This window comes from Streptomyces varsoviensis, assembly GCF_000718635.1.
In the GTDB taxonomy this organism is placed as follows: Bacteria; Actinomycetota; Actinomycetes; order Streptomycetales; family Streptomycetaceae; genus Streptomyces; species Streptomyces varsoviensis.
Genome location: NZ_JOBF01000011.1, coordinates 170,290 through 227,960 on the forward strand (window position 1 = coordinate 170,290; position 57,671 = coordinate 227,960).

Consider the following 57,671-nt stretch of genomic DNA (forward strand, 5'->3'; position numbering starts at 1 on the left):
GGCTGCGCGGCGTCCGCTACCGCCGCGTCCAAGCGGGCCCGCGATTCGGCGTCACCTTCGACGCCAAACCCGGACGCGCCTATTTCCACTTCCTCGCCGTCGGCTCCGCCGTCCTGCGCACCCAGGACGGGACTCTCCACGAACTCGCGGCCGGCAACGCCGTATTCATGCCGCACGGCCAGGGCCATCAACTGCTCTCCGGGCCGGATATACCGGCCCGCGGCATAGAGAGTTTCGCGGCCGTCCCCCTCAGCAACGCCGTCTGCGCCGTGGACGCCTGCCCGAGCACCGACCCCGCGCCCAGCGCGATCTTCTTCACCGGCTCCATGGAGTTCGACCTCGGCGGAATGCAGGGGCTCAGCCAGCTCATGCCCGAGATCATGCTGGTCAATGCCGTGGGAAAGCGCTACCCGGGGCTCATGCCGATTCTCGCGTCCATGCGGCGCGAACTCGGCTCCGCCCGCGTGGGGTTCGCCGGCATCCTCGCCCGGCTGGCCGAAGTGGCGGCGGCCATGATCGTACGGGGCTGGATCGAATGCGGCTGCGACAGCAGCTCCGGCCTCGTCGCCGCCCTGCGCGACCCGCGCCTGGCCCGCGCCATCCTGGCCCTGCACCGGGAGCCCGGCCGCCACTGGACCGTCGCGGAACTGGCGGCCGAGTGCAACGTCTCCCGGTCCGTCTTCGCCGACCGGTTCCAGGCCACGATCGGCGTGCCGCCGCTGCGGTACGCGACGGAGCTGCGGATGCTGCTCGCCGGGCAGTGGCTGGCCCAGGACACGCTGTCGATCCAGTCCGTGGCGCTGCGCCTCGGCTACACCTCCCAGGCCGCTTTCAGCCGCGCCTTCAAGCGCGTCACGGGCCACTCGCCCGGTGCCCGCAGGGGTGCGACCGCCCTGGCGGAGGCGGTGGGGCCGAGCGCCGGGTGAGCGGGTTGGCTGGCACGGGAGGCCGGGCCGCAGCCCGCTCGGGCAGGACAGCCGCGGCCCGCTCGGGCAGGACACCTGACGATCCGCGCCGCGGGAAGGCGCGGCATCTGTCGAGGGACTGCGGCTCCGGGGGCTGCGTAGCGTGGCCGGAGGAGAGAGAAGCGGCACCCCGGGGCGTACCAGGGCGTGGTCCGTACCGCGGGCCGGTGGGGGCGAGGCGCGTGGGGCGGGGCCGGGGCGCGTGTGGGGGCGCCGCGACGCATCGATGAGAGACAGAAGGCGCACCGAACGATGAAGCGACCGCTGACCTACCCTGCCACCCGCGTCGAGGACGAGCGGGAGGTCGTCGCCGGGATCGACTACCCCGACCCCTACCGGTGGCTGGAGGAGGAGACCGACGAGACGGCGGCCTGGCAGCGGGCCCAGAACCTCCTCACCGATCAACTCGTGCGCGACACGCCGCACTTCGAGCGGCTGCGGGAACTCGTCGGGCAGTGCGCCGCCGACGGCACCGGCTCGCCCAACTGGATGGTCGATCCCACCCCCCAGTTCGCGGGCGGGCGCTGGTTCCGGCTGGGGCGGCCCGGCGGCGCCGACGGCCCGGCCTACCCGGAGGCCGCCGCGGTCATCGTCGCCGACACCCTGGAGGAGGAGGGCCGGGTCCTGCTCGACCCCCGGGCCAACGGCATCCAGCACGTCTTCTGGCTCGCGCCCGCCCCCGACGGCCGGACGTTCGCCGTCGGCGTCACCGCGGACGGCGGCGAACTCGGTGAGATCCGCCTCTACGACGCCGACTCGGGGGACCGGCTGCCCGACGACATCCCGCACCGCTCCCACGGCCCGCTGGTCGTCCCGCAGTGGACGCCCGACAGCGCCGGGTTCTTCTACACCGCCGCGGACCCCGCGGGCGAGCAGTACGCCTTCCCCGTCTACTACCACCGCGTCGGCGCCGCCGCGGCGACGGTCCCGGAGCCGGTGGACGCCCCCGACGTGCCCCTCGTCCAGGTCGACCCCGCGGGCCGGTACGCGGTCGCCACCAGCGTGTGGGCCCTGCCGCGCTACGTCTGCGAACTCCCCGGACGCGCCTGGCGGCCCTTCGTCCAGGGCGTCGACGCGACCGTGCTGGGCGTGATCGACGGCGACCGGTACCTCGCCGTCACCAACCACGACGCGCCCCGGGGCCGCGTGATCGCCATCGCCTTCGACAGCCCCGACCCGAGCGACCCGGCCGGCTGGCAGGAGATCGTGCCGGAATCCGACCGCGTGCTGGGCCATGTGCGCCTGATCGGCGGCCGGCTCGTGGTCACCGGCTCCGTGGACACCGAGGCCAGGGCCTGGGTCTTCGACCGCGACGGCACCGAGCTGGAGGAAGTGCCGCTGTCCGGCGCGGGCGCCTTTCCCAACGACGCGCTGCCGCACAACGCCCTGACGCCCGACGGCCACCCGGACGAATTCGTCTTCCTCTACTCGACCCCGCTCTCCTCGCCGGGCCTGTACCGCTACCGCCTGGGATCGGGGCGCGTGGAGACCGTACGGGCGCCGCGCGTGACCCTGCCGGGGGCCGAGGTGTCGCTGCGCTGGGCCGAGTCCCGCGACGGCACCCGGGTCCCGTACCACCTCGTCCTCCCGCACGGCGCCGACGGCGCGGAGCCGCTGCCCACGCTGATCACCGCGTACGGCGGCGGCCGCGTCGCCTGGCCCGCCCAGTACCCCGGCCCGTCGGCCGCGTTCGTCGCCTCCGGCGGGGCGCTCGTCATCTCCCACCAGCGGGGCGGCGCCGACCTGGGGTCCGACTGGGCCGACGCCGGCCGGCAGGGCAGGAAGCAGACCAGCTTCGACGACCTGTACGCCATCGCCGAACACCTCCTGGCCACCGGCGTCACCACCACCGACCGGCTCGCGGTCACCGGCTGGAGCAACGGCGGCATCATGGCGGGCGCCGTCTTCGCCCAGCGCCCCGACCTGTGGGCGGCCGTCGTCGCCCAGTGCCCGATCCTCGACCTGGTGGGCAGCGGCCGGGACCCGTACGGCCGATTCGCCGTCCCGCACGAGTTCGGCGGCGGCTTCGAGACCCCCGAAGCGGTCCGCCACCTCGCGTCGATGTCGGCCTACCAACTGGTCGACGGGACCGCCCCGAGCTACCCGTGGTTCTACGTCCACGCCGGAGCCGTCGACTCCGCCTGTCCTCCCGGCCAGATCCGCAAGACCGTCGCCCGCGTCCAGGCCGCCGCCGGCCCGGACACGCCCGCTCTCGTCCGCGTCTGGGAGGGCGTCGGCCACGGCATGGCCTCCGGCCGCTCCGAAGCCGTCCTCCACACCGCCTATTGGCTCGCCTTCGTCATGCGACGCCTCGGCATGACGCCGGCGGCCCTCGGCGGTGACCGCTGACGACGGGCCTGTGGGACGGCGCCCGGGGACGCTCGCTCGACGGTTCCGCGCGCCCTCACGCGCGTACGGGGCCTTACGTGCGTACGTGGCCGTACGCGCGTAAGGGCGCGGCCCCGTCGGGCCGGGGGCAACTGCACTGCACGGTGTAGGCTTCCCGCGGAGGTGGCGATGAGCGCTGCGGGTACGGAGAAGGCCGCGACCCCGGAGAAGACGGTGCGCGAAGGGTCGGCGGAGAAGCGGAAGGCCATCATCGGCGCCGCCCGCGACCTCTTCGTACGCCAGGGGGTGGACCGCGTCAGCATGGACGCCATCGCGGCCCGGGCCGGCGTGTCGAAGCGCACCGTGTACGACTACTTCGGCGACAAGCGGAGCCTCTTCGTCGCCATCCTCGCCGACGTCTCCCAGTCGCTCTCGGCCACCGCGCGCCGCGCGCTCGACCAGCACCTCCCGCGGGACGCGGACATCACGACGGTGCCGCGGCTGGAGCAGGCCCTCACCGCCCTCGCCATCGAACTCGGCACCACGATCGTCGGCTCGGCCGACTACGCCGCCGGATTCGCCCTCGTCGCGCAGGAACGCCTGCGAACGCCGCTGACCGAGGACGACATCGCGACGGCGGCGGTCGAGGAGGCGTTCACGGAGCGCGTCGCCCACTTCGCGGACGCCGGGCTCCTGGACACGGACGATCCGCGGATGACCGCCACCCAGTTCTTCGCGCTGACCGTCCTGCTCGCCTACGAGCGTCAGCCGGTCCCCGCCAACGCCGACCCGCTGCGCATCCGCCAGATCATGATCGACGGGGTGCACACCTTCATCCGCGCGTTCGCCCCGCGCTGAGCCGCGCGCCCCGCCCTCTTCGCCGATCTCGCCGATCTCGCCGAACCGTCGATCTCGCCGGACCGTCAACCTCGCCGGTCCGCTCGGGGCGCATTTCCCCCGTACGGATTACAGCCCCTGTGGATTCGCGGCCGTTGCAGCCGTAACCGCCATAGAGTGCCGCCGCTGCCGCCAGTACGGCGGGACGGGCGGGTACGGGGGAGCTGGATGGTGGTGTCGTTCCAACAGCGGGTGCCAAGCGTGCCGGCGGTCCTGCGCGGCCGCCTCCTGCTGCTCGCCCTGCTGACCGTGACCGGCAGCCCCTGGGTGCAGCGCCCGCGCCTCCACTACTACGTCGAGTACGCCGGACAGCACCCCCACGACGGCGCCTGGACCAAGTTCCTGCTGCTGGCGGCGGGCGGCCCGGCCTGGGAGTCTTCTCCCCGCTTCTACGGCGGCGTCGGCTATATGTTCACGAACGGCCTCTGGACCCTGCTGCTGTTCGCGGGGGTCGCCACCCTCCCGTCGCGGCTCCCGGCCCGTATGCCGGGATGGGCCCGCCGCGTCGCCGGAGCCATCCTGGCCGCGGAGCTCGCGAACCTGCTCTGGTGGGCCGCGCCCATGCTCTTCCTGCCGCCCACCGACACGGACATCTGGTACGCCGGCCGGCTCCTGGCCGGCGTCACGGGCTCGGGCCTCGTCTTCGGCCTGCTGGCCGGAGGGCTGCTCGCGCTGCTGTCCGCCGGCTCTGCCGGTCCTGCTGGTCCTGCTGGTCCTGCCGGGTCGGGCGAGCGGGCCCGCGTCACCTCCACCGACATCGACACCGCGAGGTCTTCATGGATCGCGAGAAGGAAGGGAAGTCCGACATGAAGACGGTGCAAGCCGCCATGCCGGTCGGCAGCACACCAGGCGACGTCACTCGCTACCTGTGCGCCGCGGCCTACCTCGATGAGGACTTCGCCCAGCGAGTGGTGGAGGAGGTCCTGGCCGACGAGGCCAGCGCCGTCGCCCCCTCGCCCGACGTCGACCTGGAGGCGGTGGTACGCCACTGCCTCGCGGCCCAGGAGTACTACCGCGGCCGCGATCTGCGCCTGACGGCGGCCTTCGCCCTCGTCGGACTCGTCGCGCCGCTGTGGCTGGCCCTCGCCGTCATGTTCCTCCGCATCACCCGCGGCATGGGTACGCAGCCGAGCCTGGCCACCCGGGGCCTGCGCCAGCCCGACAGCAGGGCCGGGGTGCGCGCGGCCACCGCGGCCGGGGTCGTGGTGCTCCTCGCCCTCTACTTCGGCGTCGTCGTCGCGGCGCTGCCCGTGACCGGCTTCCCGTGCTGGCTGCTCGGCGCCTACCTGGCCGGAGTGCCGGCCGCCCTCGCCTGCCTCGCCGCGGTGACCTTCGCGTACATGACGGTCGTGGGCCACGACCTCGCCGTCGACCGGCTGCTGCGCACCACCATGACCCGCGAGGCGTACGCCCAGCGGCCGCACCCCGCCCCGAGCCACCACGCGCCGCCCCACGCGCAGTGGATCGACGAGCGGATCGCGGCCATCGCCGACGCCCGGGACGGGAACGTCACCCTCTACAGCGGATACAACCCCTGGATCGGCTACGCGGCGACGAGCTCCAAGTGGCCGCTCACCGTGCCGCTCCTCCCCGCCGAGGGCCACCCGGGGATGCGGACCCGCCCCGCCGAACCACGGCCGTTCACCGCCGCCGAACTCGTCGGCCACGTACGGGAACGGCTCCAAGCGGTCGCCGCCCACGGCACGTCCGACGGGCCGACGGAGGCGGCGGCCGGGGCGTCGGCCGAGGCGACGGCCGGGGCGATGACCAACGGGTCGGCCCACGCGGCGCCCGTACCCGACGAGCCCTCGCTCCTCAGCACCCTCGTCATCGAGGACCGCGTCTTCGCCAACGGCACGACCGTCGCCGACGACGAGCGGTTCATCACGGGCGCGCTCGCCCCCGTCGCCCGGCTGTCCGCCGAGGAGACCGAGCAGATCCTGCTCCGCCCGACCGGCACGGTCCGCCACTATCTGGCGGTCCACGTGCCGTTGTGGGGCGGTGACGTGGTGCCGAGCGTGTTCCTGCACTTCTCCACCGCGGGCCAGACGCTCCATCTGCGCATCGACAACCACGTGCTCGGCCCGGTCCACGCCGCCTACCACGCCGTGGACCGGATGCGCGGCCCGCTCACCGACGACGCGCGGCGGGGGCTGTGGATGAACGCCCTGCGGCACACGGGCCGGGCGCTCGTCGCCGCGCCGTCCCGCTCCGCCCGGCGCGCGGGGTTCGAGACCCGCCACAACCGGCGGATGGCGGACGAACTCCTGGCCATGGAGCAGGACCCGGGCTATGACTTCGGCGCCCGGGTGAGCATCCGGGAGATGGCGCTCAGCCCCAATTACCACAACTACTTCCAGGTCGTGGACGCCGAGCGGGTCCTGGCCCTCGTGCAGCGCCACACGCTCGCCGCCATCCGCGAGTTCCTCGACGCGCACGGCTACGACACCGCCGACTTCCGCGCCCAGCAGCAGACCATCCTCAACCAGGGCGTCATCCAGCAGGGCGGGATGAGCATCGTCGGCAACCAGGCGATCGGCGAGGGCGCTACGGCCGCGCAGGGCGTTCCGCAGCAGCCGGGCCCGGCCGCGATGGCGGCCGGCGGCCCCGCCGCGTAGCCCCGCGCCCCCCAATCCAATCCGCCGTGCAGAAGCGCGGAAGCGCCGAAGCGCGGAAACGCGGAAACGCGGAAGCGCGGAAGCGCGGAAGCGCGGAAGCGCGGAAGCGCCGAAACGTAGAAGGGACCGCGTCATGGCCGACACACCGCACGCATCCGATGCACCCGATACATCCGGCACGTCGAACGCCGACCGAGGGCAGAGCCCCTCGGTCAACAACGGCCTCATCATCAGCGGCGGCACCCACACCGTGGGCAACCAGGCCGTCGGCCACCGCGCCCAGGCGATCGCCGGCTCGGTCTCCCTCCACCCCCAGGACGCCGAGCGTACGGCCGAACTCCTCGCGCGCGTAGAGGACTTGATGACGGTGCACCGCGCGGAACTCGCCGACCCGGAGGCCGTCACCAGAGAACTGCGCCGCCTGCGCGACGAACTCGCCGATCCGGAGCCGGAACCCACCGTGCTGCGGCGCGCCCTGAACCGGCTCAACGACTTCGCGCAGCCGGTGACCCCGCTCGTCGCCGCGGTCGGACAGCTCGCCCAGTCGATGCAGGGCCTGTCCGGCCACTGACGGGCGGGCGGCGCGGCGGTTCAGGTGGTGGTCAACTCCTCGATCCGTTCGGCGAAGCCGGGGGTGGGCAGGGGGAGGTCGACTTCGTCGACGTACTCGACGGCGTTGGTGACGTAGCAGACGACGGCCTCGGTGGCCGTGGGGGCCGGCCGGCCGTCCATGACGATCTCCAGGTCGATTCCCCAGGTGACGACGGTGTCGTACGCGTCGGCGACACCGCGCCGTCGGTACCCCGTCCGGTCGGCACCGGCGCCGGCGTCGGCACGGGCGCCGGCTCCGGCCTCCGTGCCGGTGCGGGCGTCCGGGTCGACCTGTGCGTGCCACCAGGCGGCCTCGTGCACCTCGGCCAGGGTCATGTGGTGCAGGAAGAGGCAGTACGAGGCGGAGGTGTCGCCCGCGCCGGCCGCGTACTGCCACCAGAAGCGGGCGCTGTCCTCCCGTCCGGCCAACTGCAGGACACACGCCAGCACTCGGGCGCCGGCCGGTTCCGGGAGCCGGGCCGCGCCGATGAACATCGTCATCTGGTGCAGCGCGTCGGGCTGGCCGACCACCAGCCGGCACAGCCGCCGCAGATCCTCCGCGGCCTCCCGCATCTGCCGCTCCTCGGCCTGCTCCCGGTCGCTGCCGCGCGGCGGCCGGCCGAACGCCTCCTCCAGCCGGGCCGCGGGCTGCACGGCGTCGTCGAAGGAGAGCGCCCCGCGCAGCAGCCGGTCGGCGAGGCGCGCGGCCACCCGGGCCTCGCCGGCCGCGACCTCCCGCGCCGTGTACGGAGCGGACCGCAGCCGCGCGCCGGCCAGCTTCTCGGCCAGCGCCCGGTCACCCTTCGAGGCGGGCATCGTCGTCTCCTTCCTCCAGCAGCCCCAGCTCCTGACGGAGCCTGCGCCGCGCGTACCGGGCGGTGGAGCGGACCCCGGCCTCGGTGATCCCGAGGGTGCGGGCGGTCTCCGCCGTGCTGTAGTCCAGGCTGTAGCGCAGTACCACGACGTCGCGCTGGCGTTCGGGCAGGGCGCGGATGGCCTGGTAGAGCGCCAGGGAGTCTTCGAGCGCGCCGATCGGGTCGATGGCCGTGTGCAGGGTGTGGGTCTCGAACGCGGCGAAGTCGACGAGGACGGGGCGCCGGCCGCGGGCCCGCGCGAAGTCGATGGTGCGGTGCTTGACCACCTTCCACGCGTACGCCTCGGCCACCGGCTGCCTGAGCACCAGCGGCCACTGGACGCAGAGCTGCTCGAAGGCGTGGTCGACGGCTTCCTCGGCGTCGTGCCGGGAGCCGAGGTATAACTCCGCCCAGCGGACGTAGGCGCCGCGGTAGAGCTGGTGGAAGGCCTGGAAGTCGGCGGGCAGGCCGGGAATCGCGACCACGCCGGGGTGTCGGCCGAGGCTGCCCTCGGGCTCGCCGCTCACCACGGCCTCCTGCCGCCGCGGCCACGGCCACCGCGGTCGCGGGCGTCGGCGCGCGCCAGCTCGCTCGCCCCCGCCCGTACCGAGACAGCGGCGAGCCGTCGCAGCAGAATCCGTATATCAGCGCCGACCACGCGCACCGCGACCAGGGCCAATGCCCAGTCGCGCACGAGATGAACATTCACGGACTTATGAGTCCCCTCCAGTTGTCACCGGCAGTGCCTCCCCGTTCAGCACCGAAGGGCTTTCGAGCCCTCTGGAACCCATAGCGTTCACGGGCCCCGCGCCGTGCATCCGGCGACAGCAAAATCTTACGGAGCGCTACTCGCCGGTTACCCGCGTGATCATCTGGTGGGGGGAGTGGGCAGGGAGGCGTTCGGGTCTCGGCGGCCCCTCGTCACACGGGGCGGTCCAGTTCGGCGATCTTGAGGGTGAGGTGGGCGGTGAGGCGGTCCTCGCCGCGGGAGAGGGACAGGCCCGTCAGCTCCTCCACGCGGTGCAGCCGGTTGTAGAGGGTCGAGCGGTGGATGTGCAGGCGGGCGGCGGTGCGGCGGGCGTCGCCGGCCTCGTCCAGGTAGGCGCGGAGGGTGTCCGCGAGTTCGGCCGGGCCGGAGCGCGACCGCAGGAGGTCGCGTACCCCCGGATGCATGCTCTCGGCCCGTTCGGCGGGGGAGAGCTTCGCCAGCAGCGCGTACGTGCCCAGGCGCGCGTACGCGGTGACCGGCGCGCCGCTGCCCGTGGACCGCGCCACCTCCGCCGCCCGCCGCGCCTCCGCGTAGGACGCGGCGGCGTCCGCGAGCCGGTGCCGGACCCGGCCGACACCGGTCCGGCAGGCGGACGGCGGATCGGCGGGCAGCTCGGCGCGCAGCCGCTCGTGGAGCGCGGCCGCCAGTTCCTCCGCGCCGCGTTCGGCCTCGTCGTCGCTCGTGTCGGGGCGGACGCTGAACAGCAGCGCGTGGTCCGGGCGGATCAGGGAGAGGGCGCGCCCCGGCGCGAGCCGGCGGCGGGCGTGGTCGACGGCGAGGTCCAGGGCGAGCCGCTGGTCCTCCCGCAGCGGCTCGCCGTGGTCGCCCACGACGGCGACCACGGCGATGACGCGGCCGTCCGCCGTGGCGAGGTCTTCCTCCACGAGCATCCGGGCCGCCTCGTCCCGGAGCACCGGGTCCGGGGCGACGAGGTCGCGCACGAGTTCCCGTTCGCGGCTCCGCGAGACCTCGTGGCGCAGCCGTTCCCCGTGCAGGATGAGCGCGGCCTGCCCGGCTGCTTCCCGCAGGGCGTCGGCCTCGCGGGGCCCCGCCGGACCCTCGTTGGCGGTCAGCCAGACGTAGCCGAGCAGCGTCCCGTCGTACCGGATCGGCATGCCGAAGCGCTCCACGGCCATGCCGAACTCCGGCCGCGCGGTGACGGTGAACAGGCCGGTGGCGTCGGCGGCGCCCTGCGCGGCCACATGCGCGGCCAGCTCCGCCGGCACGCTCCGGTTCATGATGGACCCGACGCGCGCCGCGTCGGCCTCGCCGCGATGCGCGCTGTGCGCCAGGAGGCGGAGCCGCCGGTCGTCGACCGCCACCGACCGCTCCAGCCGTGCGCCGAGGGCGTCGACCATCCGCTGCAGTTCCGTTGCCACGGCCACATCATGCTAGGCGGCGCTCCTGTGCGGGGGCCGGGGTACGGGTCGGGCGCGGCCCGGCCGCGGGTCGCGCGTCGCGCCGGGCCGTGGAGCGCGACAACCGGCGCGCCTCGGCGGCGGAACGCGCGACACACGTAGCGGGATGGCGTCCGGGCGCCCCGCGTACGGTGCGGGGCGTGGGGGAGGAGCGGCGCTCCCGTACGCACCCCCGCTGTCCGACCCGGCGACCAGCAAGGAGCCCAGCGATGTCGACAACCGCGGAGGCCGTCGTCGTCGGAGCCGGCGTGATCGGCGCCTCGACCGCCCTCGAACTGGCCCGGAGCGGGCTGCGCGTCACCGTCGTCGACCGGTTCGGCGGCGCCGGCAACGGGTCCACCAGCGCCTCCAGCGCGGTGGTCCGCTTCACCTACCCCACGGTCGAGGGAGTGACCGCCGCGTGGGAGTCCCGGCACTGCTGGGAGGCGTGGCGCGACCACCTCGGGGCGCCGGCCGGCGAGCCGCTGGCCTCGTACATCCGCTGCGGAGTCGCCCTCCTCGACGTGGACTTCGCCCCGCGCGCCCTGTTCACCCGGCACTTCGACGCGGTCGGCGTCCCGTACGAGGAGTGGGACGCCGACGAGCTGGCGGCGCGGCTGCCGGCCGTGGACACGGGCCGGTACTGGCCGCCCCGGCCCGTCGACGACGACGCGTTCTTCGCCGACGCGTCCGGCCGGCTCGGCGCGCTCCACACGCCGGACGGCGGGTTCGTCGGCGACCCGCAACTGGCCGCCGCCAACCTCGCCGCCGCCGCCCGGCGGCACGGCGCCGCCTTCCTCTGGAACACCCGCGTGACCGAGGTGGTGCGGAAGGGCGGGCGCGTGCGCGGCGTCCGGCTCCACGACGGTACGGAGCTGTCGGCGCCCGTCGTCGTCAACGCGGCCGGCCCCTGGTCCGGGCGGCTGAACCAACTGGCCGGCGTGGGCGCGGACTTCACGGTCGGTCTGCGGCCGCTGCGCCAAGAGGTCCACCATGTGGCCGCGCCGCCCGGCTACCACGGCGGGGGCCGCCGGGACGGGGCCGAGGCCGAAGCGGGTGCGGAGGGGCGGGGCGGCGCCGGTTCGGAGACGCGGGTCGGGCCGGTCATCGCCGACATGGACCTCGGCACCTACCTACGGCCCGAAGGGCGCGACTTCCTGCTCGTCGGCGGCACGGAACCCGAATGCGACCCGCTGGAATGGCTCGACGACCCCGACGACGCCCGGCCCGCCCCCACCGCCTCGCGGTTCCGCGCCCAGGTGACGCGCGCCGCCCGGCGCCTGCCCGGCCTGCGGGTCCCCGGCCGGCCGCGCGGCGTGGCGGGGGTGTACGACGTCAGCGACGACTGGGCCCCCATCTACGACCGAACCGGCCTCGACGGCTTCTACGTGGCCATCGGGACCAGCGGCAACCAGTTCAAGAACGCCCCGCTGGTCGGCCGCCTCATGGCCACCCTGGTGCACGGCGTCGAGGGCGGGCACGACCACGACAGCCACCCGCTCACGCACACCTGCGAGCACACCGGGCGGGACATCGGCCTCGGCGCGTTCTCCCGCAGGCGACGGCTGTCCGAGACGACGGGGACGGTGCTCGGCTGACGCCCCGTACGCCCCCCATCGACCCCGCAGTTCACGAAGGAGACAGCGATGGAGACAGCGATGGAGAAGGACCTCCGGCAGACGGCTTCCTACGCGGCCGTCGAGGACCATCTGCGGAAACTGCACGAACCGGCGTTCGGCAGGCCGCACGCGCTGCGCGAGCCCCAGGTCACCGCCGACGGCCGGCGGGCCGTCGTGACCGGGGCCGTGTTCGACCGGCTCGACGGCACGCCCCGCACCGCCCTCTACACCTGCCGGGACGGCCGCTTCGAGCCCCTTTCCGCGGGGCCGGCCTCGGCTCAGGGGGCCGTCTTCTCCCCGGACGGGGACACGCTCGCCTTTCTCTCCGACCGCGGTTCGCCCCGGCGGTTCCAGCTCCATTTGATGCGGGCCGACCGGTTCGGCGAGGCCGTCGCCGCGCCCGCCGTGCCCGGGAGCGTCGAGTACGCGCACTGGTCGCCGGACGGGCGGCGAATCCTGCTCGGCGTGGCCGACCTCGGGGCCGATCTGGCCGGCGGCCAGGGCTCCGCGACCGTATCCGCCGCGACCGGATCGGCCGGGAGCGAATCGGCCGCGAGCGGACTGGCCGCGACCGGCCCCGCGGCCTGGCAGCCGCTCGTGGAGACGGGCGAGGAGCAGGGCCGGCGTGGCCTGTGGCTGTATACCCCCGACACCGGAGACCTCCGCCGGCTGTCGCCCGAGGGGCTGAACTGCTGGGAGGCGGGCTGGTGCGGCGACGGGCGGGTGACCGCCGTGACCTCGCCCGGCGCGGACGAGGACTCCTGGTACGGGGCCGGGCTCACCCTCCTCGACGCCGCCGACGGAAGCTGTCGCGAACTGTTCCGCGCCGAGGCGCAGCTCGGCGTGGCGAAGGGATCGCCGGACGGCGGCACGGCCGCGGTCGTACGGGCCGTATGCAGCGACCGCTGGCTCGTCGCCGGCGACCTGGTGCTCATCGACACGGCCACGGGGGCCACTCGGACCGTGGACACCGAGGGGACGGACGTCACGGGCCTGCAGTGGCTCGGACCGGAGCGGCTGGGCTACCTGGGCCAGCGCGGCCTCGACTCCGTCGCCGGGATCGTGGACGTCGCCACCGGACACGTACGGGAGGTCTTCTCCACCGCGCTCGCCTGCGGCGGAGCCACGTTCTTCCCCGCCGGGAGCTTCACCGCGGACGGCCGGGTCCTCACGGTGCAGGAGTCGTACGAGCTGCCCCAGCGGCTGGTCCTGACCGACGGCCGCACCGACGACGTCCTCGCCTCCGTCGCCCACCCCGGCACCGACTACCTGCGGTCCATAGGCGGCACGGCGCGCCGCGTCGTCTGGGCTGCGCCGGACGGGCTGGAGATAGAGGGCGTCCTGTGCACGCCGGAGGGCGACGGGCCGTTCCCGCTCGTCGTCAACATCCACGGCGGCCCCGTCTGGGCCTTCCGCGAGACCTGGTCCATGAACTACCCCTGGGTGCCCCTCCTCGTCTCGCGCGGCTACGCCGTGCTCAACCCCAACCCGCGCGGCAGCGCGGGCCGGGGGCAGGACTTCGCCGGCCGGGTCGTCGGCGACATGGGCGGCGCGGACAGCGCGGACCTGCTCTCCGGCATCGACCACCTCGTGGCGAGCGGGTTCGTCGACCCCGCCAGGGTGGGGCTCATCGGGGGCAGTTACGGCGGCTTCATGTCCGCGTGGCTGGTCACCCAGGACCCCCGCTTCGCGGCGGCCGTCCCCATCTCGCCCGTGACCGACTGGTACAGCCAGTCGCTGACCAGCAACATCGGCGAATGGGGCAACTCCTTCCTCAAGGCCGACCTCACCCAGCCGGATTCGACCGCCTTCTCCCGAAGCCCCGTCTTCCACGCCCACCGCGCGCGGACGCCCTGCCTCGTCGTGGCCGGCGCGAAGGACCGCTGCACGCCTCCCGGCCAGGCCCGCGAGTTCCACCAGGCGCTACGGGCGCGCGGCGTCGAGTCGACGCTGGTGATCTATCCGGAGGAGGGGCACGGCGTACGCGCCTTCCCGGCGGTGACGGACTTCCTGACCCGCGCCGTGGACTGGTTCGAACGGCACATGCCCGCCCGCGCTTGACGCCGTTTCCCGCCCCTCTGTCAGCGGAGATCGCGGACGAGGTCGCCGATGATGGAGTCCACCCTGTCGGAGTCGAACGTCTCCGAGCCGATGAGCAGGGTCACCTTCGACAGGAGTGATGCGGGCGGGGAGGGGTGGGTTCCGCGGGGCGCTGAACCTGGCACCGCCCCACGGACCACGCGGCGGTGCCGCCCGGCGCCGCCGCGAACTGCGTTACGCGACCAGGCGCAGCCAGGCGGCGGCGAGGGCGGCGTGGCCGGCGGTGGTGGGGTGGACGCCGTCGGGGGCCCAGGGCTCGGGACCGGTGGGGGCGGCGAGCTCGGCGAAGAGGCCGTCGGCGGCCAGGAGGTGGGCCCCGTACTCGCGGGCGAGGTCCCGTACGGCCTGGATCTTGGGATCGAGGTCCGCGCGCCACTCCTTCTGGACCTCGATGCCGACCTGCGCGTCGACGACTTTCAGGACGCGGGGGATCGGCAGGAGGAACGGTTCGATGAGGATCAGGTCGGCCCCGGACTCGGCGAGGGGGGCCAGCAGACGGGCATAACCCGCCGCGTACTCCTCCGCGGAGATCACATAGCCGTCGGGGGCGTAGGTGTGCCAGCCGACGTCGTTGATGCCGACGAGGATCGACACCACGTCCGGGCGCGCGTCGAGCACGTCCTTCTGCCACCGCGCTTCGAGATCCATCACCTTGTCGCCCGCGACCCCGGAGTTCAGCCAGGCCACCGGCCGGTCCGGGTGGCGCAGGCCCCACTGGCCCGCGATGTGGAGCGGATAGCCGAATCCGAGGCCGTCCTCGCTGTCCAGCCGTTGGCAGTCGGTGATCGAATCGCCGGTGAACATCACGGTGCTGCCCGGGCGGATGGTGATCGTCATCTGGGTGGTTCCTTCTCTCGGCTGCGGAGTTCAGTCGCGGGGTTCAGCCGCGGAGTTCAGAGTCGCGGATGTTCAGTGGTGGACGGCGGATAGGGAATTTCACTCGTGGCCATGTGCCGTGGAAAAGGGGGCCGATTCAGTTGTCCGGGGCACCGAGCCAGCGGCCGGCGGCCCGCTCGAAATCCTCATGGCCGGGGTCGTGTTCTCCCACCCAGGCGACCGCGCCGTCAGGCCGGACGAACACGGCGGCCACCCCGAGCTCGTTCCTCGCCGACCCGGCTACGTACCGCAGCCGGCTCTTCCAGCCCATCGCTGAATCGTGCAGGGCGTGTCCGGCGCTGAAATCCAGGACGACGGCCCGCCCGTCCCGCATCAGATCACCGACGCGGGTGCCGTCCTCCAGACGGAGGTCCGGGACGTCGCGGCCGACCAACGGGTGGTCGCCGCCGAGGTCGTAGCGATGGGAGTACCCCGAAATCCGCTGGTACGCGTAGGTCGTGCCGTCGCGAGTCCGGAGCAGGTCGCGCAGCACGCCCTGGATCGCCTGGCCGTGCGGGTCCGGCCGCATGGACACGGCCTGGGCGCGCGTCCAGTCGAGCACCTCCGCGCCGACCGGAAGGCGCTCGCGGGCATACGTGTCGAGCAGTCCGTCCGGCGCGTCCCCTCGTACGGTCGCGGCCAGTTTCCACCCCAGGTTCATCGCGTCGCCGAGGCCGAGATTGAGCCCCTGCCCGCCGAGCGGTGAGTGAATGTGCGCGGCGTCGCCCGCGAGTAGTACGCGGCCCCGCCGGTAATCCGTCGCCTGCATCGCGCGATCGGTGAAAGTGGAGGCGAGCTGGATATCGCTCAGCGTCACATCGGTGCCGGATATCCGGCGCAGAACGGCCTGGAGGTGTTCGCGCGTCGGCTGCCGCGAGCGATCGAAAGCGCCGCCGTCGCAGTCCAGCATGGCGACATATCCCTCCGTGAACGCCCGTATGTACATGCCCGTCGGCGTCAGGTGGAAGCCGGGGCGCAGTTGCCCGGGGTCGGCGATGGTGGCGAGCATGACATAGCCGGTGAACTGTGGTTCGGTGCCCGTGAACGCGAAGCCCGCGAGCCCGCGCACCGTGCTGCGTCCGCCGTCGCAGCCGACGAGCCACCGCGCCGCGTAGTCCCTCTCACCGGCCCGTACGGTCACGCCCTCGTCGTCCTGGGAGATGGCCGAGACCGGGGCGCCGCGCCTGATCCGTACGCCGAGCCGGGCCGCCCGCTCGGACAGCACCGCCTCGACTGCTTCGAGCCGCGTCATCATGCCCTGCGCCGCCGGGCCGGGCAGCCGGAAGGGGAGCGCCGCGTCGTCGATGGCGGCCGGGTCGAGCATCATGCCGGCGAAGTGACCGGCGAAGCGGCGGGCGGTGCGCGGGGGAGGCGGCGGGTCGAGGTCTGTGCCGCGGCCGTCGCCGGGAGCCTCGTCGACGCCCGACGCCGTCCGCAGCGGGCGCAAGAGCCCGCGGCGGTGGAACGCTTCCATCGACGCGGCGGTCAGGCCCCGATTCCCGAGCGGATCCGCTTTCCACGGGGAGCGGGGCTCCGCGTCCCGTTCGAGCACCAGAACGGAGCAGCCCGCGAGGCCGAGTTCGCAGGCCAGGAAGAGACCGACCGGGCCGGCGCCCACGATCGTTACGTCATGCAAGAGAAAATCCTCTCTGAAGAGTCACGACAGCGTGTGAATAGGTGCGTGCGGTGTGTGCGTGCGATGCGTGTGGTGCGTGATATCGGGGAGCGAATGCGCGGGTGCGCCCCGGCGCGGCAATGTGCGGCTCATCGGGTCCGCTCGTCCTGGGTGAAGAAATCGATCGCGTCCTGCGGCGTGGCGTCGCTCATCGCCGCCGCTTCGGCCGCCGCCGCGGCGCTACGGGCGAACATCACCCGCTCGTATTCGGCGAGCGCCGTCTCGGCGTCGTCGGGGTGCGCGGCGAGGGACTGGGCGAGTTCGGCGGCGTCCAGCATGGCGAAGTTGGCGCCCTCGCCGTCCTGCGCCGCCAAATGGGCCGCGTCCCCGAGCAGGGTGACCCCTGGGACGCGGTCCCAACGGTGCTCGCCCGGCAGCGCGTTGTGGGGGCGGAGAACCGGCGCGGTATCGCTTTCGGTGATCAGCGCGGTGAGTTCCGGCGCCCAGCCGTCGAATTCGGCCGCTATGCGCGCGGTCGCCGCCCCGGCGCCGGCGAGATCGATGTCGTCGAAATCGATGTCGGCGAACCATTCCAGCGGCTTCGACAGGACGATATAGACGTGCAGCGTTCCGCCTGCTTCCCGGTGTGCGTGGATTTCCTGCCCGCCGGGGTCGAGCGCGAGCATCGTCCCGTCGCCCACCGCTTTCGCGAGGGCGGGATGACGGGTGTCGGCGTCGTAGAGATACGTCTCCACGAAGGACATTCCGATGTATACGGGTTCGGCGGCGGAGAGCAGCGGCCGGACCCGTGACCACGCGCCGTCCGCTCCGACGAGCAGGCTCGTGGTGACGGTGGAGCCGTCGGCGAAGACCACCTCGTGCCGGCCGTCGCCGAGGGCGCGGGCCTCGTCGACCTTGTGGCCCCACTGGACCGTACCGGCCGGGAGCGATGCGAGGAGAATCCGCCGCAGCTCGCCGCGCTGCACCTCGGGGCGGCCGCCCGTACCGTCGTCCGCCTTGTCGAGCAGAACCTTTCCGCTGCGGTCGAGGATGCGCATCGCCTGGCGTCCTTCCAGGATGATGTCGCGGAACTCCTCCGTCAAGTGCGCTGCTCGCAGGGCGAGTTGGCCGTTGTAGTCGTGGATGTCGAGCATTCCGCCCTGCGTACGGGCCGACGCGGACGCCTCCGCCTCGTAGACGGTGGCCGGGATGCCGTGGACGTGCAGGACGCGGGCCAGTGTGAGGCCGCCGAGTCCGGCGCCGATGATCGTCACGGGGCTGGTCATGGTGATGGTGCTCCTCTGCGGAGGCGAGTGCGGTTTCGAGGTCACCGGTGTGCTCCGGCCGGTCCTCTTCGGGATGTCGTACGGCTCGGAGACTGGCGCTGGGCGCTCACACGGGGCACACACGGCGCTGACAGCGGCACGCCGTGCGCCGCCGGCCGCTCACATCAGGCTCCAGCGGGCTCACGTCAAGCTGACAGCGGCTCGCACGCCGCCTGTACGGACCCCGTACGGGCGGGCCGCCGACCAAATTTGGGGCTCGCCGCCCCGCGCGCGAAGATCGAGGGATGGACGGGGACACGCGGCTTCGCGTCACACTGCTCGGGGCCTGCCAGGCATCCCGCGGGGCTGCCGCCCTGCCCGTCCGGGGCGCGCGGCTGCGAGGGCTGCTCGTACGGCTGGCGCTCGCCGGCGGGCGTACGGTCGAGCCGGGCGTCCTCGTCGACGCGATCTGGCCCGAGGGCCCGCCGGCCGGACCCGCCCACGCCCTTCAGGCCCTCGTCTCCCGGCTGCGCCGGGCCCTCGGCGCGGCCGACGCGGTCACGCGGGCCGCGGGCGGCTACCGGTTGGACGTGGCGGCGGCCGACGTGGACGCCCTGCGGTTCGAACAGCTCGCCGCCGGCGGCCGCGAACGCCTGCGCGCCGGCGACGCCCACGCCGCGGCGGCCGTGCTCGGCGAGGCCGTGGCCCTGTGGGGCGACCGTTGCGGAGCCGAGCCCGCGGCCGTCGCGGCCGTGGCGCCCACCGCCGCGACCCGGCTGGCCCACGCCTCGGCCGAGGCCGCCGCCGACCTCGCCGACGCCGAACTGTCCCTCGGCCGCGCCGACGCGGCCGCCGCCCGGCTGACCGCCCTGCTCGCCGAGCACCCCGTCCACGAGCGCGCCGCCGCGCTCCTCATGGACGCCCTCGCCGCCCAGGGCCGCCAGGCCGACGCCCTCGCCCTGTACGAACGGTTCCGCGAAACCCTCACCGACACCCTCGGCGCCGACCCCGGCACCGCCCTCCGCCAACGCCACCTGAGCCTGCTGCGCGGCGGACAGCCGACCCCGGCCCCCAAAGGCGGACGCCCCGCCCCGGCCGCCGACGCCTCCCGGACCACGACGAGCGACGCCCCGACGCCGCACGTCCCCCGGGGCAACCTCCCCGCCCCCCTGACCCGCCTCATCGGCCGCGATGACGATCTCGCGCGGATCGACGCGCTGCTCGCGGCCGGGCGGCTCGTGACGGTCCTCGGGCCCGGCGGCGCCGGGAAGACCCGCCTCGCGGTCGAGGCGGCGCGCGGCCGTCGGCGTGCGTACCGGGACGGGGCCTGGATGATCGACCTCGCCTCGGTCGCGGAGCCCGCGAAGGTCGGGGCGGCCGTGCTGGCGGGGGTCGGGCTGCGCGGGGGCGGGATGTTCGACGGGCGGGCGCGCGGGGAGGGGGACGAGCTGGATGTGCTCGCGGACCGGCTCGGCGGCAGGGAGAGCCTGCTGCTCGTCGACAACTGCGAGCATCTGATCGACGCCGTGGCGCACCTGGTCGCGGCGCTGCTCGCGCGCTGCCCAGGGCTGAGCGTCCTCGCCACCAGCCGCGAACCGCTCGCCGTCGACGGCGAGGTGCTCGTACCGCTCGGCCCGCTCGCGCTGCCCGGCCCGGACGACGGCGTCGAGCGAGCACGACAGGCGGCGGCCGTGCGGCTGTTCACCGAGCGGGCCGCGGCCGTACGCCCCGGCTTCATGGTCGACGAGGCGACGCTGCCCGAGGTGCGGCGGGTGGTCCGCGGGCTGGACGGGCTGCCGCTGGCCCTGGAACTGGCCGCGGCCCGGCTGCGGACCCTGTCGCTGCCCGAACTGGCCGACGGGCTCTCCGACCGGTTCCGGCTGCTCACCACCGGCAGCCGCACCGCGCTGCCCCGGCACCGTACGCTGCGCGCCGTCATCGCCTGGAGCTGGGACCTGCTCGGCGCGTACGAGCGTACGGTCGCCGAACGCGTCTCGGTGCTGCCCGGCGGCGTCACCGCCGCCTCGGCCGCCGCGCTCTGCGCCGGTACCGGCGTGCCGCCCGCCGACGTCCCCGAACTGCTCGCCGGACTCGTCGACCGGTCGCTGCTGCACCTCGCCCCCGAGCCCGGCCGCTACCGCATGCTGGAGACCCTGCGCGAGTACGGCGCCGACCGGCTGGCCGCGACGGGCCGCCTCGCGGCCGTACGGGACCTGGCCGGCGACTACTTCGCCGCGCTGGTGGCCCGGCACGAGCCGCGGCTGCGCGGGCCCGGCCAGCCGGCCGCCATGCGTGCCGTGAGAGCCGAGTACGACAACACGCTCGCCGCCCTGCGCCGGCGGTGCGACACCGGCGATGCCACGGGCGCCCTCGCCCTCGCCCTGGACCTGTGCTGGTACTGGCAGATGTTCGACCTGCACTCCGACGCGGCCTACTGGCTGGGCGAGGCGCTGGCGGTGCCCGGCGGGGAGCCGTCGCGCGCCCGCGACTGCGCCCGCGCCATGCGTCTGCTCAACCGGCTCGCGCCCCGCCGGGAGACGAGCGCCGCGGAGGCCGCCGCCGACCGGGCCGAGATCGACGGGCTGGCCGGCCGGCTGCTCGCGGACCCGGAGCTGCCCGGCCCGTACGGCGCGCTCATCGCGCTGCCGTTCGCGTTCCTGCGGGCGGAGCGGACCGTGCCCGCGTTCATCGAGCGCCTGGTCGACGGCGACGACGTATGGCTGTCCGGGCTGGCCCATATGTCCCGGGCCCGGTTCGCCGAGAACGCCGGCGACCTCGACCGGACCCGGACCGACGTGGAGGCGGCCCTGACCCGCTTCCGGCAGGCCGGCGACCACTGGGGCCGCGCCAACGTGCTGCCGATGCGCGCCCAGCTACGGCAGTACGACGGCGACCTCGACGGCGCGCTCGCCGATCTGCGTGAGACCCGGTCGCTGGAGGGCGAGTTCGGCTCGCTCAGCCTCAGCGACCAGGTCTTCGGCCACTTGCGCTGGATCGACCTGTACCTGCGGCGCGGCGACACCGACCTCGCGGCCGCGACGCTCGGCGCGGCCCGCGAGCAGGCGCCGCGCGCGAACGTGCCGGAGATGCTGACCCTGGTCGACGCCTGGGAGGCCCAGTTCCGCGTGGGCCTCGGCGACCTGGACCGCGCGCGCGAACTGCTCGACCGCGCCGAACGCGGCCTGCCCGGCGACGCCCTGTTCCCCGGCGGCCACGCGCGAGCCCTGCTCGGCAGGGTGCGGGCCGCGCTCCGCCTGGAACTCGGCGACCTGGCCGGCGCGGAGGAGGCGCTGACCCAGGCGTACGCGGCGGCGCTGGCGACCGGGGACATGCCGATCCTGTCGATGGCGGCGGTGATCGGGGCCGCGCTCGCGACCGCGTACGGGCGCCACGGCGAGGCCGCCGTCCTGCTCGGCGCCGCGTCCCGGCTGCGCGGCGCGTACGACCGTACGGACCGTCAGATCCGCGACCTCAGCCGCCGGGGGCGGGCCGCGCTGGGGGAGGCGGCCTTCGACGCGGCGTACGAGCGGGGGTGGCGGCTGGACCGCGAGGCGGCGGTGGCGGCGGCCGACCCGGCCCGGCTGACGCGCGCGCCGAGGACGGACCGACCGGAGCGGTAACCGTCGCCGACTGGCGAGGGCGGCGGGTACGGGACGGGAGCGCGCGTCGGGACGGTCGTAGGGGGGCCGACTGCCGACGAGTCGTCAGGGCGGCATCGACCCCCGTACCAGGACCTCAGTCCATACCGAATTCCATCGCCGCCCGGTCGAGCAGCTTCTCGTCGCCGGAGCCCTCGCCGCGGGCGGCGATGGCCTCGGCGCCGCCCTGCGGCATGGCGCCGATCAGCCCGGTCGAGGCCGCCTGGGCGGCGCCGACGAGCGCGGCCTGGCCGGTGCCGACCATGCCGAGGCCCGAGTACTGCTCCAGCCGGGCGCGCGAGTCGGCGATGTCGAGGTTGCGCATGGTGAGCTGGCCGATCCGGTCCACCGGGCCGAACGCCGCGTCCTCGGTGCGCTCCATGGACAGCTTGTCGGGGTGGTAGCTGAAGGCCGGGCCGGTCGTGTCGAGGATCGAGTAGTCCTCGCCGCGCCGCAGCCGCAGCGTGACCTCGCCGGTGACGGCCGTGCCGACCCAGCGCTGGATCGACTCGCGCACCATCAGGGCCTGCGGGTCCAGCCAGCGGCCCTCGTACATGAGGCGGCCGAGGCGCCGGCCCTCGTTGTGGTACTGGGCGAGGGTGTCCTCGTTGTGGATCGCGTTGACGAGGCGCTCGTACGCGGCGTGCAGCAGCGCCATGCCGGGGGCCTCGTAGATGCCGCGGCTCTTGGCCTCGATGATCCGGTTCTCGATCTGGTCCGACATGCCCATGCCGTGCCGGCCGCCGACGGCGTTGGCCTCCATCACCAGGTCGACGGCGGAGGCGAACTCCTTGCCGTTGATCGTCACGGGGCGGCCCTGCTCGAAGCCGATCGTCACGTCCTCGGCGGCGATCTCGACCGACGGGTCCCAGAACTTCACGCCCATGATCGGGTCGACGGTCTCGACGCCGGTGTCCAGGTGCTCCAGGGTCTTGGCCTCGTGCGTGGCGCCCCAGATGTTGGCGTCGGTCGAGTACGCCTTCTCGGTGCTGTCCCGGTAGGGCAGGTCGTGGGCGAGCAGCCACTCCGACATTTCCTTGCGGCCGCCGAGCTCGGTCACGAAGTCCGCGTCGAGCCAGGGCTTGTAGATCCGCAGTTGCGGGTTGGCGAGCAGGCCGTAGCGGTAGAACCGCTCGATGTCGTTGCCCTTGAAGGTCGAGCCGTCGCCCCAGATCTGGACGTCGTCCTCCAGCATCGCCCGGACCAGGAGGGTGCCGGTGACGGCGCGGCCCAGCGGCGTCGTGTTGAAGTAGGCGCGGCCGCCCGAGCGGATGTGGAAGGCGCCGCAGGCGAGGGCGGCGAGGCCCTCCTCGACCAGCGCGGCGCGGCAGTCGACCAGGCGCGCGATCTCGGCGCCGTACGTCTTGGCGCGGCCGGGCACCGAGGCGATGTCGGGCTCGTCGTACTGGCCGATGTCGGCGGTGTAGGTGCACGGGACGGCACCCTTGTCGCGCATCCAGGCGACGGCGACCGACGTGTCGAGGCCGCCGGAGAAGGCGATGCCGACGCGCTCGCCAGTGGGCAGTGAGGTGAGAACCTTGGACATAGGAAGAGTATGCCTCACCATGCATGATCATGCAAAGCCTTGATCTGACCCGCCCTGATCTCCCGGCCGCGGGGCCCGGCGCCGCCCCATAGGGTCCGCCCCGGTCTCCATGGGACCGACGTCACTCCATGGAGTGACGATCTTGCGATCGCCTGTTCATAGGGTGCCTGTAGCGGGGGCGCGTCCGAGACGCCCGCGGCGCTTCACCGCCGCCGGGCTCGGACCATGGTGACCAGCCGGACTCAGGGAGGCATTCATGCAGCACACCGACGGGCGACCGGCCGAACCGGGGGGCGGCGTCGCCGACGGTGCGACCTTCGACTTCATCGTGTGCGGAGCGGGCTCCGCGGGATCGGTCGTGGCGGGGCTCCTCTCGGCCGACCCGGCGGCCACCGTGCTGCTCCTGGAGAGCGGCGGCGACGACGACTCGCAGTTCGTACGCGACCCCGACCTGTGGCCCGCCAACTTCGGCACGGAGCGGGAGTGGGCGTTCGTGACGGAGGCGAACCCCCAGTTGAACGGGCGCCGGCTCGCCTACTCCATGGGCCGCGGGCTGGGCGGCGGCGGCAGCGTCAACGCCGGGGTGTGGGCGCGCGGCCACCGCACGGACTGGGACGGCTACGCCGCCACCGCAAAGGACGAGCGCTGGGGATACCGCGACGTACTGGAGACCTACCGCGCCATCGAGGACTGGCACGGCGCCCCCGACCCGGAGCGGCGCGGCACCGGCGGACCCGTGAGCGTACGGCCCTCGCAGGACGTGCACCCCCTGTTCACCACCATGCTCGACGCCGCCGAAGCGGCCGGCATCCCCCGCTTCGACAGCGCCAACGGCGCCCTGATGGAACACGGCCGCGGCTGCTCCGTACGCGACGAGAACATCGAGGACGGCGAGCGCCGCAGCCCCTACCGCTGCTACCTCGCCGACCACCTCGACCGGCCGAACCTCACCGTCCTCCAGGACACGACCGTCTCCCGCGTACTGCTCGACGGCCGCACCGCCGTCGGCGTGGAAGCGGTGAGCGGGGGCCGCGTCACACGGTTCCGCGCCGCGCACGAGGTCGTGCTCAGCGCGGGCGCGATCAACACCCCGGCCGTACTGCTCCGCTCCGGCATCGGCGACGAGAGCGACCTGCGCTCGTTCGGCATCCCGGTCGTCCAGCACCTGCCCGGCGTGGGCCGGAACCTGGACGACCACATCCGCTTCGGCTGCGTATGGGAGGCCCACGACATACCCATGCCGCCGCCCACCCGCAGCCAGGCGGTCTGCTTCTGGGAGGACGAGACCCGGCCCGGAGCGCCGGAGTTCTTCCTGTACCTCTCGCCCACGGGCTCGGTGTCCCCGGAGAGCGCCGCCCAGTACCCGCTGCCGGAGCGGGCGGTCACCTTCCTCCCCGGCATGCGGCAGCGCGGCAGGGGACAGGTCTCCCTCGCGGGTACGGACCCGACGCTGGCGCCGCGCGTCGACACGCGCTTCCTCTCCGACCCCGACGACATGGCCTCGGCGCTGGCCTGCGTCGCCATGGCCCGCGAGGTCGGCAACTCGGCCGCGTTCGCCCCCTACCTCAAGCGCGAGGTGGCGCCCGCGACCTCGACCCGGGCCGACGTCGAGATGTTCCTGCGCAACGCCGTCGAGACCTTCTGGCACCAGTGCGGCACCGCCCGCATGGGCGCCGACCGCGAGGCCGTCGTCGACGGGCGGTTGAGGGTGCACGGCATCACCGGGCTGCGCGTCGCGGACGCCTCCGTCCTGCCGCACGTCACCCTCGCCAACACGACGGCCCCGTGCGTCGTGGTGGGGGAGACGGCGGCCCGCATGCTGCTCGCGGACCACGGCGGCTGACCGCCGCGGCGGACCGGCCGGCATGAGGCGTAGTCGGCGGCGGGAGGGCCCGGGGCTCAGTGGCCCGGGGCCAGTGGCCAGGGCTCAGGGCTCAGGGCTCAGGGCTCAGGGCAGGATGGAGTCCACGTACCCGCCGTCGACGCGCACGGCCCCGCCGGTGGTGGCGGAGGCGTAGGGCGAGGCGAGATAGACGACCAGGTTGGCGATCTCCTCGGGTTCGATGAGGCGCTGGAGCAGGGACTGCGGACGGTGCTTGATCATGAACTCGCGCTGCGCCTCGTCCCAGGGCAGCTCGTCGCCGACCAGCTCGCGCACGAACCCCTCGACGCCGCCGGTGTGGGTCGGCCCGGCGACGACGGAGTTGACGGTGACGCCGGTACCCGCGGAGTCCTTGGCGAAGCCCCGGCCGACGGCGAGCAGCGAGGTCTTCGTCATGCCGTAGTGGATCATCTCGGCGGGGATGACCACGGCCGAGTCGCTGGCGATGTTCAGGACGCGTCCCCAGCCGCGTTCCTTCATGCCCGGCAGATAGGCGCGGATGAGCCGGACCGCGGAGAGCACGTTGACCTCGAAGTAGCGGCGCCACTCGGCGTCGTCGATCTCCAGGGGCGGGGCGGAGCCGAAGATGCCGAGGTTGTTGACGAGGATGTCGACCGTCGGCACGGCCTCCAGCACGGCCGCCGCGCCCTGCTCCGTCGCCAGGTCGCCCACGGCGCCGGTGACATCGTCGCTGCCGGAGTCGGCGCGTACGGTACGGACGGCCTCCGCGACGCGCTCCTGGCCGCGGCCGTTGACGACGACATGGGCGCCCGCCCGGGCGAGGCCGGCGGCGATGGCGAGGCCGATGCCCTGGGTGGAGCCGGTGACCAGCGCGGTCCGGCCGGACAGATCGATATGCACGAGGTGTTCCTCTCGTCGAGGTGGTGTTACTGGGTTGCGGATACGGATGTGGATGCGTATGCGGACCGGGGCGACGGACACGAGGTTCCACCACGTTGCCGGTCCGCGGGTGCGGGCGTAGGACGGCCGCCGCCGGGGTTACGCCGTGTGCTCCGGCGATTCCCACGATCGGCGCGTGCGTCGGAACCTGGCCCCTCGCCGGGGGCCAGGGGCGTTCTCGGGTGTTGCGCTGCCGCTGGTGCCGGCTGGTGCCTGTCGGCGGCGGGGCCGGGGTGGGGCCCCGCCGCCGAGGCGGGCGCGAGCGCGAGTACGAGCGCGCATACGAGCCGGGGTAGGGCTACGGGTTCGGTCAGAGGGCCTGGAGGGCGGTCTGGGCGAAGCCGTGGTCCTGCTCGGGGGCGCCGCCGCCGAGGCCGAGGGCGCCGATGAGCTGCCCGTCGCGGTGGATCGGCACGCCGCCCGCGATGAACAGCAGGGGCTTGCCCAGCGCGGTGGGCAGGGAGTGGAACGGGCCGTCCGGCTTGACCAGGTCGGCCACGTCGGCCGTCGCCGCGTTGAGCTGGAGCGCGGTGTACGCCTTGGCCGTACTGGTCTCGCCGGAGATCAGCACGGCGCGCTCGTCGCGGCGGAAGGCCAGCAGGTGCCCGCCGGCGTCGAGAACGGTGATGCTGACGGGGACGCCGGCCGCGTCGGCCGCCTGGCGGGCGGCGAGGACGAGGGTTTCGGCGTCGGCGGCGGTCAGCGGGGTGACGGTGGTGCTCATGGTTGTTGCCTCAGTTTCTTGGATCGCTAATCGAGGTGTTGCTGTTGCGGGGTTACGCGCGACCGGTGTGACGCGCGAGTGTGAGGGGGTCAGGAGCGAACGGCGCCCGCCGGGGCGGCGGCCGGGTCGGACGCGGGGCCCTGAACAGAGACGTCGGCGCTGTCGGAGTGCGCCGGGGCCAGGGCGGTGGCGCCGGGGGCGGCGGTCCGCCGTTCGAGCCGGTGCGAGATGACGGCCAGTACCAGCGCGGCGGCGGCCAGGGCGGCCCCGACGGCGTTGGGCGCGGAGTAGCCGAACCCGGCGGAGATCACCGCGCCGCCGATCCAGGCGGACAGGGCGTTGCCCAGGTTGAAGGCGCCGATGTTGGCCGCCGAGGCCAGCGTCGGAGCGCCGTGGGCGTGGTCCAGGACGCGCTTCTGGAGGGGCGGGACGGTCGCGAAGCCGAGGGCGCCGATGAGGAAGACGGCCACGACGGACGCGGCCTTGCCGGAGGCCAGGAAGGTGAACAGCAGCAGGACGAGCGCCAGGCCGCCGAGCGCGGTGTAGAGCATCGGCATGAGCCTGCGGTCCGCGAGCCGGCCGCCGACGAGGTTGCCGGTCACCATGCCCAGCCCGAAGACCACCATCAGCCAGGTGACCGAGGACTCCGCGAAGCCGGCGACGTCGGTCATCATCGGCGCGATGTAGGTGATCGCGGCGAATACGCCGCCGAAACCGAGCACCGTCATGGCCATGGCCAGCACGACCTGGGTGTTCTTGAAGGCGGCGACCTCGTGCCGCAGTCGTACGCCCCGCGGCTTGGGCATGTCGGGTACCAGCGCCGCGACGCCGGCCAGCCCGAGCACGCCGAGGGCGGCGACGATCAGGAAGGTCACGCGCCAGCCGGCGCTCTGGCCCACGAGCGTGCCCAGCGGCACGCCGACGACGTTGGCCACGGTCAGGCCGGTGAACATCATCGAGATCGCGCCGGCCTTCTTGTGGGGGGCGACCAGTTCGGCGGCGACGACCGCGCCGATGCCGAAGAAGGCGCCGTGGGCCAGCGAGGCCACCACCCGGCCGATCAGCATGACGGCGAAGACCGGGGCCACGGCGGAGATGAGATTGCCGAGGATGAACAGGCCCATGAGCAGCATGAGCATGTTCTTGCGCGAGATGCGGGTGCCGACGACGGTCATGATCGGCGCGCCGATCATGACGCCGAGGGCGTAGCCGGTGACCAGGAAGCCGGCCGTCGGTACGGACACCCCGAGGTCCGCGCCGACCTGGGGCAGCAGCCCCATGATCACGAATTCCGTGGTGCCGATTCCGAAGGCCCCTATGGCCAGAGCCAGCAGTGCGAGCGGCATGACGAGGGTCCTTTCCTCTGCGGAGGAGCAGAGAATGTGCAAGCTCCTTACAGGCGTCGACAATAGTTGCACGCGATGGCTATTGGCAAACGCGGGTATAGTGGTATGCGTGCTGAGCCGGTGGAACGCCGCCGGCGGCGCCGTCCGTACGATCCGACTGAGGGAGCCGCTCATGACCGCCACCGACCCGGCGATGACCGCACTGGCGCACGGCTGGTCGGCGCTCTCGCTGCTGCACGGCCGCATCGAGAACCGAGTCGAGCGCGCGCTCCAGTCCGGCCACCACCTGAGCGCGCGCGAGTACTCGCTGCTGGACGTGTTGAGCCGGCAGCACGACGGCGAGGGCGGGCACCTTCAGATGCGGCAGGTCGCCGACTCGGTCGTCCTCAGCCAGAGCGCCACCACGCGGCTGGTGACCCGGCTGGAGGACCGCGGGCTGCTCTCGCGCTTCCTCTGCCCCACCGACCGGCGCGGCATCTACACCGATGTCACGCCCGACGGCGCGCGCCTGCTGGAAGAGGCCCGCCCCACCCACAACACCGCCCTGCGCGAGGCGCTCGACGAGGCGGCCGCCGAGCCCGTACTCGCGCCCCTCGTCGACGCCGTGCGCCAGGTGCAGGGCACGATCCAGCCCGTGTGACCCGCCGGCGCCCTACGCCGGCCGGGCCCCGGCACGCACGCGGGCCGGGCCTTGGTACGTGCGCGGGCCGGGCTTCGGCACGTGCGGGCGTACGCGGGCCCCTGGGCGAGTGCACCGCGCGCTCGGCGCACGAGCCGCCCGTACTGCGTCGCGTCCGTCCTCCTGCCACGCGTCCGCCCTCTTTACGACTGGGACGGGCGTATCCGACGTCTTACCGGCCGGGGTACCTCCGACGCCGCAGTCGTGGGCGACCGGCGGTGCGGCGATCGTGCGGCATGGTCAGGTGCTGGATGTCCCCTCGGGGCGGGCCCGGGCCAGCACCTGGTCGGCCAGTTCCTCTGGGGTGAGTTCGCCGTCCAGGAACACCGTGTCGCTGGGGAGGGTGTCGGCCGCCGCCAGGCAGGACTCGATCTTGCCCTTGCACCAGCGCCGCACCTGTTCATCCTGCTCGGGATCGTCCGGGGTGAAGCTCCGCCCGTCGATCCGCTTCTCCAGGACCTCTCGGGGGGCTTTGAGGAAGAAGTGGTGGACGCTGACGTCCGCATCCCTCAGCGCGCCGAAGATCTCATCGACATAGGCGGCGTTGACCAGGGTCATGGGGACCAGGACCGGCCGGTGGTGCTCCTCGACCAGGCCCACCGCCAAGCTCGCGACCTGTCGCCGCCACAGCCTGAGGTCCTGGAAGTCGCCGGTCGGCGACTCCACGATCTCCCGCAGTACGAATCCGATCATCTCCGGGTCGAAGACGAGGGCCTCGGGCCAGCGTGGCCGCAGCTCGTCCACGAGCGTGCTCTTCCCGCTGCCGAACGCGCCGTTCACCCAAACGATCAACGTAATCCTCCCGCCCTGCTCCCTCGCCCGCCGGTCCATGACGAGCCGAGTCGAGTCGAATCAAGCCGAGTCGAGCGCGTGAGTCTACGCAGCGACTCAGGAAAGGTCATACCTCTGTCTCGGTGCGTGACGCCTTGCCCGGGAGGCGGTTCGGGCCCCGTCGTGGAGACTGCGGCATTACGCTGCGCGGAACTATGGCCATGGCCATGACTGTGGCCCGTTGCTGAGGAGTGTGGTGCCTTATGTCCGCGCTGTCGATCGACGGCAAGTGCGACGCGGCGTTCGCCGGAGTGCGCGAGGTGTTCGCGCGGCATTTCGCCGACGGACTGGAGCTCGGGGCGCGCGTGGCGGTGATACTCGACGGGGCCGTGGTCGTGGACCTGTGGGGCGGCTACGCGGACCCCGGGCGCACCGTCCCATGGAACGACTCGACCCTGGTGAACGTGTGGTCCACCACCAAGGGCGTGGCCGCGCTCGCCGCCCATCTGCTGGCCGACCGGGGGCTGCTCGACCTCGACGCCCCGGTGGCGCGGTACTGGCCCGAGTTCGCGGCGGCCGGCAAGGCGGAACTGCCCGTCCGGTACCTGCTGAGCCACCGCGCCGGGCTCGCCGGGCTGCGGGAACCCGTCGCCCTGGAGGAGCTGTACGACTGGGGCCTCATGACCTCACGGCTGGCGGCCGCCGAGCCGCTGTGGGAGCCGGGCACCGCATCGGGCTACCACGCCATGACGTACGGGCACTTGATCGGTGAGGTCATCAGGCGGATATCGGGCAAGACCGTCGGCGAGTTCATCCGCGCCGAGCTGACCGGCCCCCTCGGCGCGGACTTCCATCTCGGGCTCGATCAGCGGGACGACGGGCGCGTGGCGACCCTGGTGCAGGCGCCGCCCCCGCCGGGCCCCGCGCCGACGCTGAGCCCCATCACCCTCGCCGCCCTCGCCAACCCCGGAACCGGGGCCGACGCCGCGAACTCCCCGGCCTGGCGGCGCGCCGAGCTGCCCGCCGTCAACGGGCACGCCACCGCGCTCGCGCTGGCCCAGCTCTACGGCGCCTACGCCGGCCGTTCCGCCGTGCTCAGCCCCCAGCAGACCGACATCGCGCGGCAGGGGCAAGGGCGCTGCCTCGACCTGGTGCTCGGCGTGCTGCTCGGCCGCGAGTCCGAGTTCGGCCTGGGCGTCATTCCCAGCGGGGAGGAGGGTGGTTACGGGCCCAATCCGCGCGCCTTCGGTTTCGACGGATACGGCGGTTCCTTCGGAATGTGCGATCCCGAAGCGGAGTTGAGCATGGGGTACACCATGAACGTGATGGGCCATCACATATTGAACGACCCGCGGAAAACGGACCTGATCGAAGCCGTATACGCCGCGCTCTGACCCGGTACGTCGCGCTCCGGCCCCGGTGCGCCGCGTTCTGGCTCGGTACGCCGCGCTCTGACTCGACTGATTTCCCTGCCCGGCCGGTCGGATTCCGCCGTTCGGCAACGCGGGGCCGCGGCACGGCGGCCCCGCCCCGCTCGCTGCCCGACAGTGCAGCGGCCGCTTCCCCTTCGGGTACCCCGCTTGGCTCCCCTCCCGCCGCCCGACATCTTGTGGCGAGGACAGAGGTTTCGCGCGCTTCGCCGGGAAACCACCGCACCCGCCAGGGCCGGAAGGGGTCTTGCCATCATGGTTTCCGAGGCCGAGCCAACGCAACACATCTCCTCACGCGACGACGTGCGCGACACGATCGGCCGGGTATGGAAGGAAGTCCTCCGCCTCGACGAGTTCGGCTACGGTGACAATTTCTTCGAGCTCGGCGGACATTCGCTGACGGCATCCCAGGCGATCTCCCGCATCGCGCGCGCGTTGCACGTCGAGATTCCGATGGCCGACTTCTTCGAACGGCCCACCGTCGACGAACTCGCCGAATTCGTGACGCGGCGACAGGACTCCGTGACGCGGGGAGAGGAAGCCCTGACGCGGCCCGCCGGCGCCGCCCCTGCCGCGCCCACCCCTCGCAACGGCGCGTCCGCGTGAGCGGCGGCAACGGGCTCTCGGCGCTCTCCTCCGCCCAGCAACGCCTCTGGTTCCTCTGGCAGTTGCGGCCCGACGGCAGCGAGTACAACGTGCCGCGCGCCACGCGGCTGCGCGGCCCGCTGGACGTCCCCGCCCTTCAGCAGGCCCTCGACCGGCTGGTGGCCCGGCACGACGTGCTGCGCGCCACGTTCCCGACCGTGGACGGCGCGCCCGCCCTGCGGATCGCCCCGGAGGGCCGCGTGCCCTTGACCCTGACCGACCTCGGCCGGGCGCCGGCGGCGGCGCGGGAAGCAGCCATGCGCGAGGCGGTCGCCCGAGCCGCCCTCGCCCCGTTCGACCTGGCGGCCGGGCCGGTGTTCCGCGCGGACCTGATCCGGCTCGCCGACGACGACCACGCGCTGGTCCTCGCCTTCCACCACATCGTGGTCGACGGCTGGTCGCTGGGCATCCTCGACCGGGAGCTGTCCGTCCTGTACCAGGCCGCGCTGACCGGCGCCGCCGACCCGCTGCCCGCGCCCGTACGCTCGTACCAGGAGTACGTGGCCGCCGAGCGGCGGCTCCTGGCCGGGCCGCGCAGCCGCGAGGCGCTGGACTACTGGCGCGCCGAACTCTCGGGCGTGCGGCTCAAGTTGCCCTTGCCGAGCGACCGGCCGCACCCCGCCGCGCAGAGCTTCGAGGGCGACAGCCGGCCCTTCGCCATACCGCCGGAGCTCGGGCAGCGGCTCGAAGCCGTCGCCTCCCGCAACCGCTCCACCCGCTTCATCACCCTGCTGGCCGCCTACGCGGTCCTGATGTCCCGGCTCGCCTCGACGACCGACCTGGTCATCGGCGTGCCGGTCAGCGGCCGCACGGAGCTGGAGGTCGAAGGCACCGTCGGGCTGTTCGTGAACATGCTGCCGCTGCGCGTCCGCTGCGCGCCGGACACGGCCTTCGGAACGCTCGTCCAGCAGGTGCGCGACACGTTCCTCGCCGGGCACGAGTACCAGGACCTGCCCTTCCAGCTCCTCGTGGAGGAGTTGCAGCCGGACCGCTCGACCTCCCGGCACCCGCTCTTCCAGACCGTGGTCACCTACGAGGACCTGCCCGACGCGGGCGAGCTCCTCCCCGGCCTCGACTCCTCACCGCTGCCGCTGCCGACGGACACCGCCAAGTACGAGATGGCGCTGCACCTGGCGTGGCACCGGAAGGGCGCCGAGGCGTGGATGGGCTACCAGACGGACGTCTTCGACGGCCGCACCGCGGAGCTGTTCGGCCGGCGGTACGTACGCCTGCTCACCGCCGCGCTCGCCGACCCCGACGCCCCGATCGGCCGACTGCCCGTACTCGACGCCGACGAGGAACGGACGCTGCTCAGGGAGTGGTCCGGCGCGGCGGACAGCCCGCGCGAGCGCGGAGAGGACGGCGCGCGCGAGTCCGTGGCGGACGACCCGTGCGACTACGCGGTGGGCGACCCGCGCGATCACGCCGCGGACCGCGCCCACGAGACCGTACGAGCCGACGAGCACCAGCCCGCTGGGCACCGCGTCGACGACCTCTTCCGCCGCCGGGCCCGCGCGCACCCGGACGCCGTCGCCGTACGGACCGCAGAGGCCACCCTCACGTACGCCGCGCTGGACCGGGCCGCCGACGAGGCGGCGGCCGGGCTGCGGGCGGCGGGCGCGGGGCCGGGCGCGCTCGTGGCGGTCTGCCTGCCGCGCGGCGCGGAGCTGGTGACCGCGCAACTGGCCGTCCTCAAGTGCGGTGCCGCCTATGTCTCCCTGGACCCCGCGCACCCCGTGTCGCGGCTGAACGCGATCCTCGCCGAGGCGCGCCCGCTGCTCGCCGTGGCCGACGCCGGGCACGCCGGGTCCCTGGGCGGCGGTACGGACGTCCGTACGCTCGACGCCCTGACCGTGCCCGGGGGATCGGTACCGGCCCCGCGGACCGGGCCGGGCGACCTGGCCTACGTCGTATACACCTCCGGTTCGACCGGTGAGCCCAAGGGCGTGATGGTCGAGCACCACGCCCTCACCACCCTGGTGACCTGGAGCCACGCGGAATTCGGCCTCGGCCCCGGCGACCGCGGCACGCTCATCGCCGCCCCCGGATTCGACGCCTCCGTCTGGGAGATCTGGTCGGCCCTGACCGCCGGGGCCACCCTGGAGATACCCGACGCGGAGACCGTGCCGGACCCGGCCGCGCTCCGCGCCTGGCTCACCGAACACCGGGTCACCAGCGCCTTTCTGCCGACACCACTGCTGGAGCGGATGCTCGGCACGCCGTGGCCCGCCGATACGGCGCTGCGCACCGTGCACGCCGGCGGCGACCGGCTGCACGGAACGGGCGGCCACGCGCTGCCCTTCCGCCTCGTCAACAACTACGGGCCCACCGAGAACACGGTCATAGCCGCCTCGGGCACGGTCACGGCGGCGGGCGAGGCGCGCGGCGTGCTCCCCGGCATCGGCCGGCCGATCACCGGGACCGAGGCGTACGTGTTCGACGCCGAGCTGCGGCCCGTCCCCGTAGGCGTCCCCGGCGAGCTGTACCTGGGCGGCGCGGGGCTCGCCCGCGGCTACCTCGGCAGGGCCGCGCTGACCGCCGACCGGTTCGTACCGCACCCCTACGCCGCGACGCCGGGCGCCCGCCTCTACCGCACGGGCGACCTGGTGCGCTGGCGGAACGACGGCAGCCTGGACTTCCTGGGCCGCGACGACCACCAGGTGAAGATCCGCGGCGTACGCGTCGAACTCGGCGAGATCGAGAACGTGCTCCGCGCCCACCCCGCCGTACGCGAAGCGGCCGTGCTCACCACGGCCCCGGACGACGGCCCGGCCGGGACCGAACTCATCGCCTACCTGGTGCCCGCCGACGGCTCGTCAGCTCTCGAACTCGCCGAGCTGCACGACCATATGACGCGGCGTCTGCCCCGCCACATGCACCCGCGCCGATGCCTGGCCCTGCCCTCGCTGCCGCTCACCCCCAACGGCAAGGTCGACCGTACGGCGCTGCCCGAGGACGCCCGGGAAATCGCCGCGCCCGCCGCCGCCCGCCGGCGCGCCGAGGCGCCCCTGGAGCGCCGGATCAGCGCCGTGTGGGCGGCGGCGCTCGGCCACGATTCCTTCGGCATCGAGGACAACTTCTTCGACGTGGGCGGCCATTCGCTGCTGCTGGCCTCGGTCCGCGACCGGCTCGCCGAGGAACTGGGCGGCCCGGTGCGGATCGCCGACCTGTACGCGCACCCGACCATCGCCGCCCTCGCCCGGCGGCTCGCCGGCGCCGAGACCTCCGCCCCGGCCCCGGCCCGTACCGGCGGCGCGGACCGCGCCGCCGACCGCCGCCGCGGCGCCGCCCGGCTCACGGCCATGCGAGCGCGGGCCTCAGGGGACGCGCGAACCTCCCGGACCGACCGGACCGCCGAGACCTCCCGGGCCTCCCGAACCCCCCGGACCACCGAGGACCCCCGGGCCTCCCGGACCTCCCACGGAAGGGCTGAACGACAGTGACGACCACCGCCGACCCCATCAGCAGCGACGAGCACGCCGACGCCGGTGGCCGCCTCACCGAAGCCGACGACACCCACATCGCCGTCGTCGGCATGGCCTGCCGCTTCCCCGGAGCCACGACCCCGGAGGAGTACTGGCACAACGTGGTGAACGGCGTCGACGGCGTACGCGCCCTCACCGACGCGGAACTGGAGGAATGGGGCGAGGACCCCGAGCGCGCCAAGGACCCCCGCTACGTGCGCCGGCACGGCGTCGTGGAGGGCATCGGCGACTTCGACGCGGAGTTCTTCGGCATCACCGGCCGCGACGCCGACCTGCTCAACCCCCAGCACCGGATCTTCCTGGAGTGCGCGTGGGAGGCGCTGGAGCGGGCCGGATACGACCCGCGCGCCGTCCCCGGCACCACTGGGCTGTTCGCCGGGGCCGGCCGCAACGGCTACGCCTCGGTCGTACGGTCCCGGCCCGACCGCTTCCCCGGCGTCGACGACCTCGCCCTCAGCCTCGCCAACGACCCCGAGCACCTGTGCACCCGCGTCTCGTACCTGCTCGGCCTCACCGGCCCGAGCGTCGCCGTCATGACGGCGTGCTCGACATCCCTGGTCGCGGTGCACGAGGCGAGCCGGGCGCTGCTGGCCGGCGAGTGCGACACGGCGCTGGCCGGCGGGGTCACCCTGCGGGCCCCGCTCCTCGGCTACCCGCACCGCGAGGGCGGCACCTTGTCCCCGGACGGCTACTGCCGCACGTTCTCCGCCGACGCGCGGGGCATCGTCGGCGGGGACGGCGCCGGGATCGTCGTCCTGCGGCGGCTGCGGGACGCCATCGAGGACGGCGACCACGTGCACGCGGTGCTCCGCGGCTCCGCCGTCAACAACGACGGGCGCGAGCGCGCGGGCTACACCGCCCCCGGCGTACGCGGCCAGGCCGAGGTCATCCGCCGGGCGCACATCGCCGCCGACGTGTACCCGCGCGACATCTCGTACGTGGAGGCGCACGGCACCGGCACCCCGGTCGGCGACCCCATCGAGGTCACCGCGCTCACCGAGGCGTTCCGCGACGGGTACGCCGAGGACGAGACGGCCGCCGACGGCACCGTGGGGCTGGGCTCCGTCAAGACGAACATCGGGCACACCGACACCGCCGCCGGAGTCGCGAGCCTCATCAAGACCGTGCTCGCCCTGGAGGAACGCACGCTCCCGGCCACCCTCCACTTCACCGCGCCCAACCCCGCCATCGACTTCGACGCCACCTCCTTCAGCGTCACCACCCGCACCCGCAAATGGGAGACGACCCGGCTGCCGCGCCGGGCCGGCGTCAGCTCCTTCGGCATCGGCGGCACCAACGCGCACGTCGTGCTGGAGGAGGCGCCGGTCCCCGCCGCCGCCCCGCAACTTGCCGCGTCCACCGCGCAGTTGCTGGTGCTGTCGGCCCGTACGCCCACCGCGCTCGACGCCATGGCCGAGCGGCTGGCCGAGCACCTGCGCCGCCGCCCCGACCTGCCGCCGGCCGCCGTCGCCCGCACTCTCCAGACGGGCCGGCACGCCTTCGAGCACCGTCGCTACGTCGTCTGCTCGGACCACGCGGAGGCCATTGAGGCGCTGTCGGCTCCGGCGGTACGGGCCGTGGGGTCCGTACGGGCCGATGGCGCCGCCGGGGGGTTCGGGGCCGTCGACGGTTCCGGGTCTTCCGGTCCGGCCGGTCCTGCCGGCGGTCGCCTTGAGTCGCCGATCGTCTTCTCCCTTCCGGGCGGCGGAGCGCGGTACGTCCACGACACCCACCCCGTGTACGCGACGTCCCCGGCCTTCCGGAACGCCGTCGACGCGTGCTGCCAGGCGCTGCCCGCGGGCCTCGGCACGGACGTACGACGGCTGCTGACGCCGCGTACGGACACCGGGGCCGACGCCGCGCCCTCCCCGGAACTGGACCGCGCGGCCGGCTTCACCGTGGCGTACGCGCTCGCCCGCACCCTCATGGACTGGGGCGTCGCCCCCGCGACCGTGACGGGGCACGGCGTGGGCGCGCCGGCCGCCGCGGCCGTGGCCGGGGCCCTGCCGCTCGCCGACGCGCTGGCCATCGCCGCCGCGTCGGGGCGCGGAGAGGCCGCGCTGCGCGAGGCGGTCCAGTCGGCCCGGTGGCAGACCTCGACGACCGGCTGGACGCACTCCGCCTCCGGGCTGCCCGTGACGTCGCGAGAAGCTGCCGACCCCGGCTTCTGGGCGGGGCTCCTGGACGGGAGCGCCGTCCCGGCGGCTCCGGGCGGGGACGGCCGGCACCTCGCGGAGATCGGACCGGAGCAGCCGGGCGGCGACGTGCTCGCCGCGCTGCTCGACACCGTGGGCCGGGCGTGGGCCGGCGGCGCGGCGGTCGCCTGGGACCGGTTGCACGACGGTACGGACCGGAGCCGGGTGCCGCTGCCCACGTACCCCTTCGAGCGCCGGACCCACCTGGTACGGCCCATACCGGCCGTCTCCGCAGCTCAGGCAGTACCGGCGGGATCAGGTGAAGCAGGCGACCCCGCCGCACCGGCCGCCGAGCGCGCGGGGGACGAGCCGGTGGACGTGGACGCGGCACTCCTCACCCTCTTCCGCCAAGTGCTCGGCATCGAGGAGGACGTCGCCGACCCGGACTTCTTCGAGCACGGCGGGGACTCGCTCGCGGCCGTCGAGCTGGTCTCCCTCATCGAGAACACCTTCGGGGTCGCGCTGCCGCTGGAGGACGTCTTCGAGACGCCTACGCCCGGCGGTCTCGCCCGCGCCGTCGAGGAACTGCTGGCCGCCGCCGACGCGTCGGCGCGAGCGGACGGCGGCGGCGCAGCCGGGGGGCTCGCGTGACCGACCTGACCACCCTGGCGGGCCGCGTTCCCGCCACGGCCCCCGCCCCCGCCCCCAGCCCCGACTCCGCCGACGAGACGCACCGCCCGTACAAGTTCCTGCCCGCGTCCTTCGCCCAGCGGCGGCTGTGGTTCCTGGACCAGCTCGACTCCGGCAACAGCGCCTACAACCTGGTGGCGGCCCTGCGGCTGCGCGGGGCGCTCGACCTGGCGGCGCTGCGCTGGGCCCTGAACCGGGTCGTGGACCGGCACGAGGCGCTGCGCACCGTGTTCCGGGCCGACGCGGCGGGGGAGCCCCAGCAGTGCGTGGCGCCGAGCCTCACGATCCCGCTCCCGGTCACCGACTTGGCGGCGGAGCCCGAGGCCGGGCGCGCGGAACGGGCCCGCGCTCTCATCGAGACGGAGACCGAGCACGTCTTCGACCTCTCCCGAGGGCCGCTCATCAAGACCCTGGCGGTGCGGCTCGGCGAGCGCGACCACGCCCTGGCCGTCATCTGCCACCACACCGTCTGCGACGGCTGGTCCATGGCCCGGCTCTTCGAGGAGCTGTCCGAGCTGTACGCGGCCCGTACGGCCGGGCGCGAGCCGTCCTTGGCCCCGCTGCCGCTCCAGTTCGGCGACCACGCGGCCCGACAGCACCGCGAACTAGCCGGTCCCGAGGCCGAGAAGGCGCTGGAGTACTGGCGTACGCGCCTGGCCGACGCGCCCTCGCTGCTGGAGCTCCCCACCACCTACCCGCGCCCCGCCGTGCAGGGCTTCGACGGCGCGGTCCACACCATGACGCTCGATCAGGAGACCTGGCAGGCGGTACGGGCCACCGCGCGGCAGCACAAGGCGACGCCGTTCATGGTGCTGCTGTCGGTGTTCGCGCTCCAGCTCTCCCGGCTCTCGGGCGCCGAGGACCTGGTCGTCGGCAGCCCCAGCGCCGGCCGCTCCCGAACCGAACTGGCCCCGCTGATCGGCATGTTCGTCAACACCCTGCCACTGCGGGTCGACGTGACCGGCGACCCCTCGTTCGACGAGGTGCTGCGCCGGGTGCGGCGCGGCGCGCTGGACGCGTTCCCCCGCCAGGACGTACCGCTGGAGCGGATCGTCACGGAGCTGGGCCCGGAGCGGGAGCGGAGCCACGACCCGCTGTTCCAGGCGATGTTCGCGGTACAGCAGCCGCTCACCACCCCCGATCTGGTCGGCGTGGACGCGGAGGTCTTCCCGGTGAGCCCGCGGACGACCTTCACGGACCTGTGGCTGGAGATCCGACCGCACGACGACGGCGCGGACTGTTTCTTCCGCTACCGCACCGAGCTGTTCGACGCGGCGACCGTCGCGCGCCTCGCCCGGCAGTACCGGCACATCCTGCGCACCGCGCTGGACGCCCCGAGCACGCCGCTGTCCCGCTTCTCCCTGGCGGACCAGGAAGAAGCCGACCTGCTGCTCGGCCGCTGGAGCCGGGGCCCGGCCGCGTACCCCTGGGACGGCCCGGTGCACGAGGCGATCGACCGCCAGGCTCGACGCACCCCCGAGGCGACCGCCGTCGCCTTCGAGGGCGACCGGCTGACGTATGAACAGTTGGCTGGCAGGGCGGGCCAGTTGGCCCGGCACTTGGTGGAGGGCGGCGGCGCGGGCACGGACGCCCCGGTCGCCGTCTGCCTGCCGCGCGGGCCCGGACTCGTGACGTCCGCCCTCGCGGTCCTCGCCGCCGGGAGCGCCTATCTGCCGCTGTCCCCGGAGGACCCGCCCGCCCGGCTCGTACAGATGCTGCGCGCGGTCGGCGCGACACACCTCCTCACCACCGGCGACCTCGCCCCGCTCCTCGCCGAGGCCCAGGTGCCCGTCACGGCCGTGGACGCGTTCCCCTGGTCGGACGGGCCGCGCGACGCCACGCCCCTGGCGGCCGGTGCCGTAGGGCCCGGCGACCTCGCCTACGTGATCCACACCTCTGGTTCCACCGGCGCGCCGAAAGCGGTGGGCGTGCCGCACCGGGGCCTGGCGGCGCGGGTCCGCTCCATCCAGGCCACCCACGGCCTCGACGGCTCGGACCGGGTGCTGCACAAGACGCCCTGCACCTTCGACGTCTCCGTGACCGAACTGCTGTGGCCGCTGACCACGGGCGCCGCACTCGTCGTCGCCACGCCGGGCGGGCACCGCGACCCCGCGTACCTCGTCGAGCTGATCGAACGCGAGCGGGTGACCACCGCTCACTTCGTGCCGCCGCTGCTGGCGGCCTTCCTCGAAGAGCTGAGCCTCGAAGAGCCGGGCCTCGCAGAGCCGGGTCCGGAAGAGCCGGGTTTCGACCGCTACCGCTGCGCCTCGCTGCGGCGCGTGCTCTGCAGCGGCCAGGAGCTGCCTCGTACGACGCTCGACCGCGCCCTCGGCCGGCTCCCCGCGCGGCTCTACAACGCGTACGGGCCGACGGAGGCGTCCGTCGAGGTGACCGAGTGGGAGTGCCCGGCCACGGCCGCCACGGGCACGGAACGGGCCGACGACGTACGGGTGCCCATCGGGCGGCCCGTCGCCGGGGCCGAGACGTATGTGCTCGACGGAGAGCTGCGGCCCGTGCCGGTCGGCGTGCCCGGCGAGCTGTACCTGGGCGGTGTGGTGCTCGCCCGCGGCTACCTGGGCCGGCCCGACCTGACCGCCGACCGCTTCGTGCCGCACCCGTACGCCGACGCGCCGGGCGCGCGGCTCTACCGTACGGGCGACCTGGTGTGCTGGCGGGCCGACGGCAGCCTGGACTTCCTGGGGCGCAACGACCACCAGGTCAAGGTCCGGGGCGTGCGCGTGGAGCCCGGGGAGATCGAGAACGTGCTCCGCGACCACCCGGGCGTACGGGAAGCGGTCGTGATCGCGGCCGCTCCGGAGGGCGGCTCCGCCGGGATGGAGCTGGTCGCCTACGTCGTACGGCAGAGGCGCGGGCCGGAGACGGGGCTGGGCGTCGGCGGCGACGCCTCCGTCGCCGGGGACTCGCCCGGTGCCGAGGATGACGAGGCGTTCGTCTCCGCGCTCCGCTCCGAGCTGCGCGACCGGCTGCCCGGCTATATGGTCCCGGCCCACCTCGTGACCCTCCCTGCCCTGCCGCTCAACGCGAGCGGCAAGGTCGACCGCGCGGCCCTGCCCGCACCCGCCACGAGCCCCGCCGCGGACCACGCACCCGGCCAGGCGGGCCCGTGCGATGACATCGAGCGGACGCTCGCCGCCCTCTGGTCGCAGGTGCTGGGCCGTCAGCAGACCGACATCGACGAGGACTTCTTCGCCGTCGGCGGGGACTCCCTCAAGAGCATCCAACTCGTGCACCGAGCCCGCGAAGCCGGGTTCTCCCTGCGCGTCGGCGATGTGTTCCACCACCCCACGGTCAGCGAACTCGCCGACCACGTAAGGAAGTCCATCCCGGACCGATCCGGCGTGGCCGACCCCCAGGGGGCACGGTGAAGAACCCCTGGCTGCTGCGCTTTCCCCGTCGTCCCGACGCGAAGGTGCGCCTGGTGTGCCTGCCGGGGGCGGGCAGCGCGGCGTCCATGTACTACCCGTGGTCGACCGCGTTCCCCCCGGAGGTCGAGGTCTGCGCCGTACAACTCCCGGGCCGGGGCGGGCGGTTGAAGGAGGAACCGTACCGTCGGATGGAGCCGCTGGCCGACGCGCTGGCCGAGGTGGTGCGCGACGAGTGCGACCGCCCGTTGGTCCTCTTCGGCCACAGCCTCGGCGCCCTCATCGCGTACGAGGTGGCGGACCGCCTGCGCGACCACCCCGGCGGCCCGGCCGCCCTCATGGTGGCCGCGCACAAGGCGCCGCACCTCGGGAGCGCCCGTGTGTCCGTACACGACCTGTCGGACCATGACCTGCTGGCCTTCATCGGCCAACTGGGCGGCACCTCCCCGGCGGTGCTGGACCGCCCGGAGATCAGAGCGCTGGCGCTGCCCTCCCTGCGCGCCGACTTCGAGCTGGACTACACCTACGCGTACCGCGAACGGCCGCCCCTCGCCATCCCGGTCAGCGCGTACGGCGGCACGGCGGACCCCATCGTCTCCGAGGCCGAGGTGGCCGCCTGGGAACCGCTCACCACCGGCGCCTTCACCCACGAGCAGATGCCCGGCGACCACTTCTTCCTCACCGCACCCGAGGGCGCCGCGACGCTGTCGCGGATACGCGGCACGCTGCTCGAACTCGTTTCCCACGCCCACCCCGAGCCTGGTGCCATCCCCGGCGCCCAGCTCAGCAGAGAGGAGCGCGTTTCCCATGTTCGAGGATGACGACCGCCGCCGCTACGCCGTGGTCCGCAACCACGAGGACCAGTACTCCGTCTGGCCCGAGGACCGCGCGGCCCCCGAGGGCTGGGCACTGGTGGGCGTGGCGGGTTCCAAGAGCGAGTGCCTGGCCCATATCTCCGCCGTGTGGACCGACCTGCGGCCTCTGAGCCAGCGCTCCTAGCCCCCACTTCCTTTAACCGCCGCCGCTCGGCCGGGCCCCTCTCGCGGGGCCGCCGGACCTGCCGGACCGACCCGTAACGAGGAGGAAAGCAGCACGTGTTCGCCCAGCTCACTCTCCACCGGATATTCGAGGAACAGGCCGCGCGCACCCCCGACGCGCCCGCTGTGACGGACGGTCGGGAATCCCTGACGTACCGCCAATTGAACCTGGCAGCCGACAGGTTGGCGTCCGCCATTTCCCGGCACGCCCCCGCCCCCGGCACGCGGGTGGGCCTGTATCTGCGGCGCGGCAACAGTGTCGTGGCCGCCGCGATCGCGGTCCTGAAGGCCGGCTGCTCGTACGTACCGCTCGACCCGGCCTATCCGCCGGAGCGGGTGCGGTACATGGCGCGCGACGCGTCCCTCGACCTGGTGGTGGCGGACCAGGACGCCTCGGCGGTGCTGCCGGACGCCACCGTCATCGACGTCGCGGACGCCCTCCGGCAGGACACGGCGTCGGCTCCGGCTAAGGCTCCGGCCTTGGCCCTGCCCTCGACCCCGGCTCCGTACGTCCGGCAGGAGAAGGCGGTGGACCCGGCCGCGCCGGCCTACGTCATCTACACGTCCGGATCCAGCGGCGACCCCAAGGGCGTCGTGGTCTCCCACCGGAACGTCACCGCGCTGCTCGACGCCTGCGATCAGGTCTTCGACCTGCGCGGGGACGATGTGTGGACGCTGTTCCACTCGCCGTGCTTCGACTTCTCCGTGTGGGAGATGTGGGGCGCGCTGTCCCACGGCGCGCGGCTGGTCGTGGTGCCGGCCGACACCGCCCGTTCGCCCGACGCGATGCTCGATCTCGTCGTGGCCGAGCGCGTCACCGTACTCAACCAGGTTCCCTCGGTGTTCCGTTACCTCTCGCGGTCGGCGGTGGCCCGAGTGGAGGAGACCGGCGAGCGCCCCGAACTGCCGTTGCGGTACGTCATCTTCGGCGGCGAGGTGGTGGACCTCGAAGCCGTACGCGCCTGGCGTCTGGCGCACGGCACGAGCACCGAGTTCTTCAACTCGTACGGCATCACGGAGACCACGGTGCTCGCCACGTACCGCAGGCTGCCCGAGAGCGAGATCGACGCGCTGCCGACGGGTTCGGCCGCGGTACCGTCCCCGCCGGACGGCTCCCCGGCGACCGGTGCGGTACCCGACCCTGAGCGGAACATCGGGCGCCCGCTCGACGGCTTCGAGGTAGTGCTGCTCGACGAGTGGGGCGGCCGTACGCCACCGGGACGCATCGGCGAACTGTGTCTCGCGGGTGAACAGTTGGCGATCGGATATCTGGGCCGCCCGGAGCTGACCGAGGAGCGCTACCCCTACCTCGACCTCGCGGGCACCGGGGAGCCCCGCCGCTACTACCGCAGCGGCGACCTGGCCGTGGCGATGCCGGACGGCACCTGGGAGTACGCGGGCCGGGCCGACGACCAGGTGAAGATCAACGGCTACCGCATCGAGACGGGTGAGATCGAGAGCGCGCTGCTCGGCACCGAGGGCGTACAGGACCTCGTGGTCCTGCCGGTCACCAGCCGCATCGGCGAACGCATGCTCACCGCGTTCTACGCGCCGGTTCCGGGAGCTGACGGCGGCGGCAGCGCTGACGGCGGCGAGGGCGATATCGGCGATGGCGGAGACGGCCGGGCCGGTGCAGAGGGCCGGGACGTGCTGGCCGAGCGGCTCATGGCCCGCGCCAAGGAGGCGCTGCCCGCCCATATGGTGCCGCGCCGCTTCATCCGGGTGGACGCGCTGCCGCTGACCCCGTCCGGCAAGACCGACAAGCGCGCCCTCACCGCACAAGCATCATGACCCATGCCAGGAGGACGACCCATGCCTGACACGACCGACGACCGGCCGCACGGCCGCGGCTCCGGGTGGGCCGCGCCGCGGGACGAACTCCCGCTGTCCGCCGTGCAGGAGGCCATGTGGGTCGCCTGGCAGCGCGACCCCGAGCGGTGGGAGCACATCATCCCGCTGGCCCTCGACGTCAGCGGCCGCCTGGACACTGACCGACTTCGGTCGGCCGTAACGGAACTGACGCGCCGCCACCCCATGCTGCGGGCCCGCGTCGTCGAGACCCGTACCGGAACCCGGCTGTCCTGGGCCGGTGCGGAGGCCCCCGTGCCCTTCACCGTCCGTACGGTGACCGGCGGACGCTATGACGCCATCGTGGCCGCACGAGCCCCCTTCGACCTGAACCGGGGACCGCTGGCGCGGGTCGAGGTGCTGTACGGGCCGGACTACACGCTCCTGCTGCTCACCGTCCACCACCTCGTCCTGGACGGCACCTCGACCCCCTTCCTCCTCGACGAGCTGCGCCGGGCCTACGGCGGCGAACCGCTCGGCGAGCCGGAACCCCTCGGCCCGTACGTCGCCCATGCCCAGCGCTCATGGGAACTCGCCCTCGGCCCCGAGGGCGAGCCGCTGCGGGAGTACTGGCGCTCCGCCCTGGCCGGCACCGGCGACGCAGCGGCCGACCGGCCGCTGCCCGTACGGTCCGAGCCGGACGGCTACCGGCAATTCCCGCTCCCCATCGACCATCAACTGTCGGCTGAAGTAAGGAAGTTGGCGAGGCGACTGGGTGTCACCTACTTCACCGTCATGTTCGCCGCCCTCTTCGTGACCCTGCACCGCCACACCGCCTCGGACGACATCATCGCGTCCGCGCCCTACCACGGGCGATCCGCCCCGGCCCTCGACGGGCGCGTCGGCTTCTTCGTCAACGTGCTGCCGTTCCGGCAGCAGATCGACGGCTCCCGCACCTACGCGGAGCTGGCGCGCGGGCTGCGGGAGCGGGTACGCGCCGGGGTCGGGCACGGGGACCTGCCGCTGCCCGCGATCCTGCGTGCGGCGGACCTCACCGGCCCGGCCGGTCGCGCCTGTACGCACCAAGTGGTCCTGCAATACGTGCAGTTCGGCCATGAGGACGACGGCGCTTGGTGTGGCGGGCCCGATGTGGGGCGGCTGCGGTTCGGCGCCGGGGAGACCTCGTGCGAGCTGCGGCTGCTGGAGCTGACGGACGTACCGGACTACCGGCTCACCGTCCTGCTGATGGAGGACAGCCACGGCAGCCGCATGCTGTGGAAGGACCCGGACGGCTCGCTCGGCGCGGAACTCCTCGCCTCGCTGGCCCGGGACCACGTGGCCGTCGTGGCGGACATGGTCGCCGACCCGCACCGCACCGTGGCGGAGGGCCTGGCGCTGCTGCCTGCCGTCAGCGTGCCCCCGGCGCCGACCGCCGTCGCCGACGCGACGGCCTCGGCCTCGGCCTCGGCCCCGGCCCGTACCGGCGGCGAGTACGGCGATCAGCGCCACACCTCGGCCGCCGCCCCCTCCTCCTCCGCGCCCTCGCCCTCGGTGGTGCCCGCGCCGGCTCGCGGCTTGACCTCGCCCACCGCCGTCGCGCTCGCCATGATCTGGCAGAGCGTGCTGGGCGTGCCCGTCGCCTCGGCCGAGGACTCCTTCTTCGAGCTGGGCGGGCATTCCCTGCTCGCGACCACACTGCTCACCCGCGTCGGCCGGCGCTTCGGCGTCGACCTGTCGCTGCGCGATCTCTTCACCCACCCCGGCTTCGGCGAGCTGGTGGGCGTGATCGAGCGGGCGGCGGCCGACGCGCCGCCCGCCGCCGAGGCCGACGCGGCCCCGGCGCGCCCGGAGCCCGACGGCGCCTTCCCGGCCTCCCGGTTCCAGGAGAGCATCTGGCTCGCCCAACGGCTGGACCCGGCGCACGCGACATACCACGTGCCGCTGTCCTGGGAGGTGGAGGGGGAGCTGGACGCGGGGGCCTTGCGGGACGCGCTCGCCGCCGTGATCGCCCGGCACGAGATTCTGCGCACCCGCTTCGTGGACCGCGACGGCCGGCTGTTCCAGGAGGTGATGCCGCCGTGGACCCCTGAGATCGAGCGGTTCGACCTCACGGGCGGAACCACGCGTAGTGCGGCGGTCGAGGCGTGGGCCGACGAGGCGGCGTCCGCGCTGTCCCCGGCGGACGGCCGTCTTCTGCGCGCCGCGCTCTTCACCCTCGGCCCGCGCCGCCACGTACTGTCGCTGTGCGTCCACCACCTCGTGCTCGACGGCGAGTCCGTGCCCGTGCTCGTACGGGAGTTGGAGCGGTGTTACGCGCCGTCAGCTACGGGCGAGGCACCGCCGCCGCCCCGGCACCAGTACCGGGACCTGGTGGCGGCCGAGGGGGCGGGGTCGGGCGCGTCCGATGATGTCGCCTACTGGTGCCGCCAGTTGAAGGGAGCGCCGAGTTCGCTCGGGCTCGCCGCCCCCGCCTCGGTCGAGCCGTTGGGGAACTTGGGGCTGGAGCTGTCGCCCGACGTGGCGCGCGAGCTGCTGCCCGTACAGCGTGCGGAGAAGGTCTCGGCCTTCATGGTCCAGGCGACCGCGGTGGCCGCCGCCCTGCACCGCTGGACCGGTCTCACGGATCTCACCTTCGGCATCCCGGTGGCCCATCGCGGTCCGGCCGCCTTCCCGGACGTCATCGGGCCGTGCCTCAACACGCTGGTGCTGCGCTCCCGGTGCACCCCGGAGATGACGCTCGCCGACCTGCTGCGCGCGCTGCGGGAGGAGATCATCGACGCCTTCGAGCACCGGGCGGCGTCGTTCGAGGACGTGGTGCGCGGCCTCGCGCCGAGGCGGTCGCCGGGGCAGACGCCGTACGCGGACGTCCTGCTCAACAGCGTCAGCCTGACCAACTGGTCGGGGCGGCTGGGGGACGCCCGGCTGCGGCCCGTGGACTTCGTCGCGCGGCGCACGGAGACGAGCAAGTTCCCTGTGACCATTACCTTCGCGGAACGGGACGCGGGGCTGCGGGGCTCCCTGGCCTACCGGGGCGACCGGGTCGGGGCCGATGCCGCCGGCCGGCTGGCGGACGGGATCTCCGCGGTCCTCGGCCATTTCCGGGCACTGCTGCCGGAACCGGTATTCGGGCGAGGGGCTGCGGGGCCGGCCCGGGGCGGGGCGCCGGTACCGGGCGGAGCACCGAGCCCGGACCGGCTACGGAGCCCGGCCCGTACGCCGAGCCCGGCCCGTACGCCGAGCTCTTCGCTTGGGCCGACCCAGGGAAGGAACGGAGCGAACTCATGAGGAAATTTCGATTCGGCGTCAATCTGAATTCAGCAACCAGCCATCAGGAGTGGACGCGGAAGTGCCGCGCGGCTCAGTCGCACGGATTCGACGTGCTCACGGTTCCGGACCATCTCGGAGTGCAGGCTCCGTTCCCCGCGCTGGTCGCGGCGGCGGCGGTGACGGAAAGGGTTCGAGTTTCAACATTCGTGCTCAACTGTGCTTTCTGGAACCCGGTTCTGTTGACTCGCGAGGTCATGACAACTGATCGGCTCACCGATCGGCGGCTCGAAGTGGGGCTGGGCACCGGATATGTGCGTTCGGAGTTCGACAAGGCGGGGGTGGAGTGGGGCACGGCCGGCAGCCGTGTCGATGGTTTGGAACGGACGGCCGCGGAACTGACCCGGCTGCTGGACCACCCCCGCGAACTGGGGGACACTCAGCCGCCTGCCCGGCCGCCGCTCCTCATCGGCGGCAACGGCGACCGGGTAATGGGGCTGGCGGCGCGCCACGCCGATATCGTCGCGTTCACCGGAGCCGTACTCAAACGCGGGGCCACGCGTGGCACCTTGCAGCTCCTTGACGCGGACACGGTCGCGGAACGGGTGGCGTATTTCGAGAAGACCGCCGGCGATCGCGCGCCCGGAATCGAGCGCAACATTCTGGTCCAGGCCGTCGTGGTGACGGACCGGCGGCGCGCCGCGGCGGAGACGCTGTGCCGCCGGATGCCGCACCTGACGCCCGATCAAGCTCTTGAGGCGCCCACGGTGTTGATGGGCACGGTGAAGGAGATCGTGGAGCAGTTGCGGGAACGGCGGGAGCGGTACGGCTTCTCTTACGTCAGCGTGCATGAATCGGCAATGACGGATTTCACACCGGTCATCGAGGCGCTTGCCGGCCAGTGAGTTTTAGGCCAAGGGGTTTTTCAGGCAGTGAGCTTCCAGGCGGTGAGTTCCGGACAGTGGATTTTCGGCCAGCGAGTTCTCGGGCGGTGAGTTTCCGGACGGCGCGTTAATGGGTAGGGAGGCGGGAGCCGAGGCGGCGGTGCCGCGTCTGCCGCCTCTCCGAAATAGGCACCCTGATAGGCGGCTCAGGGCAAGACTTGACACTCTGTATATGGAATACAGGATTCCATCGGGTTACGTTGAGCGGGACCATGTGATCCGTGCGTGCCTGGGAGTGCAGTCTTATGCCCGTCGAGCAGTTATCCCCTGGTGTGATGACACCGCCCTCCGCGGAGGGCCGACTTCCCGCGGGGGACGCCGGGCGGATTGCGCGGGGCGCGCGTAAGGGGAGTCCTTGAGAATGTCGATTGCCGTAGCCGTGCTCGCCGATGACCCGATAACCGAAGAAGGCGCCATCGTGCGCCTGAACTCTTACGACGAGATTTCAGCGCGTTCCCTGGATTCATGCCACGCCGACAGCGCCTTCGATGTTCTGCTCGTCCTGGCCAACGGGGTGACCGGATCCATGCTCACCAGGGTGGCGCGGGTGCGCCGGGAAAGCGGCGGCGGAGGGCGCGGGGTGCCAGTGGTGCTCGTCGCCAACGAATTCCCGGAACACTCCATGCTCCGCGCCATCAGTCTCGGACTTGTCAACCTGCTCTACCGGAAGGAGAGCAGCTTCAACGCCATCGCGCGCGCCGTCGTATCGGCCGCGCGAGGCTGTACGAAGCCCGGCGGCGACGGGGTGCAGCAGCGGCTCATCGGCCAGATCAAGGCGATCCGCGAAACCGCGCTCATCCCGCACGGGCTCAACGTCGCCGGCCTGGGGGCCAGAGAGGTCAACGTGCTCAGACTGCTGGCGGACGGCCTGAGCACCAAAGAAGTGGCGGGCCGGATCGGCTGCTCCGAACGCACCATAAAGAGCGTCATCCACCAGCTCGTGGCCCGCCACAACCTCAAGAACCGCACGCACGCCGTGGCGTTCGCGCTGCGCACCGGAGTGCTGTAACGCAGGTGTCACCCCCCCACCCGCGGCCGAAGCCGGCCGCGGGTCTTCAGCGCGTCACTCGGCTTCGCCGGACTCCGGCAGCCCGCCCAGAAACTCGATCAGAGCCGCGTTGACCTCGTCGGGCCGCTCCTGCTGGGTCCAGTGCCCGCAGCCGGGCAGCAACACGGTGTCGCGCAGCTTCGGGGCGACGGCGGTGAGGTTCTTCAGATACACGTCCATGCCGTGGAAGGACACCACCATGTCCCGGTCCCCGTAGACGTACAGCGCAGGCACCTCGATCCGCAGCCCCCGGAACACGGCCGTCAGCTCGTGGTTGCGCTGAATATTGCGGTACCAGTTGAGGGGCCCGGTGAAGGCGCGGTCCCCGTGTTCGGCATAGTCCCGCGTGAACGCCTCGATATCCTCCGGCGTGAGCCAGCCGGGCAGTTGTTCCGGCTCCTGGATCGTGTCCAGTAGCGAGGCGCCCTCGGGAATGACCCAGGGGCGGGGCGTCGCGGTGGCGGGATTGTCGCCCGAACCGCTGTAGAGCGTACGGCGGAAGCTGGACGCCGGGTCCCGGGCCAACTCGGCGTCCGCGACGCCAGGTTGCTGGAAGTAGAGCTGATAGAACCCGTCGCCGTAGTGCTCCCGGCTGTCCTCCAGCGAACCCAGCCCCGCCGGCGGCGCCGGCGGCACACTGAGCCCCGCGACACCCCGCACGACATCCGGCCGCAGCAACGCACTGGCCCACGCCACCGGCGCCCCCCAGTCGTGCCCCACGACCACGGCCCGCTCCTCACCGAGCGCGTGGATGAGCCCGATCACATCCCCGGTCAGATGCAGCAGGCTGTAAGCCTCGACATCCTCGGGCTGCTCACTGCGCGCATACCCCCGCTGATCAGGCGCCACCACCCGATACCCCGCATCCGCCAGTGGCCCGAACTGATGCCGCCACGAATACCAACTCTCCGGAAACCCGTGCAACAACACGACCAGAGGCCCCCGCCCCTGCTCCGCGATATGCAGCCTGACTCCGTTGACCTCGACAAACCTGTGCTCGACGGTGGAGCTCACGCATCCTCCCAACGTGCCAAAGGGGCTTGGACTCTACCCGTCCCCACACTCGCCCGGCGAGAGGTGCCGTACGCACGGGGGCGAGCCCCGACAACTCGGCACTCGCCCCGCCACACTTCCGCCCCACACGGCCATCACCCGCAAGCGGCATACTCCACAAACCGCCCCCACTCGCCCCGCCCGAAAACGAGATGGGGCCGCTTCGCGTCCTTGGAGTCCCTGACCGACACGGCTTGCTCGGTGATAGCGACCTCGACGCAGTTGTCGCCTTCGGTGCCGCTGTAGCTGGACTTGAACCAGGCCAGTTCTGGCGAGCTCACGATGCGCCTCCACTCTGCTCCAGCAGGCCCCGAGGAAAGGGGGCCTGTAGGAGGAGTACCGCCTGAGCGGCGCGACGTCAGCTCCGGGTGGCATACCGCACGAACTGCGCCCACTCGCGCCGCCCGATGGCGAAGTGGGGACGGGAGGTGTCTTTGGAATCCCGTACACAGACGGCGTGTTCGGTGATGGCCACCTCTATGCAGTTGTCGCCCGCGGTGCCGCTGTAGCTGGACTTGAACCAGGTGAGTTCGGTCGTGGTCATAGTGCTCCTCTGATCCGCTCCATCAGACCCACGGAGTCCTCGGGACTGAGGGCCTGTGAACGGGGTGTCGCATACCGTTGATGCAGGATGGCCGCCTCTTTAGGGCTAGCGATCAGCCGGCCGTTCTCCTGCCCTTCGGAGTACGCGAGCCGTCTGCCGTCGGTGGTCTCCAGAAGGGATAGGGGGCCGTCCAGACCCGCGTGCCGACGGCTGCACGTAGGCATGACCTGGATCGAAGTGTTGCGCAGGGTGGCGAGGTCCAGGATGCGATCCAACTGGCCGACCGTGACCTCGAAGCCGCCGAGTCCGCGTCGCAGGATGTGCTCTTCCATGATGAAGCTGAACTCGGTGTTGGGGCGCTCATTGAGCAACCGCTGACGCTCCATGCGTGCGGCCACCTGCGCCTCCATCTGTTCGTCCGACAGGGGAGGGATGCGGTTCTCGAACGCCGCGCGGGCGTATGCCTCCGTCTGCAACAGCCCTGGCACCAGACGACACTCGTACGTACCGAGAGTCGCCGCGATCTTCTCCAGTCTCGCCCACTCCCGGAACCACGCGGCCAGCCCCGGGCGGCGCGTCAGGTGCCTTGCTGCCTTTCGCAGGGCGTTCGTGTTCCCGAGCACGCCCTCCGCCCGTTCCACGAAGTCCTTGTCCGGCATGCGGCGACCCAATTCGATGGACGCGACGGTGTGTTGTGAGAAGCGCACCACGTCGCCGAGTTCTGTTCGGCTGAGTCCCGCGTGTTCGCGCAGGGCTTGGACTATCGCGCCGAAGGTGCGCATGCTGTCGGAGGAGTCCGGTTCCCTCTCCCAGTCGCGCGCTTCGTCCTCGCGCGTTTCGTCCGGCGGATCGGTCATGTCGGTCATACGCGGCCACCTCCAGGTGACGTGAATTCCCCGCGCTCAATTGACACAGCGTGACCACATGTTGTGCGTGCTGTCCATATCGGAACCGCGTACGTGCGCCGCCCGTACGCGGTTCCCCGCTGGTCAGTCCTCCTTTAGCGCTCGTAAGGGCGAGGGCTGAGCAGCCGAATTCGGTACGACTGCTGGTTACCGTACGTGCTTTCAGGTGGAGGTGTGCCGCCGAGGGCTCGACGGCTCAGTGGCCCAGCCGCGCCAGGGCCTGTTCCGGGTAGCGGCCGCCGGCTACCGCGTCGGGGGGGACGGTGGAGCGTAGGAGGGCGACCTGGTCGGGGGAGAGGGTGATTTCCGCGGCGGCGGCGTTTTCTTCCAGGTAGTGGGGGCGCTTGGTGCCGGGGATGGGGATGATGTCGTCGCCTTGGGCGAGGAGCCAGGCCAGGGCGGCTTGGGTGGGGGTGCAGCCGATCTGGGCGGCCACCTCGCCTATGGCGCGGACGAGGGCCAGGTTGCGGTCGATGTTCTCGTCGGAGAAGCGGGGCCAGCGGCGGCGGTTGTCGGTTTCGGCCAGTTCGGCGCGGGAGGTCACCGAGCCTGTCAGCATGCCCCGGCCCAGCGGGGAGTAGGCGACCACCGCTATCCCCAGTTCGCGGCAGGTGGACAGGATGTCGCCTTCCACCACGTCGCGGGTGAAGAGGGAGTACTCCAACTGGATCGCGCTGATGGGGTGTTCGGCGTGCGCCCGGCGCAGCGTGGTGGCGTTCACCTCGCTCAAACCCAGGTGGCGCACCTTGCCCGCACGCACCAGTTCGGCCATCGCGCCCACCGTCTCCTCGATGGGCACCTCGGGGTTCCGGCGGTGGACGTAGTAGAGGTCGAGGCGGTCGGTGCCCAAGCGGCGCAGCGAGGCTTCGCAGGCCGCCGGGACGTACGCGGCCGAGGTGTCCACGCCGTCGACCCGGCCCGTCGCGGGGTCGTGGCGCAGGCCGAACTTGGTCGCCAGCACCACGCTGTCGCGCCGCCGCGCGCCGCCGGACAGCCAGCGGCCGACCAGTTCCTCGTTGGCCCCGCGCCCGTACGCGTCGGCCGTGTCCAGCAGGGTGATGCCCAGCTCGGCGGCGCGGTCCAGGGTCCGCTGGGACTCCGCCTCGTCGGGGACCCCGTACGCGATGGACATGCCCATGCAGCCGAGGCCGATCGCCGACACCTCCGGGCCGTCGGTTCCCAGCGTGCGGTACCTCATCGCGTGCTCCTGTTCCTCGGTCATGCGGGGTTTCATGCAGGGGTTTCGGTGGCTGTCTGGTCCGTATGCGGTTTCGGGGCCTGCTGTGGCAGTGATCTGTACGCGCGCGCCACCGCCAGCAGCCACGCCACCTCGCCCGCGTAGTCGCCCTCCTTCGCCGACGACGGCTCCGGGACCACCGGATGCGCGCCGACCGGCACGTTGTCGCGCTTGGCGCGCAGCGCGGCCCGTACCGCCGTGGCGTACACGGCCGCGCGCAGCTCCTCGCCCGACAGGCCCGCCCGCCGGGCGTCGCGGTCCGCCGCGGCCATGGCGGCGGGCTCCATGTACGGCCGCAGGACGAGCAGCCCGTCCTGGATCTCGATCACCTTGCGGTACAGGCGGTAGTTGATGTCCCGCGGCATGAAGCGGGCCAGCCGGGCCAGCCGCGTCGGCGGCTCCGGGCTGAGCGCGATGTGCGGGAGCGCCCCGTACAGCGCGTCCCACAGCGGATGCAGCCGCTGGTAGGCCCAGAAGTTGCGGGCCAGCCGCCGCCAGTCCGAGAGCCGGGGCCCCCAGGACGGCATGGTGAGCCCGGCGACCAGGAAGGAGATGCCGATGCCGTTGGCCACCGGCGTCAGGAGTTCCCAGTCGAGCGGTTCCAGCCCGGACTGCACGGCGATCAGGGACGCGGCCCGGTTCAGGCAGTAGATGAGGCACGCGCCCGCGCCGATGCCCGTACTGAACAGGCCCCGGCGCAGCCACTGCCGCCCGGAGACCCGCCCGTACCGCCGGCACAGCCGCATGATCTCGACCATGCCGGAGCCGAAGGCGCTCACGTACAGCAGGAGGTATCCGGCGACCAGCGGGCGGTGCGCGTTCTGCAGGAGGTAGTGCGCGCTGCGGCCCCGGGACTCGGACCCGGCGATGCCCCACAGCGTCAGCATCGCGGCCGCGCACAGCACGGCGATCACCAGCCGCACCAGCGCCCGCCGGCCCGCCTCCTCGCGGGGGTAGACCCAGTAGACGATGGCGATCAGGAAGGCCGCGCTGGAGCAGACGCCGCCCAGCAGGTGAATGCCGAGCGCGCCGAGGTTGGGCACGCCCAGCGCGCTGTCCACGGTCGCGGCGACGGAGGGGGTGGAGAGGGTGAAGGAGATTCCCTTGCAGGAGAAGGCGATGATCAGGGCGATGAGCGCCGGGTCCCCCCGGTGGTGGCGCACATCACGGAGTTTGTAGAGCAGGGCCAGCGCGCAGAGCGCGGCGCACGCCGGGAACACGACACTCTTGACACCTAGCAACAGGTCCTCCGGGCCGTCACAACACTGCCGTCGATGATGCGCCGCAAGGCGTCGTGCGCGGGCTCAGTCCGGTGGATTGAGGGACTTCTCGATACGGGCGACCGCGTCCGCGTGATCGGACGGCACGTCCCATACGGACTCGACCGGGGGTCGGGTGACGCGCTCCAGAATCAGCGAGGCGACCATCTCCGCGGCCTGCTCCTCCTCGGTGGTGTAACTGGTGCGGCCGAGCACGTCCCGTACCCGCTGCGGATCGAGGTGCGGTACGAACGACTCGATGCCCATCGCGTCCGCCCCGGCGGCGTCCGAGTGGCAGCACAGCATGTGCGCCAGCTCATGGGCCACGATGTGGTCCCGGTGCAGCGCGCTGACGTTCGCCTCCACGACGATGAGGTCCATGTCGTCCATGGCCAGCCACATGCCGCAGGGGCTCTGCGCGCCCAGGGCGACCGACATGAGCTGGATGGGCCGGCCGCGGTCCCGGCTCAGCTTCTCGGTGAGCGTGGCGATCGTGCACCCGTCGGGCAGGTCCAGCCGCGCCAGGTGCGCCTCCGACGCGCGGCGCAGCGCCTTGTAGTCCTTGTGACCCCTTCTGCGTGGCCTGCCATGGGCCTTGGAGGGTTGCGAGTCCTGCGACATGCGTCCTCCTCGAAGCCGCCGAAAACCGATGCTCCACCTGCCGAGCGATGGTAACTACCCCAGTCGGCGCCCGGACAATGGTCTTGGCCGAAAGCCCATGTTGGCCGGAACCGCCCGCCGCGCCCCCGGGCCCCGGCCGGAGCACGCTACCCGAAGGTCGCCGAGGTGTCCCGGCCGTACGGCCCGTGGCCGATCCACGCCGGTCCGCGGGGCCGACTGTCTCAAAGAGACGCTTCGCCGGGCAACGGCGGCCGCGGAGGGGGCGCGCCCGCTGCCGCCCCGCGGGGTTCTTCAGGTGTCAGGGGCCGGGGGCGGCTCGGCCGCGGCGTGGCCGGCGAGCACGCCCGTACGCTTGCGCTGGACGAGCCAGTAGTAGGCGAAGCCGCCGGCGCCGACCGCGCCGATGAACAGGAACGCGCCCCAGCGCAGATACCAGTGCTGCGGCCCCGTCGCGTTGTAGACCGCCACGCGCGATGTAGCTGATGCCGGCGGCGAAGGTGTGGAAGGTGCCGAGGGTGCGCTTGAGCTCGAGACGGTAGCCCAGCTCGGCGAGCGAGTCGTCGTCACGGGACGCGCCGCTCCGGGGGGACTGGAGGGGCACCGGCTCGCCGTCGTGCGCGGCGGCGCGCCGCGGGGACCGCGGGTGCTGAGGGGCGCCGTCGTGCGACGCGTCGTCGTACGTACCGCCCGGCCCGCTCACTCGAACCACCGCTGCGGGCGCGGCGCCGTGTTCCGCCAGATGTGCTTGGCCTCCTGGTACTCCGCCAGCCCGGCCGGGCCCAGCTCCCGCCCCACCCCCGACTGCTTCATGCCGCCCCACTCGGCCTGCGGCACGTACGGATGGAAGTCGTTGATCCACACGGTGCCGCACCGCAGCCGCGCGGCGACCCGGTGCGCGCGCTCGGCGTCCCCCGTCCAGACCGCGCCGGCCAGGCCGTAGACGGTGTCATTGGCGAGGGCCACCGCCTCGTCCTCGTCGCGGAACCGCTCGACGGTGAGCACCGGGCCGAACGACTCGTCGCGCACCACCGACATCCCCGGCGCGCACTCGTCCAGGACCGTCGGCGGGTAGTAGAAGCCGCCGCTCAGCGCCGGGTCCTCGGGGCGCGCCCCGCCCAGGCGCAGCACCGCGCCCTCCGCCAGCCCGGCCGCCACGTACGCCTCGACCTTGTCCCGGTGCGCGGCCGAGATCAGCGGGCCGGTACGGGCGTGCTCGTCGAACGGGCCGCCGAGCCGGATCTCCCGCGCCCGCCGCACCACCTCGTCGACGAACGCGTCGTGCAGGGAGTCCTCGACCAGCAGCCGCGCCCCGGCCGAGCAGACCTGCCCGGAGTGCAGGAAGACCGCCATCAGGGCGTAGTCGACGGCGGTGTCGAACTCGGCGTCGGCGAAGACGATATTGGGGTTCTTGCCGCCCAGCTCCAGGGCGACCTTCTTCACCGTCGGCGCGGCCGCCGCCATGATGCGCCGCCCGGTGACGAGACCGCCGGTGAAGGAGACCATGTCCACCCGCTCGTCCGAGGTGAGCGGCGCGCCCACGGTGTCGCCCGCGCCCAGCACCAGATTGGCGGCGCCGTCCGGCAGCCCGGCCTCGGCGAGGGCCCGCATCAGCAGGATCGCGGTGTGCGGGGTCAGCTCGCTGGGCTTGAGGACGAAGGTGTTGCCGGCGGCGAGCGCCGGGGCGACCTTCCAGGCCGTCTGGAGCAGCGGATAGTTCCAGGGCGTGATCAGCGAGCAGACGCCGACCGGCTCGTGCACCACCCGGCTGTCGGTCTCCGGGCTCCCGGCGTCGACGACCCGGTCGGTGCCGCCGGCGGCGCCGAGGTTGCCGAAGTAGCGGAAGCAGTTCGCGATGTCGTCCATGTCGTACTCGCTCTCCACCAGCCGCTTCCCGGTGTCCAGGGACTCGGCTCGGGCGAACGCGGCCTTGTCGCGCTCCAGCAGGCACGCGACGCGCAGCAGCAGCCGGCCGCGCTCGGCGGCCGGGGTGCGGGGCCAGGGCCCGCGGTCGAACGCGTCGCGGGCGGCGGCCACGGCGGCGGCCGCGTCCTCGGGTCCCGCCTCGTCCACGGCCGCCACCAGCGTGCCGTCCGCCGGACAGCGGATCTCGCGCGTACGGCCCTCGGCGGCCGTGGTCCACTGACCGCCGATGAACAGCTCCGGCATGGGGTCCCTCCGGGCTCGTGAGCAATGGCTCTTTGATGCGTGTTGATGTGTACGGGTCATATGGCGCGCCTGGGCGCGGGACGGCGTGGCGGGGCTGGTATGGGGCAGAGCCTAAGCGGCGGGGGACACGCGCACATGGCGTACGCCGCCGTTCGGCCGACGGATGCCGGGCGCGGGGCGGTGCCGCGGGCGCGCGTCGCCGGACGTACGGGGGTGGGGTTCGGTCCGGGCGTTCCCTAGGGGACCCGACGGCCCGGGAGATCTCGGAGGTCCCGGTCATTCCGGTGATCGTCCTGGCGACGGACGGCCGCGGGTGGACTAAAGATGGGGGCGCGGCCCGCATCCGTACTGCCGAAAGAGTAGGGGGAAGTCCCTCCGTGCGGACGACGCAGGAAGCACCGGCCGCGCGTCATTGTTGGAGGTATGAACGATGACCGACGGACCCGGCGAGGCGAGACATGAGCCCACTCGTGCTCTCGGTACTGCTCTGCGTGGTCTCCGCCGTCTGCTACGCGGCCGGCGCCATCGTGCAGGAGCGCGTCGCCGCCACCGGCCCGCACGGTACGTACGCGCCGCTGGCGCAGCCCCGCTGGTGGGGTGCGGTGGTCCTGACCGGCGCGGGGGCCGGGCTGCACGTCGCGGCGCTGGCGTACGGGC

44 protein-coding genes and 1 pseudogene (2 of these 45 only partly in view) are annotated in these 57,671 nt (G+C 73.1%); 23 read left to right on the top strand and 22 right to left on the bottom strand.

All coding sequences use genetic code 11. From position 1 onward, the window contains the following. From IF55_RS17100 to IF55_RS17120, 6 genes are all read left to right on the top strand, one after another. On the top strand, positions 1-926 hold the 3' portion of the coding sequence (locus IF55_RS17100; RefSeq protein ID WP_030877105.1) for an AraC family transcriptional regulator. Its footprint begins 175 nt before the window's first position; 926 of the gene's 1,101 nt are visible here — the last part of the coding sequence; its start codon lies beyond the left edge, outside the window; the stop codon is at positions 924-926. A 291-nt stretch (positions 927-1,217) separates the two neighbouring features. After that, positions 1,218-3,314, top strand: a complete 2,097-nt coding sequence (locus IF55_RS17105; RefSeq protein WP_030877102.1) for a prolyl oligopeptidase family serine peptidase — start codon at positions 1,218-1,220, stop codon at positions 3,312-3,314. Between the two features lie 168 nt (positions 3,315-3,482). Beyond that, the gene (locus tag IF55_RS17110; RefSeq protein ID WP_048832081.1) at positions 3,483-4,151 is read left to right on the top strand and encodes a TetR/AcrR family transcriptional regulator; all 669 of its coding nucleotides are present in this window, start codon (positions 3,483-3,485) and stop codon (positions 4,149-4,151) included. 213 nt (positions 4,152-4,364) lie between these two features. After that, positions 4,365-5,000: a hypothetical protein gene (locus tag IF55_RS40665; RefSeq protein WP_245661230.1), complete on the top strand. Its 636-nt coding sequence runs from the start codon at positions 4,365-4,367 to the stop codon at positions 4,998-5,000. Further along, a complete protein-coding gene (locus IF55_RS17115) occupies positions 4,997-6,808 on the top strand; it encodes a hypothetical protein (RefSeq protein WP_245661231.1) in 1,812 nt (603 codons plus the stop codon). Before IF55_RS40665 ends, IF55_RS17115 begins: the two co-directional genes overlap by 4 nt. 133 nt (positions 6,809-6,941) lie before the next feature. After that, on the top strand, positions 6,942-7,379 hold the full coding sequence (locus IF55_RS17120) for a hypothetical protein (RefSeq protein ID WP_048832082.1): 438 nt from the start codon (positions 6,942-6,944) through the stop codon (positions 7,377-7,379). Positions 7,380-7,399: 20 nt separating this feature from the next. Here the strand turns inward: IF55_RS17120 and IF55_RS17125 are convergent, their stop codons facing one another. The 4 genes from IF55_RS17125 to IF55_RS17135 form a co-directional block, all read right to left on the bottom strand. Then, positions 7,400-8,215 carry a hypothetical protein gene (locus IF55_RS17125; RefSeq protein ID WP_030877090.1) on the bottom strand — a complete coding sequence of 272 codons (816 nt, stop codon included), beginning with the start codon at positions 8,213-8,215 and terminating at the stop codon, positions 7,400-7,402. Beyond that, positions 8,196-8,780 carry an RNA polymerase sigma factor gene (locus IF55_RS17130; RefSeq protein WP_030877088.1) on the bottom strand — a complete coding sequence of 195 codons (585 nt, stop codon included), beginning with the start codon at positions 8,778-8,780 and terminating at the stop codon, positions 8,196-8,198. Before IF55_RS17130 ends, IF55_RS17125 begins: the two co-directional genes overlap by 20 nt. Then, positions 8,777-8,962: a hypothetical protein gene (locus tag IF55_RS38620; protein ID WP_106980412.1), complete on the bottom strand. Its 186-nt coding sequence runs from the start codon at positions 8,960-8,962 to the stop codon at positions 8,777-8,779. Before IF55_RS38620 ends, IF55_RS17130 begins: the two co-directional genes overlap by 4 nt. A 212-nt stretch (positions 8,963-9,174) precedes the next feature. Next, positions 9,175-10,401 carry a PucR family transcriptional regulator gene (locus IF55_RS17135; protein ID WP_157854276.1) on the bottom strand — a complete coding sequence of 409 codons (1,227 nt, stop codon included), beginning with the start codon at positions 10,399-10,401 and terminating at the stop codon, positions 9,175-9,177. A gap of 248 nt (positions 10,402-10,649) precedes the next feature. On the opposite strand from IF55_RS17135, the gene IF55_RS17140 reads away from it, so the two are divergent. After that, positions 10,650-12,017, top strand: a complete 1,368-nt coding sequence (locus tag IF55_RS17140; protein ID WP_030877083.1) for an NAD(P)/FAD-dependent oxidoreductase — start codon at positions 10,650-10,652, stop codon at positions 12,015-12,017. A 48-nt stretch (positions 12,018-12,065) separates the two neighbouring features. Beyond that, positions 12,066-14,099, top strand: coding sequence for a S9 family peptidase (locus IF55_RS17145; RefSeq protein ID WP_245661232.1), 2,034 nt, complete (start codon positions 12,066-12,068; stop codon positions 14,097-14,099). Positions 14,100-14,119: 20 nt separating this feature from the next. Here the strand turns inward: IF55_RS17145 and IF55_RS39425 are convergent, their stop codons facing one another. The 4 genes from IF55_RS39425 to IF55_RS17160 form a co-directional block, all read right to left on the bottom strand. Further along, positions 14,120-14,263 carry a hypothetical protein gene (locus tag IF55_RS39425; protein WP_157854275.1) on the bottom strand — a complete coding sequence of 48 codons (144 nt, stop codon included), beginning with the start codon at positions 14,261-14,263 and terminating at the stop codon, positions 14,120-14,122. Positions 14,264-14,312: 49 nt separating this feature from the next. After that, positions 14,313-14,975: an SGNH/GDSL hydrolase family protein gene (locus tag IF55_RS17150; protein ID WP_030877079.1), complete on the bottom strand. Its 663-nt coding sequence runs from the start codon at positions 14,973-14,975 to the stop codon at positions 14,313-14,315. Between the two features lie 136 nt (positions 14,976-15,111). Then, positions 15,112-16,650: an FAD-dependent oxidoreductase gene (locus IF55_RS17155; protein WP_030877076.1), complete on the bottom strand. Its 1,539-nt coding sequence runs from the start codon at positions 16,648-16,650 to the stop codon at positions 15,112-15,114. A 128-nt stretch (positions 16,651-16,778) separates the two neighbouring features. Next, positions 16,779-17,915 carry an FAD-dependent oxidoreductase gene (locus IF55_RS17160; RefSeq protein WP_030877073.1) on the bottom strand — a complete coding sequence of 379 codons (1,137 nt, stop codon included), beginning with the start codon at positions 17,913-17,915 and terminating at the stop codon, positions 16,779-16,781. A gap of 284 nt (positions 17,916-18,199) precedes the next feature. Between IF55_RS17160 and IF55_RS17165 the strand changes: the two genes are divergently transcribed. After that, the gene (locus tag IF55_RS17165; RefSeq protein ID WP_030877071.1) at positions 18,200-21,514 is read left to right on the top strand and encodes an AfsR/SARP family transcriptional regulator; all 3,315 of its coding nucleotides are present in this window, start codon (positions 18,200-18,202) and stop codon (positions 21,512-21,514) included. A gap of 115 nt (positions 21,515-21,629) precedes the next feature. Here the strand turns inward: IF55_RS17165 and argG are convergent, their stop codons facing one another. Further along, a complete protein-coding gene (gene argG / locus IF55_RS17170; protein WP_030877069.1) occupies positions 21,630-23,078 on the bottom strand; it encodes an argininosuccinate synthase in 1,449 nt (482 codons plus the stop codon). A 256-nt stretch (positions 23,079-23,334) separates the two neighbouring features. Here argG and IF55_RS17175 point away from each other — a divergent pair, with 256 nt between their 5' ends. After that, positions 23,335-24,921, top strand: a complete 1,587-nt coding sequence (locus IF55_RS17175) for a GMC family oxidoreductase (protein WP_030877066.1) — start codon at positions 23,335-23,337, stop codon at positions 24,919-24,921. A gap of 105 nt (positions 24,922-25,026) precedes the next feature. Here IF55_RS17175 and IF55_RS17180 read toward each other — a convergent pair whose 3' ends face one another. The 3 genes from IF55_RS17180 to IF55_RS17190 all read right to left on the bottom strand — a co-directional run bounded on the left by IF55_RS17180 (position 25,027) and on the right by IF55_RS17190 (position 27,930). Further along, positions 25,027-25,821, bottom strand: a complete 795-nt coding sequence (locus IF55_RS17180; RefSeq protein ID WP_030877063.1) for an SDR family NAD(P)-dependent oxidoreductase — start codon at positions 25,819-25,821, stop codon at positions 25,027-25,029. 349 nt (positions 25,822-26,170) lie between these two features. Next, complete coding sequence (locus IF55_RS17185) at positions 26,171-26,584, bottom strand: GlcG/HbpS family heme-binding protein (RefSeq protein WP_030877061.1); 414 nt, start codon at positions 26,582-26,584, stop codon at positions 26,171-26,173. Positions 26,585-26,673: 89 nt separating this feature from the next. Further along, the gene (locus IF55_RS17190) at positions 26,674-27,930 is read right to left on the bottom strand and encodes an MFS transporter (RefSeq protein ID WP_048832083.1); all 1,257 of its coding nucleotides are present in this window, start codon (positions 27,928-27,930) and stop codon (positions 26,674-26,676) included. A gap of 172 nt (positions 27,931-28,102) precedes the next feature. On the opposite strand from IF55_RS17190, the gene IF55_RS17195 reads away from it, so the two are divergent. Beyond that, entirely contained in the window at positions 28,103-28,570 is a 468-nt protein-coding gene (locus tag IF55_RS17195) for a MarR family winged helix-turn-helix transcriptional regulator (protein WP_030877056.1), read from the top strand. Positions 28,571-28,849: 279 nt separating this feature from the next. On the opposite strand, the gene IF55_RS17200 is transcribed toward IF55_RS17195, so the two are convergent. Beyond that, on the bottom strand, positions 28,850-29,401 hold the full coding sequence (locus tag IF55_RS17200; RefSeq protein WP_030877054.1) for a P-loop nucleotide/nucleoside kinase family protein: 552 nt from the start codon (positions 29,399-29,401) through the stop codon (positions 28,850-28,852). Positions 29,402-29,643: 242 nt separating this feature from the next. Here IF55_RS17200 and IF55_RS17205 point away from each other — a divergent pair, with 242 nt between their 5' ends. The 11 genes from IF55_RS17205 to IF55_RS17255 all read left to right on the top strand — a co-directional run bounded on the left by IF55_RS17205 (position 29,644) and on the right by IF55_RS17255 (position 49,190). Further along, a complete protein-coding gene (locus tag IF55_RS17205) occupies positions 29,644-30,774 on the top strand; it encodes an EstA family serine hydrolase (protein WP_030877053.1) in 1,131 nt (376 codons plus the stop codon). Between the two features lie 291 nt (positions 30,775-31,065). After that, positions 31,066-31,416, top strand: a complete 351-nt coding sequence (locus tag IF55_RS17210) for a phosphopantetheine-binding protein (protein WP_063763983.1) — start codon at positions 31,066-31,068, stop codon at positions 31,414-31,416. Next, entirely contained in the window at positions 31,413-34,898 is a 3,486-nt protein-coding gene (locus IF55_RS17215; protein WP_048832084.1) for a non-ribosomal peptide synthetase, read from the top strand. The genes IF55_RS17210 and IF55_RS17215 overlap by 4 nt, the downstream gene beginning before the upstream one ends. Beyond that, a complete protein-coding gene (locus IF55_RS17220; protein ID WP_048832085.1) occupies positions 34,895-37,726 on the top strand; it encodes a type I polyketide synthase in 2,832 nt (943 codons plus the stop codon). The genes IF55_RS17215 and IF55_RS17220 overlap by 4 nt, the downstream gene beginning before the upstream one ends. Further along, positions 37,723-41,151: a non-ribosomal peptide synthetase gene (locus tag IF55_RS17225; protein WP_048832086.1), complete on the top strand. Its 3,429-nt coding sequence runs from the start codon at positions 37,723-37,725 to the stop codon at positions 41,149-41,151. The genes IF55_RS17220 and IF55_RS17225 overlap by 4 nt, the downstream gene beginning before the upstream one ends. After that, the gene (locus IF55_RS17230) at positions 41,148-41,969 is read left to right on the top strand and encodes a thioesterase II family protein (RefSeq protein ID WP_063763984.1); all 822 of its coding nucleotides are present in this window, start codon (positions 41,148-41,150) and stop codon (positions 41,967-41,969) included. Before IF55_RS17225 ends, IF55_RS17230 begins: the two co-directional genes overlap by 4 nt. Next, positions 41,956-42,147: an MbtH family protein gene (locus IF55_RS17235; RefSeq protein WP_030877039.1), complete on the top strand. Its 192-nt coding sequence runs from the start codon at positions 41,956-41,958 to the stop codon at positions 42,145-42,147. The genes IF55_RS17230 and IF55_RS17235 overlap by 14 nt, the downstream gene beginning before the upstream one ends. A gap of 95 nt (positions 42,148-42,242) precedes the next feature. Beyond that, positions 42,243-43,976, top strand: a complete 1,734-nt coding sequence (locus tag IF55_RS17240; RefSeq protein WP_048832087.1) for an amino acid adenylation domain-containing protein — start codon at positions 42,243-42,245, stop codon at positions 43,974-43,976. A gap of 21 nt (positions 43,977-43,997) precedes the next feature. Beyond that, positions 43,998-47,258, top strand: coding sequence for a condensation domain-containing protein (locus IF55_RS17245; RefSeq protein WP_037963060.1), 3,261 nt, complete (start codon positions 43,998-44,000; stop codon positions 47,256-47,258). Further along, complete coding sequence (locus IF55_RS17250; protein ID WP_030877033.1) at positions 47,255-48,142, top strand: LLM class F420-dependent oxidoreductase; 888 nt, start codon at positions 47,255-47,257, stop codon at positions 48,140-48,142. The genes IF55_RS17245 and IF55_RS17250 overlap by 4 nt, the downstream gene beginning before the upstream one ends. A gap of 400 nt (positions 48,143-48,542) precedes the next feature. After that, on the top strand, positions 48,543-49,190 hold the full coding sequence (locus IF55_RS17255) for a helix-turn-helix transcriptional regulator (protein ID WP_030877028.1): 648 nt from the start codon (positions 48,543-48,545) through the stop codon (positions 49,188-49,190). A gap of 54 nt (positions 49,191-49,244) precedes the next feature. Here the strand turns inward: IF55_RS17255 and IF55_RS17260 are convergent, their stop codons facing one another. The 9 genes and pseudogenes from IF55_RS17260 to IF55_RS17295 form a co-directional block, all read right to left on the bottom strand. Further along, positions 49,245-50,243 (bottom strand): alpha/beta fold hydrolase, encoded by a 999-nt coding sequence (locus IF55_RS17260; protein ID WP_030877025.1) that lies wholly within the window; start codon positions 50,241-50,243, stop codon positions 49,245-49,247. Positions 50,244-50,377: 134 nt separating this feature from the next. Continuing rightward, positions 50,378-50,563 carry a DUF397 domain-containing protein gene (locus IF55_RS17265; protein ID WP_030877023.1) on the bottom strand — a complete coding sequence of 62 codons (186 nt, stop codon included), beginning with the start codon at positions 50,561-50,563 and terminating at the stop codon, positions 50,378-50,380. A 77-nt stretch (positions 50,564-50,640) separates the two neighbouring features. Next, on the bottom strand, positions 50,641-50,826 hold the full coding sequence (locus IF55_RS17270; RefSeq protein WP_030877018.1) for a DUF397 domain-containing protein: 186 nt from the start codon (positions 50,824-50,826) through the stop codon (positions 50,641-50,643). Beyond that, a complete protein-coding gene (locus tag IF55_RS17275) occupies positions 50,823-51,683 on the bottom strand; it encodes a helix-turn-helix domain-containing protein (RefSeq protein ID WP_030877016.1) in 861 nt (286 codons plus the stop codon). Before IF55_RS17275 ends, IF55_RS17270 begins: the two co-directional genes overlap by 4 nt. A 244-nt stretch (positions 51,684-51,927) precedes the next feature. After that, positions 51,928-52,929 (bottom strand): aldo/keto reductase, encoded by a 1,002-nt coding sequence (locus IF55_RS17280; protein ID WP_030877014.1) that lies wholly within the window; start codon positions 52,927-52,929, stop codon positions 51,928-51,930. Between the two features lie 32 nt (positions 52,930-52,961). Then, positions 52,962-54,188, bottom strand: a complete 1,227-nt coding sequence (locus IF55_RS17285) for an MAB_1171c family putative transporter (protein WP_245661233.1) — start codon at positions 54,186-54,188, stop codon at positions 52,962-52,964. 84 nt (positions 54,189-54,272) lie between these two features. Then, entirely contained in the window at positions 54,273-54,848 is a 576-nt protein-coding gene (locus tag IF55_RS17290; protein ID WP_078644547.1) for a hypothetical protein, read from the bottom strand. 291 nt (positions 54,849-55,139) lie between these two features. Next, positions 55,140-55,328: pseudogene (locus IF55_RS38625) on the bottom strand (amino acid permease); the annotation flags it as partial. 216 nt (positions 55,329-55,544) lie between these two features. Next, positions 55,545-57,014, bottom strand: a complete 1,470-nt coding sequence (locus IF55_RS17295) for an aldehyde dehydrogenase family protein (RefSeq protein WP_030877003.1) — start codon at positions 57,012-57,014, stop codon at positions 55,545-55,547. 458 nt (positions 57,015-57,472) lie between these two features. On the opposite strand from IF55_RS17295, the gene IF55_RS17300 reads away from it, so the two are divergent. Continuing rightward, positions 57,473-57,671: the 5' portion of a DMT family transporter gene (locus tag IF55_RS17300; RefSeq protein WP_048832089.1), read on the top strand. 926 nt of this gene lie beyond the right edge of the window; 199 of the gene's 1,125 nt are visible here — the first part of the coding sequence; its start codon is at positions 57,473-57,475; its stop codon lies beyond the right edge, outside the window.

Excerpts from the sequence above, each read along its gene's own strand:
- IF55_RS17255 (WP_030877028.1), top strand. The coding sequence starts at position 48,543 with ATGTCGATTGCCGTAGCCGTGCTCGCCGATGACCCGATAACCGAAGAA.
- argG (WP_030877069.1), bottom strand. The coding sequence starts at position 23,078 with ATGTCCAAGGTTCTCACCTCACTGCCCACTGGCGAGCGCGTCGGCATC.
- IF55_RS17250 (WP_030877033.1), top strand. The coding sequence starts at position 47,255 with ATGAGGAAATTTCGATTCGGCGTCAATCTGAATTCAGCAACCAGCCAT.
- IF55_RS17115 (WP_245661231.1), top strand. The coding sequence starts at position 4,997 with ATGAAGACGGTGCAAGCCGCCATGCCGGTCGGCAGCACACCAGGCGAC.
- IF55_RS17190 (WP_048832083.1), bottom strand. The coding sequence starts at position 27,930 with ATGCCGCTCGCACTGCTGGCTCTGGCCATAGGGGCCTTCGGAATCGGC.
- IF55_RS17185 (WP_030877061.1), bottom strand. The coding sequence starts at position 26,584 with ATGAGCACCACCGTCACCCCGCTGACCGCCGCCGACGCCGAAACCCTC.
- IF55_RS17160 (WP_030877073.1), bottom strand. The coding sequence starts at position 17,915 with ATGACCAGCCCCGTGACGATCATCGGCGCCGGACTCGGCGGCCTCACA.
- IF55_RS17270 (WP_030877018.1), bottom strand. The coding sequence starts at position 50,826 with ATGACCACGACCGAACTCACCTGGTTCAAGTCCAGCTACAGCGGCACC.
- IF55_RS17210 (WP_063763983.1), top strand. The coding sequence starts at position 31,066 with ATGGTTTCCGAGGCCGAGCCAACGCAACACATCTCCTCACGCGACGAC.
- IF55_RS17175 (WP_030877066.1), top strand. The coding sequence starts at position 23,335 with ATGCAGCACACCGACGGGCGACCGGCCGAACCGGGGGGCGGCGTCGCC.
- IF55_RS17145 (WP_245661232.1), top strand. The coding sequence starts at position 12,066 with ATGGAGACAGCGATGGAGAAGGACCTCCGGCAGACGGCTTCCTACGCG.
- IF55_RS17125 (WP_030877090.1), bottom strand. The coding sequence starts at position 8,215 with ATGCCCGCCTCGAAGGGTGACCGGGCGCTGGCCGAGAAGCTGGCCGGC.
- IF55_RS17140 (WP_030877083.1), top strand. The coding sequence starts at position 10,650 with ATGTCGACAACCGCGGAGGCCGTCGTCGTCGGAGCCGGCGTGATCGGC.
- IF55_RS17290 (WP_078644547.1), bottom strand. The coding sequence starts at position 54,848 with ATGTCGCAGGACTCGCAACCCTCCAAGGCCCATGGCAGGCCACGCAGA.
- IF55_RS17105 (WP_030877102.1), top strand. The coding sequence starts at position 1,218 with ATGAAGCGACCGCTGACCTACCCTGCCACCCGCGTCGAGGACGAGCGG.
- IF55_RS17205 (WP_030877053.1), top strand. The coding sequence starts at position 29,644 with ATGTCCGCGCTGTCGATCGACGGCAAGTGCGACGCGGCGTTCGCCGGA.
- IF55_RS17275 (WP_030877016.1), bottom strand. The coding sequence starts at position 51,683 with ATGACCGATCCGCCGGACGAAACGCGCGAGGACGAAGCGCGCGACTGG.
- IF55_RS17295 (WP_030877003.1), bottom strand. The coding sequence starts at position 57,014 with ATGCCGGAGCTGTTCATCGGCGGTCAGTGGACCACGGCCGCCGAGGGC.
- IF55_RS17110 (WP_048832081.1), top strand. The coding sequence starts at position 3,483 with ATGAGCGCTGCGGGTACGGAGAAGGCCGCGACCCCGGAGAAGACGGTG.
- IF55_RS17120 (WP_048832082.1), top strand. The coding sequence starts at position 6,942 with ATGGCCGACACACCGCACGCATCCGATGCACCCGATACATCCGGCACG.
- IF55_RS17235 (WP_030877039.1), top strand. The coding sequence starts at position 41,956 with ATGTTCGAGGATGACGACCGCCGCCGCTACGCCGTGGTCCGCAACCAC.
- IF55_RS17165 (WP_030877071.1), top strand. The coding sequence starts at position 18,200 with ATGGACGGGGACACGCGGCTTCGCGTCACACTGCTCGGGGCCTGCCAG.
- IF55_RS17245 (WP_037963060.1), top strand. The coding sequence starts at position 43,998 with ATGCCTGACACGACCGACGACCGGCCGCACGGCCGCGGCTCCGGGTGG.
- IF55_RS17195 (WP_030877056.1), top strand. The coding sequence starts at position 28,103 with ATGACCGCCACCGACCCGGCGATGACCGCACTGGCGCACGGCTGGTCG.
- IF55_RS17150 (WP_030877079.1), bottom strand. The coding sequence starts at position 14,975 with ATGACGATCACCATCCGCCCGGGCAGCACCGTGATGTTCACCGGCGAT.
- IF55_RS17280 (WP_030877014.1), bottom strand. The coding sequence starts at position 52,929 with ATGAGGTACCGCACGCTGGGAACCGACGGCCCGGAGGTGTCGGCGATC.